Raw genomic sequence first — 56,937 nt, 5'->3', positions numbered from 1 at the left:
CGCCGAGGAGGATCGCGGCGAATCCGAGCATCACGTTTCCGCTGGCCAGCGTCGCGATCGTGTAGACGATGGTGGACACGACGACCGGGTGATGCGGGCGCACCGCCGAGTACACCGCGCCCCGGAAGAACAGTTCCTCGGCGGCGCCGTTGATCAAGGTGATCGCAGTGACGACCGCGATGCTGCCGAAGTCGGCGAAGGCGAGCACGCTGCTGACGAGGTCGCTGAGCGGTCCGATCAGCTTCGTGAGGAACGCGCCGATGACGAACACCGCGCCCATCGCGACGCCGGCGACCACTCCGAGCGCAACGGCTCCCGACGTCGAGCCCTCCCCGTCGAGGGAGAACCGTCCGGCAGACAGACGGCTGGTGGCTATCGCCCCGATGATCCAGGTGGCCGCGAGGCCGAGTGTCAGCGGGTAGAACGCCGTGTCGCCGGGTGTCACCGAGAGAGAGACCCCCAAGAAGACGGCGCCGATGAGCAGGAACCCGACCACGGCAAGTCGACGAGGCGTCGAATAGACGGGCTGATCTGTGTTGCGGTCGACCGCGACAGCGTCGAGGAGCCGGGTCACCGACCGGGGCAGGGAGGCGGTCGACATCAGGGCAGAAATTGCCCGAGAACACGCCGTGCGACAAGCGTCACGCCTGCGACGGTACCGATCACGCCGACCACCGCGCCCAGTGCTGCGCGACGGGCGCGCAGGAGGTCGCCGCCCGCCCAGTCGGGGTCGGTGTCGGCGAGGTGATGCAGATCGTCGAGCTCGGACACCGGTCGGGGATACGGCGAGTCGACCGATGCGCGGATCGCGTCTCGCATAGTGGTGAGACCTCCGGTCGGTGGGGACACGAACTCGGTGATGCGGTGCTCGGAGGCGCGCATCGGATACTGCAGTGACGTGACCAGTTCTTCGGTCAGTGCTGCTGGGGCTGGAGTGATGATGCCCCCGACCTTACCCGCGAGCCGGGTGCTGATCGATGGCACACGCACGCGCGGTCGAGGCATGCGCACGGCGCGGAGATACTCGTCGAGAATCGATCGGTAGACGCCGGTGTCGGGGCCTGCGATGTCGTAGGAACCCGCGGGTAGGGACGGGTCGGCGGCCGCGACGAGGTAGTGGATGACGTCGCGGATGGAGATCGGGTCCATGGGATTGTCGATCCAGCCGGGCTCGGGGATCACCGGGAAGCGGTCGGCCAGGTAGCGCAAGATCTCGAACGACGTCGAGCCCGCGCCGAGGATCACCGCCGCACGCAACCAGACGAGTTCGGCACCGCCGTCGATCGCAAGGCCCTCACCGACGTCGGCACGGCTCTGCAGGTGTGCCGACATCTCGTCGCCATCTGGCACGAAACCGCCGAGGTAGATGATGCGGGGGATGCCTCGACTGCGCGCCGCCTGGGCGACGGCCCGTGCGGCGGCGCGGTCGCCGTCGGCGAAGTCGGCCTGCCCGATGCCGTGGACGAGGTAGTACAGGGCGTCGACCGGGTGCTCGTCGGGACTTGCCGCCTCGATGGCGGCATGTACCGAGTCGGCGTCGTCGACATCCATCTCGACCGCGGTCACGTCGTCGGACCATCCGTACCGCGACAACCGCTTTGGCGATCGTGACGCGACGACGACCTCGTTGTCGGAAGCGAGAAGGGCGTCGACGAGTCGTGAGCCGACGTAGCCGGTTGCACCGGTGACCATGAGCCGCATTGGCGCCACCATAGCCAGCGCACGAGTGCGTGGCCCACTCGTGATTACGGCATCACGGAATCATCACGGCAACATCACGTGGCGACATCGCGTGGGGGTCAGGCGCGGCGGTACCGTTCGGCGATTTGCACATGGCGTTCCGCGACGGCCCGACATTCGTCGCGCAGTGCTGCGGGTTCGAGAACCGAGAAGTCGGCGTCGAAGGCGTGTAGCCAGCGTGCGATCGAGGTGAGCGATGTGCTGTAGATCGTGAGCTCGCAGCTCGAACCATCGCCGAATTCGATTGTGCCCCAAGCATCGTCGACCATCTTCTCGACTACGGCCAGTGGTGCGTGAATGCGCACCCGCGCTGTGGCAGACCGATACGCAGCGCCGAGGCTGCGCGCCAGAAATGCGGCGGCGCCACCTTCGGGGAGTTCACGAGGGACGAAGCGTCGTCCGTTGGGAGACTTCACCGTCATGCGGTCGACGCGAAACGAGCGCCAGTCGTCGCGGTCGGGGTCCCACGACACCAGGTACCACCGAGATCCCTTGCGCACCAGTCTGTACGGCTCGACCTCGCGTCGACTCTCGGTTCCGTCGTGACGTCGATAGTCGAATCGCAGGTGCTCGGAGCGATGGCATGCGGTCGCGATGTCGGACAGCACGTCTGCGGCGACCTCGGTGTCGCGGCGTCCCTGCGGAAGGGTATCGAGCGTGAGGGCGTCGAGTCGATGCCGCAACCGTGAGGGCATCACCTGTCGCAACTTGGCGAGTGCACCGGTAGACGCCTCGGTCATGTCGCTGACGGCGGCACTGCTGATGGCGTTGAGTCCGAGTGCGACGGCGAGCACCTCTTGGTCGTCGAGTAGCAGCGGAGGCATCTCGGCGCCCGCGCCCAACCGATAGCCGCCCCCGACGCCGACCGTCGAGTCGACGGGATAGCCGAGGTCGCGCAGCTTGTCGACGTCGCGACGCACCGTGCGCTTGGTGATGTTCAGTCGCGTGGCGAGGTCGTCGCCCGACCACTCCTGGCGCATCTGGAGCAGAGACAGGAGCTGGAGAAGTCGTGCAGACGAATCGAGCATGCGCTCATTCTCGCGCGCATTGCGGACAATTGTGGTCCGCAATGCGCTGATCGTGTCACTTTGTGTGGCGGGTGAAGAACTGCCAGATCAGCGACGTTGCCGAGATCGAGTTGCTCATCTGCCCGGCCCGCGACGGGCTGCCGGTGGAGCCTGGCCACACGTGCGCGCCGCCATTGACGCGGTAGTGGGTGATCTCGTGACCCGACGCCCCGCAGATCGGCCAGTCGATACGGGTGACGTAGCGATTGACCGGAAACTTGAGCGGCTGCGGCAGGCAACCGTCGCGTGCCGCCCACCCCGACAGCCAATCCATCACGGGCGCGTAGGCGCCGCCGTGGCGAACGCCGCCGTCGTAGTGGATCGTTCGGTCGGCCGTGCCGTGGAAATCGATGATGGACGCGGGCGGCGCGCCGGGGCAATTCGGGCGCCCGGCGTCGTAGAACGCCCCGCTCACCACCGCGTAGGCGGCGAACTCGGCGGGCAGCCTGCACGCGAGCATCGCGACGAGTCCGCCACCGTTCGACCGGCCCGCCGCGTACGTGCGGCTCGAGTCGATACACGCCGCCGCCCGCATCTCACGCAGGATCGTCCTGGTGAAGGCTATGTCGTCGGCGCGCGGCGAAGAGTACGGCGCCCCTTGCCACGAGACGAGTCCGTCGGTGCCGCGCAGCCCCTCCGGATAGACGACGATCGCCGGCAATTGCGCCAGACCGGTGAACCGCGCAAAGGTCGCCGCGGGTTCAGCGTGCCCGTGGAACGCCAGAATCAACGGATACGTCGACTGCCCGCTGTAACCGGCGGGCACGTTGACGCTGTAGGTGCGCTCGACGCCGCCGACGGTCGTCGCATGCTTCGACGTCCCCGGTGCGAGACGGTGCGGTCCGGCGCAACCGGAGAGGTCGGCCACGTGATGACGTGGTTCGACGGCGTTCGCCGCCGGGACGGTCTCGGCGACCGAGGCAACAGCGACGGCGGTGAGAACGCCGAGGACGAGTGAGAGTGCAGTGCGCCAGGCACGGCGTCGGGCGGATCGCGGCACCCGGCAAGAATAGTGGGTCGGCGCAAACAACGGTGTGATCCGTCTGGGGGATTCACGTGCCGGCGCAGCCTCGCGGTGCAGTCGTGCCGATTCGGCACGACCGAAGCGTCTTGTTTGCGATGCTGAGCGCCATGATGGTGCGTCGCCCGGCCCACACACCGACCGGCAGGGGAGTCTGTGGGATTCTTCGTCGGAAATACGCTGGCACACCGCTGATGTTGCTGGTGGTCGCCTTGCTCGCGGCGGTGTGTGCACTTCCCACCCAGGCAGGAGCGCAACCGCCTGGAGCACATCCGTCGGCAGGTGGGCCGGGAACCCTGCCTCCGGGATTCCTCTGGGGAGTGTCGTCGTCGGGTTTCCAGTCCGAAGGGTCGTCTCCGGACAGCAACTGGACACGGTATGTCGCGGCGGGCAAGACCGACGACAAGGTGGGGTCGGCCGTCGACTTTCGTCATCGGTATCGCTCGGATATCGCGCTCGCGAAGTCGCTCGGTGTCACGGTCTTTCGGGTCAGCGTCGAGTGGGCCCGCATCGAGCCGAAGCCCGGAGTCGTCGACCGTCGTGAGCTCGCCTACTACGACGACCTCATCGCAGCGATCGTGAGCGCGGGGATGCGGCCGATGATCACCCTCGACCACTGGGTCTACCCGGGATGGGTCGCGGCACGCGGTGGGTGGGCAGATGCGTCGACTCCGCGGGCGTGGCTGCGGAACGCGCGATTCGTCGTCGACAGGTACGCACGTGCCAATCCGCTGTGGATCACGATCAACGAGCCGACGATCTACGCCGTCAACGAGTTGCGCATGGGTGGGCTTCCCGTGTCCGCGAGCGTGACGATGCGCGATCGGCTCGTCGACGTGCACACCTCGATCTACCGATACATTCACCAACGCCAGCCCGGCGCCATGGTGTCGTCGAACATCGCATACGTCCCGACCGTCGAGCCGATCGTCGACGCCGCGTTCGTCGATCGGGTGCGCGATTCGCTCGACTTCATCGGCGTCGACTATTACTACTCAGCATCGGTCACCGATCTGAGCGCGATCAACGCGGCCACCGGAAAGAACTGGAACGCAACGGTATCGGCCGACGGCATCTACTACGCCCTCCGTGATCTCGCGCGGCGCTATCCCGGCACACCCCTCTACGTCGTCGAGACGGGCATGCCGACCGAGAACGGCGCACCGCGCCCCGACGGCTATCGGCGCGGCGATCACCTGCGTGACCTCGTCTACTGGGTCGGACGGGCGCGCGCAGACCACATCCCGGTCATCGGGTTCAACTACTGGAGCCTGACCGACAACTACGAATGGGGTTCGTACACACCACGATTCGGGCTGTACACCGTCGACGTCAAGACAGATCCGACGCTGCGCAGACAACCGACCGACGCGGTGGCGGCCTATCGCGACATCACCGCGCGCAACGGGGTGGGGTCGACGTATCGTCCGACTCGCCCCGCCCAGTGGTGCTCGCTGGTCGCCGCTCCCGCGAGTTGCGACCAGCCGGTGCGCTGACCCGCAGCGATCCGTGTGTCGGAGAAGTGGTCATTGCGGTGAATGAGACAGATTGTTAGTTTAGTCTCATGACGGTCATGGAACGGCCCGAGGGCTCGGCGATACGTCCGCCAGTGCGATTTCACTCGGCCGAGCGACGGGGCCGACGAATCGGACGGCTGCTGAAGGTCTCCATGCGCCTGCGCGAGCCGACCACCGCCGAACTCGACATCATCGGTCAGCGCATGATGATGCGCGACGAACCTGCTGCCGCTCTGGTCCGGGCGATGCGCGCACCACGGGGTTCGGCCGATCGGGTCAGCATGCAACAGTTCCGCGACGCGCTCGAGGAAGTTCCTGCCGATGCACCCCCGGCCCTGCGCGAGTTCTTCGCCACCGTCGAGAACACGCCCGAGTGGGTCGATTCCGACCTCCTCGAGCGAGGCGCCGGTGTGTACAGACGACTGGGACAGAACGCCAACGATGTCCTGCTGCAACTGTCGTTGATCGGAGGCTATCGATTCGGTGGGCCTCCCGATCTCCTCGTCGCCACCGGAGGGCTTAGCGGATCGACCGTCGTGCGCAGGCTCGGCGAAACCCAGGCCTGGGGGATCGAGGTCGGCCGCCGTGGCGGCATGCAGCGTCGGGGCGAAGGCTGGAAACTCACGGTTCACGTGCGACTCATGCACGCACTGGTCAACCACTCGTTCGAGAACAACGGTCGATGGGACGTCGCCCGTCACGGGCTACCGATCAATCAAGCCGACCTGGCCGGAACGCTGAGCCTGTTCAGCGGGACGCTCCTGATGGGTGTGCGGGCGCTGGGAGTGCCTGTCAGTCGCGAGGACTCTCGCGCGTTGATGCATCTGTGGAAGTACGTGGGGTGGCTGGTCGGTGTCGACGACGACTGGTTGTTCGACGAGGAGGTAGCCCAGCATCAGTTCAGCTACGCGGTGCTGTTGGCACAGGGTGACGTCACCGACGCCGGAGCGCAGCTCACGACAGCGCTGGTCGATTCGCAGAAAGATCTGAACTACAAGTGGTTTCCCGCTGCGTCGGCAATCTACACCCGGCTCCGACTGCTCAGCATGCTGCAAGCCTTTCTCGGCCCTCGAGGAATGCGAGATCTGGGGCAGCGACAGGCACTTCCGTGGGCAATCGGTTCCGCGTGGCTGCGCAATACGGTGAACCACCGCATCATCGGCAAAACGCCGGTCGGCGAACGCTACCTCGAGTTTCTCGGTGCCAAAGCCGTTGAGCGCGCCCACTTTCGCCATTTCGGCGACCGTCAACCGCACCTCGGAGCTCTCGAGAACCGCTAGTGTCAGCGGTGCACTGACAGCCCCGCGCGCAGGCGCACAGCGCCGCAGGACCCGAAGGACGAGAACATGCCACCCACCGTCGTCGACAAGGACTCGATCACCGCGGCACTTTTCGCCGAGTGGTCCACTGTGCGGTCACTCGCGGCGCAACTGAGCGACGAGCAGTGGTCGGCGCCATCTGTGCTCCCGGGTTGGACCAACGCCGACATCGTTGCGCACATCATCGGCACGGAGAGCATGCTCGCCGGCCGGGATGTCGAGGCTGCCGACGACATCGCCTCGCGAACGCACGTGAAGAATCCGATCGGCGAACTCAACGAGCGATGGGCCGATCACTTCCGTGACAAGCCTCGCGAAGAGGTGCTCGCCGCACTCGACGAGATCATCGACGTGCGCACCGCAGCACTCACGGCGATGACGCAGGACGAATTCGACGCGCAGACGGCCACTCCGGCCGGGCCCGACACCTACGGACGATTCATGCGCATCCGCGTCTTCGACTGCTGGATTCACGAGATCGATCTGCGTGACGTCCTTGCCGACGGCGTGCCGTCCGATCCTGTCACCGCGGGCGTCGCACTCGACGAGATCTGCTCGTCGTTGCCGTTCGTGGTGGGCAAGCGTGCGTCGGCGCCGGAAGGCAGCAGGGTTCGGTTCGAGATCCGTGGTGTCGCACCCCGTGACGCCAGGGTCGCGGTGAAGGGGCGTGCCGGGCTCGTCGAGTCATTCGACGGTGGCGACGACGCCGCGGACGTCACCCTGCGTGTCGACGGAGTCGACCTGGCCCGCCTGGTCGGCGGTCGGCGTGATGCGGATCCGAGCACGGTGACCGTCACCGGTGACGAGGGGCTGGCGAAGGACGTGCTCGCTCGGCTCGACTATGTGATCTGAGACGTCGAACGGGCTTTCTATCGGGTTTTGAGATATCGCATCGATCAATTTTAGTTGCCCAAGAAAGTGTCATCTGAACGATCGATACCAGGAGTATCGGGGGGTAATAAATACCCCTATCGCACACCTTGTTCGGGATCGCGAAGTTGCTTTCCACGCCCGAACGCTCGCGCTTCGCTTCCTGCAATCGTGCGTGCGGGTAGAGGATCGCTCAGCAGGGTGCGCACCAATGTCGACGACGGACCGAGGTCGTCGTCGCTGCCCACCACGACGACGTTGCCGGTTCGACGTCCCTTGAGCATCGCGGGATCGGCGATCAGCATGACATTGGCGAACACCTCCGCGACTGCTGCGGCGTCGGCGCGCACCAGGTCGAGAGTTCGCGCATCGCCGCAGTTGGCGAGATAGAGCCCGCCGGGAGTCAACACTCGTTTGACCGCCTGTACGAACTCGACTGTCGTCAGATGCGACGGCGTACGTGCGTCGGCGAAGGCATCGCGGATCACCACGTCCCGCGACCCCTCGGTCAGCGACTCGGTCACCGTCCGCGCATCGCCGACGCGAATACGTAACAGCGGTGCGCGCGGCAGGTCGAACCACTCCCGCACCAATCGGGCGAGCTCCGCGTCGATCTCGACCGCAACCTGCCTCGCCCGCGGGTAGCGATCGGCCAGGTTCCGGGGAAGTGCGCACGCCGCCCCGCCGAGGTGGAGAACTCGTAGCGGCGTCGACGTATCGGGATATCGGTCCTCGATGACCGCCGCCATCTGCCGGAGGTATTCGAAATCGAGTGCCGACGGATCGTCGGGGTGGATGTGCGAACTGTGTGTTCCGTTGATGAGGAGCAGCCAGCCGCCGGAGATGGGATCGGCAACCACCTCGGCGGTGCCGCTGTCGATCGGGTGGCTACCCGGGACGGGTGCGGGACGGGGTTTGGCCATGAGGTGACGATACGATCGCGCGGTGCGTCGAGCCCCATCCAGTACCAGTCCGCGCGCGTTCGGTCCGGCGGGTCGAGCACTCGACGTCCCCGTCGGCCTGTGCGTCGGCTACCTCCTCGACCGCGCATTGGGCGACCCACGCCGGTGGCATCCCGTCGCCGGTATCGGGCGCGCGATCGGCCGACTCGAGCGCAGCGTCTACGCCGACTCGCGCTCGGCGGGCGTAGGTTTCGCCGCGACGTCGGTTTGCGCGGCGATCGCCGTCGGCGTCGGAGTCGACAGCGCCACCCGGCGCGTCGATTCCTCACCTGTGCGGATTGCGACCATTGCCGCGGCGACCTGGGCAGTACTCGGTGGCACCACGCTCAACCGGGTCGGGCGCGAGGTGGCGGACAGTCTCTCCGTCGACGACATCGACGCCGCCCGCGCACTGGTACCCAGCCTGTGTGGTCGTGACCCCGAACACCTCGACGCTGCCGGGATCGTGCGTGCCGCAGTCGAATCGATCGCCGAGAACACCTCGGATGCTGCTGTGGCCCCGCTGTTCTGGGGTGGCGTCGCGGGTGTGCCGGGGCTGATCGCGTACCGAACCGTCAACACCCTCGATTCGATGGTCGGCTACCGCAGCGACCGGTACCGACGGTTCGGATGGGCTTCGGCGCGACTCGACGACGTCGCAAACCTCGTGCCGGCACGGCTCGCCGGGGTGCTGGTCGTTGTGCTCGGAGACGACCGCGCAGGCGCTCTGCGCGCGTGGCGACGCGATGCCGCGGCGCATCCGAGTCCGAACGCGGGCGTCGTCGAATCATCGTTCGCGGGAGCGCTCGGGCTTCGTCTGGGCGGTCGCACGGTGTACCCGCACGGCGTCGAAGTTCGTCCCTCGCTCGGGGACGGTAGTCCGCCCGAGGTTTCGGATCTGTATTCGACGACGCACCTGTCGCGGCGGGTACAGCTCGGAGCTCTGGCGTCGAGTGTGTTGATCGCCTACGTGCTCGGCGCAGTTCGACAGCGTCGGCTGCTCAGCCGCCGTAGCGCTGGGTGAGTTTGTCGCGGACCTCGTCGGGCGCGTGTTCGGTGTCCGGACCGAGGCCGATCCGAGTCGTCTCGGAGTGGTCGGAGTCGTCGACGGCGGTGTCGCCACGCAGTTCTGCGCGCAATCGTTTGCGGCGCGCGGCGCGTTCGGACGTGGCACTCGCAGAGGTCGCGGCGGCGGGCGCCTGCGAATCTGTGGTCACCGCAGCGGAATCCGTCGACACGGTGCCGCGGGTCCGGCGACGCTGCTTGATCTCGGCATAGATGAAGTACCCGGCCCCGAGCGGAGCCATGATTCCGAACGCGAGCCACTGCAGCCCGTAGGAGAGATAGGGGCCGGAATCGAGTTGGGGAAGCGGGATCTCACCGAGCGCTCCCGGCTGGTTCGGCGAAATCTGGATATAGAAGGGGTCCATTGTGGTGGACGTCGCGCGCGACAGTTCACCGGGGTCGATCGTGTACACCGACAGCGCGCCGTCGACGACCGCCGCGCCCCGACCCGGAGACGTGCCCTCGCCGGCCCTGATTCGACCGTCGATGGTCACCTCACCCTGTGGCGGTGGGGGAACGACCGGAGTCTGGCCCTGCTCGGGTCGCACATACCCACGGTCGACGACCAGCACGCGGTCTGAACCCGCGACCCGGAACGGCGTCAGGACCTCGACGGCCGGGCGCTCGCCGACCGAACGCAGACGCACGAGAGCCTGCTTGTCGGTCAGGAAGGTGCCGGTGATGTGAACCTCGCGCCACTCGGTGTCGGATCGGAATCCGCTACCGGCAGGCGCCACGGACGCCAGGGGAACGGGCGCGATCGACACCGCCTGCTCGATGAGGTGGTTGCGGTCGCTGGTTTTGCTGTTCTTACCCAGTTGCCACGGAGCGAGGATGGAAAAACACAGCGCCGCGAATGCCACGACCACCACGGCCAGGGCAATCCACCCAGGTCGGAGGAAGGTTCGCAGCACACGCATGCCTCAACGGTACCGAGGTGCCCGCAGACGTCGGCTGTGCGGGGCGCCGTTCGACGCCGCGGCGGCTAACTGTTGCCCAGACGGTCGTTGACCCAGGCCAACATGCCCGGAACGGCCGCCTCGATCTGTTGACGGGTAAGCGCGAAATCTCCCTGTGTCCCGTAGTACGGGTCGGCGACGTCGAGGTCGTCGCCTGCGTCGGGGTCGAAGCTGCGCAGCAGCCGCACGCGGTCGCCGAGCCGTTTGCGTTCGAGATCCTTGGCGTGGCCGGAATCCATCGCGACGAGCAGGTCCGCGTCGAAGTCGTCGGGGGCCAGATGTGCCGCGGTGTGGGCGTCGGAGTAGCCGTGGGCGAGCAGTTCGGTGCGTGCGCGATTGTCGGCGGGTTCGCCGACGTGCCAGCTACTGGTACCCCGACTGGTCACTCGGACCCTGTCGGAGAGCCCGGCGTCGTCGATGGCGGAGCGGAAAATGTTCTGCGCCATCGGCGACCGGCAGATGTTGCCCGTGCACACGAAACAGACGTGTAGTTGATCAGACACCTAGGACCTCACGCAGATCGACAACAGAATCGACGCGCCACGAGGCAGCGTCCCCTTCCCCGGCCCGAGCGTAACCCCACGAGACAAAGACCGTCGGGATTCCGAAGCTCTCGGCACCCTCGACATCGTGCGAACGGTCGCCGATCATCACGACGGGGTGATCGGGAAGTCCGGTGTCCGGGTCGGGCGCGATGCCCGATTGCCTCAGCGCCCACGCGATGACGTCGGCCTTGCTGCGACGTGAACCGTCGTCACTGGCACCGCAGATCGCCTCGAAGTGGTCGGCGAGCGCAAAATGTTCGAGGATCGCTCGCGCCGTGTTCTCGTTCTTCGACGTCGCGATCGTCATCTTCCGGCCTCGGGCCGCCAGATCCTCGACAAGTTCGCCGATCTGCGGGAACACCGAATTCTCGAGCCATCCGACGTCGGTGTAGCGCTTGCGATAGGCGCGCATCGCCTCGTCGGCGGTCTCCTGATCGAGTCCGAGGCCGGTGAGCGTGTCGATCATCGGCGGTCCCGCGACTCCCGCGACCACGTCGTCGGGTGGTTCGGGCGCTCCGACCTCGGCGAGGGCGTACCGGAAGCTGTTGACGATGCCGGAGAAGCTGTCGGTGATCGTGCCGTCGAGGTCGAACAACAGTTCTGTCCGCGGATCACGCGGATCTGCCGGAGAAGTCACGGCTCCATCGTGACATGTACCGCCGTGGGTGTCCGAATAGCGTGGTGCGGTCGGGGTGTCCGTCGGCTCTCGACCGTTAGGCTCGACGGTTATGACAGCAGGCTCGATTCCGCAGGACAGCGTGTACCGGCTCAGCCGACACGGCGACGTCGACGTTGAGCCCGGCGTCGTCGATTTCGCCGTCAACGTCCGCGGCGAGGCGCCGGAGTTCGTCCGCGCAGCGATCGTCGACGCCTGTGCGCACCTCGCGTCGTATCCGAGTGCCGCGCACGCCGATACCGCGATCGCTGCGATCTGTGCGCTACACCAACGGGATCCGAGCGAGGTCATGCTGCTCGCCGGTGCCGCGGACGGGTTCGAGATGCTGCCGCGGCTGGGCTCTCGGCACGCCGCGCTCGTCCAGCCGTCGTTCACCGAGCCGGAGATCGCGCTGCGGGCAGCCGGAATCCCCATCACCCAGGTGGAATTGCCGCCGCCGTGGCGCATCGACCCCGACGACATCGCCGACCGCGTCCCCGACGATGCCGACCTCGTCGTCGTCGGCAACCCGACCAACCCGACGTCGGTGTTGCACAGTAGAGCCGCGCTCGATGCCATGCGCAGGCCGGGTCGGATACTCGTCGTCGACGAGGCGTTCGCCGACCTCACCGTCGACGCGGTTACCGGAGAGCGTGAGCCGGAGTCCCTCGCGTCGATGCGAGCCGACGACGTCGTCGTGATCCGCAGTGTGACAAAGACCTTCGGACTTGCCGGCCTGCGCGCGGGGTACCTCCTGGCGTCGCCCGAGGTCGTCGAACGGCTGAACCGCGGGCGTCGACCATGGCCGTTGTCGACGCCCGCGCTCGCTGCGCTGGCGGAGTGCGTCGGCCCTGCGGGACAACGCTTCTGCGACGACGCCGCTCACGCCGTCGCTGCCGAGCGAGACTTCATGCTGGAGCGGCTCGCACTCGCGGGGATCAGGGTGTGCACACCACCCACCGCGCCCTTCATCCTCATCGAGATGCCGAATGGCATCGCGGTCAAGAATGCCCTTCGCGCAGCGGGTTTCGGAGTGCGGAGCTGCGCCAACTTCGTCGGCCTCGACGGCGATCGCCTGCGGCTCGCGGTACGCGACAACGCCACTGTCACCGCGATGATCGACGCTCTCGCCCGCGCACGAAAGGACGTCGACGATGACGCATGAGGCTGAGTTCGTAACGGGGACACCAAGGGTTGAGACATCGGTGGGGTCGGTTGCCGATCTACTCGATCGCGTCTACCCGCCGAGGTTGGCGGAAGCGTGGGACTCGGTGGGACTCGTGTGCGGGGATCGCACGGAAGCCGTTGCGCGGGCGCTGATCTGCGTCGACGTCACCGATGCCGTCGTCGACGCGGCGGTCGCAGGCGACGTCGACATCATCGTCGCGCATCATCCGCTGCTGTTGCGCGGCGTCGATTCGGTTGCCGCCGACACCGCGAAAGGCTCTGTGCTGCATCGACTGATCCGCTCGCACACGGCGTTGTTCACCGCGCACACCAACGCCGACAGCGCGCGTCCGGGGGTGTCGGATGCGCTCGCGGACGTGCTCGGCGTCGTCGAGACATCACCGCTGCAGCCAGCGCCGCTGGCGCCGATGGACAAGTGGGTCGTGATGGTGCCCGAGGGTAGCGCCGAGCAGGTGAGTGAGGCTATGTTCGCGGCGGGAGCCGGGGCGATCGGTGAGTACCGCGACTGCGCGTGGTCGGTGGTCGGCGTCGGGCAGTTCGAGGCGCGAGGTGCGGCCAACCCGACGATCGGGTCGCTGGGAGAACGGACGCATGTCGACGAAGCGCGGGTGGAAATGGTCGCGGCGCGGCGGCTGCGCCGCTCAGTGCTTGCCGCGTTGCGCGCTGCTCATCCCTACGAGGAGCCCGCGTTCGACATCCTCGCCGAGGAAGCCATCGACTCTGATACCGGCCTCGGCAGAATCGGCCGGCTCGCAACGCCGTCGACAGTCGGGGAGTTCGTGACGCGAGCCGCCGGCGCGCTGCGCTCGCCGTGGGGAGTGCGTGCCACCGGTGAGCCCGCCCGTGTCGTCGAGACCATTGCTGTGTGCGGCGGGGCCGGCGATTCGCTGCTCGATACGGTGCGAAGCCTCGGCGTCGACCTGTATCTGACCGGCGACCTGCGGCACCATCCGGTCGACGAGGCGCTACGCGCCGGCGGACCGGTGCTGGTCGACGCGGGGCACTGGGCCACCGAATTCCCGTGGTGCACACAGGTTGCCGAACTGCTGGCGGACAGGCTCGCACTCGACGTCGAGGTCTTCGCGACGCCGACGGACCCGTTCACGGTGCATGCGGATTGCTGAGCCACAGCGGGTACCGCGTACCGTTGACCGAACGTGTGAACCGAGGAGGCCCCATGAAAGTCGATGCCGAGTGAAGGCCGACCCGTCCGCGCAGCGGCAGTTGCTCGACCTTGCCGACGCCGATGCCGTCGTTGCCCGCGTCGACCATCGCGGCAGATCACTTCCAGAGGTAGCCGAGATCGCCGAGCTCACCACCCGGATCGACTCGACTCGCGACGACCTCGTGCGCGCCGACATCTCCGCTGAAGACCTCACCCGCGAGTATCGACGCGTCGACAGCGAGGTGACCGGGATGGCCGACCGCGAGCGCAAGGACTCCGCGCTGCTCGCCGGCGGAGGCCTGGCGCCCAAGGCATTGTCGGAGTTGCAGCACGAACTCGGCAGCCTCGCGCGCCGCCGCTCAGTCCTCGAAGACGACCTCCTCGGCGTCATGGAACGGCAGGAAGCCGTCGAAGCAGAACGGCAGCGCGCGTCGGCAACCGTCGAACATCTGCAGACCCAGCTCGCCGACGCCGAGAAACGACGCGACGAGGCCAAAGCGACCATCGACGCTGATCGTGAGGTCGCGACGACGCGCCGCGAGGCGATCGCCGGTGACATTCCCGCCGACCTTCTCGCGATCTACGACCGTCAGCGCGCCGCGGGCAAGGTTGGCGCGGGTCTCCTGCGGGCACGACGCTGCGGAGCGTGCCGGATGGAGCTCGACCGCGGGACCCTCGCGTCGATCGCCGCTGCCGCGGCAGACGACGTGGTCCGGTGCGAGGAGTGCGGCGCGGTTCTCGTCCGCACCAACGAGTCCGGTCTGTAGGCGTAACCGTGAGTTCCGGTTCGGCGGCCACGCCGTCGTGGCAGGGACAGCGCGCAGAACCGACGCGCCTGGTGCTCCTACGTCACGGCCAGACGCCGCTGTCGATCGAACGACGCTATTCGGGTCGCGGTAACCCCCGGCTGACCGAGCTGGGGGAGCGGCAGGCACTCGCCGCGGCGTCGAGAATCGCCGCGGAGGTCGACGTCGCTGCCGTGGTCAGTTCGCCACTCGACCGCGCACGCCAGACCGCGCAGGCCGTAGTCGACCGGATCGGTGGCGAGGTGATCGAGGATGCGGGCTTCATCGAGAACGACTTCGGTGGCTGGGAAGGGCTGACGTTTTCCGAGGCCGCTGCCCGCGACCCGCAGGTGCACGCCCGCTGGCTCGGCGACCACACCGCCCCGGCACCGGACGGCGAGAGCTTCGCGCAGGTTGCTGAGCGGGTGATCGCCGCGAAAGACCAACTGGTGCAGAAGTATTCGGGGCAGACCGTCGTGGTGGTGTCGCACGTGACACCGATCAAGACGCTGCTCCAACACGCGCTGACAGTCGGGCCGGAGCTGCTGTTCCACCTCCACCTCGACCTCGCGTCCGTATCGGTCACCGAGTTCTACCCGGACGGCGGCTCGGTGGTGCGCTCGGTCAACGAGACCGCGCACCTGCCCTGACCGGGCCGACTGGGCGTCGTGTACCGCCGAGTGGGCGTCGTATACCGCCGAGTGGGTATATCCGGACGAGGGCGAACGAGTCGGCGTGTAAGCCGGATCCTGTGCCGACACGAAGTCGGCGGCGACCATCCATCTGGACACACCGTTGCCGGGTGCCTCGAGCGGCCAACCCACGGACTCGGGCGAGCAGCCCTCGATCATCCGTGCACACGCACCTCACGATCCGTGCTTCGGCCTTGCTCCGGGTGGGGTTTACCAAGCCGACGCGGTCACCCGCGCCGCTGGTGCGCTCTTACCGCACCGTTTCACCCTTACCGACCTCGCGGTCGGCGGTCTGTTCTCTGTGGCACTGTCCCGCGGGTCACCCCGGGTTGCCGTTGACAACCACCCTGCTCTGCGGAGTCCGGACTTTCCTCGGCGCGCGGCATTACCAGTGACCTGGCCGTTCCGCTCGCCGCGGCCGCCCGGCCGACTCGTTCGCCCGTACAGCTTAGCCCGCTGACACGCGCGCACAGCACGCCCGGTGAGCAGTGGGGAGCGCACGGTCGACGCTCTGCTGCGCCCAGTCGACGGTACGAGGCGCCCAGTCGACGGCGAGAGGCGCCCAGTCGACGGTACGAGGCGCACAGTCGGCAGTCTGGAGCGCACGGTCGGCGATAGTGTCGAGTGTGTGCAGCGCAGATTCTCCGCCCCCGATATCGACTTCGAGTCGATCCGCACCGAGCTGGGGATCTGCGAGGACTACGGCGAAGCCGCGCTCGATGAGGCGGAGCACGCGGTCGACGCATACGCCGCCGAGCGCGTTGACCGCCGCGACATTCCGCTGGTCACGATCGACCCGCCTGGGTCGATGGACCTCGACCAGGCGGTGGCGATGTCGTTCGACGCAGACGGTTTCGAGGTCCACTACGCGATAGCCGACGTCGCCGCGCTCGTTCGGCCAGAGCATGCACTCGACGCCGAGAGTCGACGTCGCGGCGCGACCATCTACTTCCCCGACGGCTCGGTGCCGTTGCATCCCAGGGTGCTGTCGGAGGGATCGGGATCGCTGCTCCCCGGCGTGACGCGTCCCGCGGTGCTGTGGACTATCCGCGTCGCACCCGACGGTGAGGTGGCCGGAGTGCACCTCGAGCGTGCACTCGTGGAATCGGTCGCACGACTCGACTATGCGGGGGTGACCGCGGACGCCGCCGCGCGCACCCTGCATCCGTCGATCAGCGCGCTGCCGGCGTTCGGTGAGCTCCGACGTCGAGTTGCGTTGGCGCGCGGAGCAATCGAGCTCGACCTTCCCGACCAGGAGGTGACCCGCGTCGACGACGGATGGGTGCTCTCCCTCGCGGCTCGCACGCCCGCCGATATGTGGAATTCGCAGTTGTCGTTACTCACCGGCACCTGCGCGGGAACGATCATGGCCGACGCAGGAATCGGTCTGCTGCGCACGCTGCCGCCGGCGCCAGCAGATGCCGTCGACAAGCTCAGGGCGACCGCCGACGCTCTCGACGTGACATGGCCCGACGACGCGACCCCCGGACAGTTCCTCGCCGGACTTCCGGTCGACGAGCCGTCGACCCTCGCCCTGATGTCGCAGGCGAGTTCGCTGATGCGCGGCGCGGGGTACCTGCCGCTCGGCGTGCAGACCGGCGAGGCGAACACGTCGCCTGCAACGCGCGACGAGATGGTGCACTCGGCGATCGGTGGGGTCTACGCACACGTGACCGCGCCGCTGCGACGTCTCGGCGATCGATTCGCCACCGAGGTGTGCCTGGCCGTCACATCGGGAAACCCGGTGCCCGACTGGGTGTTACGTGCGCTGCCGACCCTGCCGGGCATCCTGCGATCCGCCGACTCGCTCGGGTCGTCTGCCGACCGGGAGAGTATCGACCTCGCCGAGTCGGTGATCCTCGCCGACCGTGTCGGCGAGCGCTTCGACGCCGTGGTCCTCTCCGAGGCGACAGCGAAGAAGCGCGCGAAGATCTTCATCGAGCAACCGCCGATCCTCGCCGAATCCGAAGGCTCTCCGACCGCGGCCTCCAACATCGGGGTGACCCTGACCGCAGCCGACCCGACGTCGCGGACGGTCCGCTTCGCGCCATCGGACGCCTAGCGATTGCCCGCGTCAGACCCGCGGGCGTCAGAGATCCTTGGATGCCTTGCGGTATGCGGCAATCGCCTGCTCGCCGTTGGCCTGTTCACGAGCGTCGATCCGGCCGAGCACGAACAGGTCCAAGCCCGACAACTCGCCCGACGCCGCCAGCTCGGCCAGCCGCGCGCGGTTGATCCGCGAGTCGTTGTAGTCGCCCAACGCCGACTGGAGTTCTTTGGCCGTCTGCGAGATCTTCTTGTACTTCTTCTTCTGCAGGGGCTCGGCGGCATCGGTGCTGTAGCGCAGTCGTTTTGCGCGCTTGCGGATGGTGTGCAACTGCTCCGACCACTCGTGCGATCCCTCGGTCAGCTCTGCGAGTTCGCGTTGGGATTTCCGAATGTGCTTGCGGCTCTTGGTGATCGCCTTGTCGACTGCGGTCGTCGCGGGCAGGTCGGCGTCTGGTCCGGCCGGCGGATCGGCGATCAGTTCGTCGATGGCGTCGAGTAGTCGGAAGTAGCGTTCCGAATTCATGGCTGCGTGGGTCGCGGCGACGGCGCGGTCGTGTGCCGCGGATTCCTTGCCCGCCAACGCGTTCACCAGCGTCTCCGACGCGACCTCGTCGCGCAGCAGAGCACTGTCGATCTCCAGTTGCACCTCGGAATCGCGTGCGTCGCCGAGAATGCGTGCCAGCAGTTTCAGTTCGCCTGCGATGTGGTCGGTGCGCGCGGCGTCGAGCACCGTCGGAAAGCCGGAGAACACACTGCGCATGCGGCGTGCGGTCACGCGCATCTGGTGCACGGCGTCGTCGGCGTCCTCACGAACCAGCGGATCCCAGGCGATGAGCGAGTTCCGGTGCCGGGTGACGTCGGCGATCACCAATTCGAGCGCAGACGGGTGACGGCCCAGTGTGGCAGGCGGTGTCACCGCAGGCGTCGAGCCGATGGCTCGTGCGAGTTTCGACGCACTCGACGGTTCCCGACCGCCCGCGCCACGGAGCAGTTTGTGTGCGGCCTTGAGCAGTTTCGGGGTGCCGCCCTCGAGGAGTTCGATCTCCCACTCGGACCACTGCTGCGACGACCCGCCCGGCAGCAGCGACTGCGCGGTCACACGGTCGTCGGCGAACTCGGCGAGCTTCACGCCGTCGGTTCCCAGTAGCGTCGTGATCGTGCGGACGGTCGAGATCGCCGCCACGGGCATCAGTGGCCGATGCCGGGTGTAGACGAGTACCGGGTCGACGAGTGCGTCGGGGATGTCGCCGTCGGCGGGCGCGTCGTCGAAGGTCACCTGCAGTTCGCGTCGTGCTCCCGGCACATCGGCGGGCCGCTTGAGGTGCCACCCCTCGTCATGCCCACCGCGCCTGCGCCGCATGGTGATTCGGTTCGACGCCAGGTCGAGGTTCTCTGTGTCGAAGTGCGTTGCGTCGAGAGTGAACGTCTCCGGCTCCGTGGCCGCCACCACGCCCGGGAGGACGCGAAGGTCGGGCGGTGTGATGCCCGGATCGACATCGAATTTGAGCTCCACCTCGACCTGCTCGCTTGCGGGCAACTCGTTCTCCTGTCGGTATTAGGTGATTTGAGTCTAGGCGACCGAGTCAGCGATCGGCGAAGACATCGGTCGCTTCGACGAGGTGATGTGCGATGCCCGGCTCGAACGATGCGTGGCCTGCGTCGGCGACGACGTGCAGTGTCGCCGACGGCCACGCGCGGTGGAGATCCCAGGCGCTGCGCATCGGACACACAACGTCGTATCGGCCCTGCACGATCACCGCCGGTATGTCCGCGATGCGGTCGATGTCGCGGAGCAACTGGCCATCCTCGAGGAAGCCGTGATTCACGAAGTAGTGATTCTCGATCGAGGCGAACGCGAGGTCGAACCGCGGTCCCGCGTCTTCCTTCGACGCCGCTGCCTCCTCGGGCTTGGGGATGAGGTAGCTCGTCGCCTGCTCCCAGCCGGTCCAGGCACGTGCGGCGGCAACCGCGACGTCGGGGTCATCGGAGGTGAGTAGTCGGTGATAGGCGGCGACGAGGTCTCCGTCGCGTTCGTCTTCGGGTATCGGTGCGAGATACGACTCCCACACGTCGGGGTAGATATGCGCGGCACCGCCGTTGTAGTACCAGTCGATTTCACTGCGACGCAGCAGGAAGATGCCGCGGAGCACCAACTCGGTGACGCGGTCGGGGTGTGCCTGCGCGTAGGCAAGGCCAAGCGTCGAACCCCACGAGCCGCCGAACACCTGCCAGCGCTCGATGCCGAGGTGTGTGCGCAACGACTCCATGTCGGCGATCAGCTTGGGAGTGGTGTTCACCGAGAGGTCGGCGCCGTCGGCGATGTGGGGACGCGACTTTCCGCATCCGCGTTGGTCGAACAAGACGATCCGATAGCGCGCGGGGTCGAAGAAGCGACGTTGATCGGGGGAGGTGCCTCCGCCGGGACCGCCGTGGACGAACACCGCCGGCTTGCCCTCGGGATTGCCGGAGGTCTCCCAATAGATCTCCTGGCCGTCGTCGACAGCCAGACGTCCCGACGCGTAGGGCTCGATGGGCGGGTAGAGGCTTCGCATGCCCTCACCCTATGCCGAACGCTATGCCGACCTGATTCGGATCGGCCGCGCCGATGCGAATCAGACCGGCCGCGCCGGGTGTGGATCAGATCTGTCGGTCAGTAGCTGTGCTCGGGAGCGGGGAACACTCCGCGGCGTACCTCGTCGGCGTAAGTCGCTGCGGCGGTGCGCAATTCGCCGCCGACGTCGGCGTACCGCTTGACGAACCGTGCGGTCTTGCCGTGCGTGAAGCCCGCCATGTCCTGCCAGACGAGCACCTGGGCATCGGTTTCGTTGCCCGCTCCGATGCCGACCGTCGGGATGGTGAGTTTGCGCGTGATCTGTGCCGCGAGTTCTGCGGGAACCATTTCCATGACGACGGCGAATGCGCCCGCTTCCTGGACGGCGATCGCGTCGGCGATGAGCTGGTCCGCTGCGTCGCCGCGACCCTGGACGCGGAAGCCGCCGAGTCCGTTGACGCTCTGCGGGGTGAAACCGATGTGCGCCATCACGGGGATTCCGGCTGCGGTCAGCGTGGCGATCTGGTCGGCAACGCGTTCTCCGCCTTCGAGTTTGACCGCGTGTGCCCCGGTCTCCTTGAAGAAGCGGACGGCCGTCTCGAGTGCCTGCTGCGGACCTGCTTCGTAGCTACCGAACGGGAGGTCGGCGACGACGAGCGCGTGGGGCGCGCCGCGGACTACGGCGCGCGCGAGCGGGATCAGCTCGTCGATCGAGACGGGGATGGTGGTGTCGTAACCGAGGACGACGTTGGCGGCGGAATCGCCGACCAGCAGAACCGGGATCTCGGCCTCGTCGAAGATGCGGGCCGTCGAATAGTCGTATGCGGTGAGCATCGACCACTTCTCGCCTTGCTCTTTCATCTGTGCCAGATGATGGATGCGGGTGGTGCGTCGACGCGGAGCGGCTTCGCCGGATGTTGGAGCGCCACCGTAGATGGGCGCGTCGGAATGAGCTGCCTCGTGGGACATCGTTGTCTCTTTTCTTCCTCGAGTCCCGCATGGCGGGTACCCGGGCTGTGTTCGGACGCCTCCATGGTCCCACCGAAGCGCTCCGCGAAAACCCTCGATAGACGTGTGATTGCTCACATCTGGAGTGCGGGTGTTGTCGGGGCGGCGATGCTCGCGCCCGTACCATCACCGGGGTGACCTGCTCTTTTCGTGCGCGGCGGCCTGTGCGGTCTCGGTGTGTGTCAGGCCGGCGTCGCATGGGGCCGCTGCTGACCGCGGTGATGGTGGGTCTGCTGGTGTGCGCGGGTTGCGCGTCGACCGAGCACGCCGCAGACACCGGGGCAATCGAGTGGGGAGTGTGTGAACACGGTGTGAGCACAGGCCCGTCCGCCGCGCGGGTGGAGTGCGGGACACTCGCGGTGCCACTCGACCCGGCAAAGCCGCAGGGCCGCACGATCACGCTCGCCGTCGCCCGGCTGCGGGCGTCGGAGCGCAGCGACTCGACGGTGGTGGTCAATCCTGGAGGACCCGGTGCGTCGGGCGTCGACTATCTGCTGGGGGCGGCGGATCGTCTTGCGGCGCAACGATTCACGACGCACAGCGACGTGGTCACGTTTGATCCTCGAGGTGTCGGTGCGTCGGCGCCGACGGTGCGGTGTCGGACGGCAACCGAACTCGACGCCGAGCGCGAGGCCGACAGCGGGGATCGTTCGCCGCAGGGAATCGCCGCCGCCGAGGCGACCAATCGTGGCATCGCGCGGAAGTGTTCGACGCGAACCGGCGACGAGTTCCTCGGACTCGTCGGCACGTCGCAGGTCGTCGACGACGTCGACCGACTCCGCGCCGCGCTCGGCCGCTCGCGGATCGACTTCATCGGATTCTCGTACGGCTCGAAGATCGCGCTCGAGTACGAGCAGCGCTACCCGGACCGACTGTTCCGGATGGTCATCGACGGCGCGGTCGATCCCGCCGCGAATCCGGTCGACACCTCGGTCGCGCAGGCGCGGTCGTTCCAGGAGGTCTTCGACGCCTTCGCTCGTGACTGCACGCGGATGCCCGGGTGCGCGCTCGGTGCCGACCCCGCGGGCGCGTTGGTGGAGTACCAACGTCTCGTGCGGCCGTTGTCACAGCGCCCCGTGCCCGCAGGAGGCGGCCGGACTCTCGACTTTCAATCGGCCGTCGACGGCACGAGCATGGCGCTGTATCGCACCGACCTGTGGCCGACGTTGCGCGCAGGACTCGCCGACCTCGCTGCCGGACGCGGCGGGGAGACGCTGATGTCACTCGCCGACCTGTTGGAGGGCCGTGGACCCGGCGGAACCTACGACAACTCCGCCGACGCCTACCTCGCGATCGGGTGTGCCGACGGGCCGCGCATCACCGACCGTGCCGCCAACGACGACCTCGATCGCAGACTTCGCGCCGCCGCGCCCTACTCCGACGACGGCCGCGGCACAGGGCACGCCCCGCTCGATCCGTGCGCCTTCTGGGCGCCGGAGAGCGTTGCCACGGCTCGGTCGGAGCCGGGGGTGGCGTCGAGTGTGTCGACTCCCACGCCGCTGATCGTCGCGGTGACGCACGATCCGGCGACCCCGTACGCCGTGGGCGAGGAGATGGCTCGGCGGACACACGGCACGTTGATCACCGTCGACGGATATGGCCACACCGCGGCGCTACAGGGTAATCGGTGTGTCGACGAGGCCGTTGACGATTACCTTTTGAATCTCGATGGGTTGAACGGACCTCTCGCATGCTGAGATGGCCGCGCCAAATGTGCAGGTTGTCGAGTTTGAATTATGAACGTAACACCGATTTAACAGGCTACTTCTAATGTCGGCGGTCATGGATCGCCAAAAGGAATTCGTGCTGCGGACCCTCGAAGAGCGCGACATCCGATTCGTTCGTCTCTGGTTCACCGACGTCCTGGGATATCTGAAATCCGTGGCGATCGCGCCCGCAGAACTCGAAGGCGCGTTCTCAGAGGGTATAGGTTTCGACGGCTCGGCCATCGAAGGTTTCTCGCGTGTCTCCGAAGCCGACACCGTCGCCAAGCCCGATCCGTCGACATTCCAGATCCTGCCGTGGACCACGTCGTCGGGTAGACACCACTCGGCACGCATGTTCTGCGACATCGTGATGCCCGACGGCACGCCGAGCTGGGCCGACTCGCGGCATGTGCTGCGTCGCCAGCTCAACAAGGCTGCCGACCAGGGATTCAGCTGCTACGTCCACCCCGAGATCGAGTTCTTCCTCCTCAAGGACGCACCCCTCGACGGCAGCGTGCCAACGCCCGCCGACAGCGGTGGCTACTTCGATCAGGCCGTGCACGACGCCGCTCCCAATTTCCGCAGGCACGCGATCGAAGCGCTCGAGTCGATGGGCATCTCCGTCGAGTTCTCGCATCACGAAGGTGCGCCGGGGCAGCAGGAGATCGACCTGCGTTACGCGGATGCGCTCTCGATGGCCGACAACGTGATGACGTTCCGGTACCTCATCAAGGAGGTCGCGATCGGTGAGGGTGTGTGGGCGACGTTCATGCCCAAGCCGTTCAGCGATCACCCCGGATCGGCGATGCACACCCACATGAGCCTGTTCGAGGGTGACGCCAACGCCTTCCACAACCCCGACGATCCGATGCAGCTGTCGGAGACTGGCAAGAAGTTCATCGCGGGAATCCTGCACCACGCCAACGAGATCAGTGCGGTCACCAATCAGTGGGTGAACAGCTACAAGCGTCTTATCTACGGTGGTGAGGCACCGACCGCGGCCACCTGGGGTGGCGCGAACCGCTCGGCGCTCGTGCGTCTGCCGCTCTACACGCCGAACAAGGCGTCGTCGCGCCGCGTCGAGGTCCGCAGCCCCGATTCCGCCTGCAACCCCTACCTGACCTTCGCGGTGCTGCTCGCCGCCGGGCTGAAGGGGGTCGTCGAGGACTACGAACTGCCCGATGAGGCCGAAGACGACGTGTGGGCGCTCACGCCCGCTGAGCGTCGTGCAATGGGCTACAAGGAACTGCCCGGCAGTCTCGCCGACGCACTGCACCAGATGGAGAAGTCGGAGTTGCTGGCAGAGACACTCGGCGAGCACGTCTTCGACTACTTCCTGCGCAACAAGTGGGCTGAGTGGGACAACTATCGCAGCCTGGTCACACCGTTCGAGCTGAAGAACTACCTCCCGCTCTAGCTCCATTGTTGGCAACCCGTGTCCGGTATCGGTATGCGGGACGCTATTTTCTTAGGTGTGACAACACTTCGAGGTCGGGGCGGCGTACCGGCAGCAGGGCGTCTGGGTCTGCTTGACCCCGACGCCGAGAAGAATCTCTCCGACCTCGGCTGGAACAACGAGGAGTCCATCGAACTCCTGTGGTCGCTGTCGCGTTCTCCCGACGCAGACCTCGCACTGCGCGCGATTGTCCGGATGCGATCGCAGTTGGGCGACGACTGGTCGGAGATCGACACGCTGCTGCGCACCGACAAGGGTTTTCGCGGCCGGTTCCTGGCAGTCCTCGGCTCGTCGGACGCCCTCGGCGACCACATGGTGGCCGAGCCGGAGGCGTGGCGACGTCTGATTCCGGCGGAACTGCCCGACACCGCGGAGATCAACCGGCAAATGCTCGCGGCCGTCGACGCGGTCGCCGAACCGGGCGAGATCGAGCGCGGCAACAAGATTTACCGTGCGGGATTCAGTGGTCCGAAGGCAGTGGTCGCGCTGCGGGCGGCCTACCGCAACCTCGTCTTGCAGGTCGCGGCGCACGACGTGGCCTCGACTGTCGAGGACGAACCGGTCATCTGGTTTCCCGAGATCGGAGCGCTTCTCGCCGACCTCGCCGACGCCGCGCTGACCTCGGCGCTCGCTGTCGCATTCCGCGAGGTGTGTGGCGACAAGCCGATCCCGGTGCGACTCGCGGTGATCGCGATGGGCAAATGCGGTGCGCGAGAACTGAACTACGTCAGCGACGTCGACGTGGTGTTCGTGAGTGAGCCGGCAGACGGGACGTCGGCGCGTATCGCGGGGGAGATGATGCGCGTCGGGTCGTTGGCCTTCTTCGAGGTCGACGCCGCGCTACGCCCGGAGGGCAAGTCCGGGGCGCTCACCCGCACACTCGATTCACACGTCGCGTACTACAACCGGTGGGCCAAGACGTGGGAGTTCCAGGCGCAGTTGAAGGCGCGACCGATGACCGGCGACATGGAGCTCGGTCAGCGCTATCACGACGCCATCAACCCGATGGTGTGGCAGGCCTCCGAGCGCGACGACTTCGTGCCTGAGGTCCAGGCCATGCGACGTCGTGTGGAATCGCTTGTGCCCGAAGAAGAACGCGACCGCAACCTCAAGCTCGGAAGCGGTAGCATCCGCGACGTCGAGTTCGCCGTGCAGATGCTGCAGATGGTCCACGGCCGCGTCGATGAGACGTTGCGGGTTCGCTCGACCGTCGAGGCACTCGATGCGCTGACGGCAGGCGGATACGTCGGCCGCGATGACGGCGCCAACCTCAACGCGTCGTATCAGTTCCTGCGACTGCTCGAACACCGCCTGCAGTTGCAGCGCATGTCGCGGACCCACCTGCTCCCGGAGTTCGACGACGACGACAACATGCGGTGGCTGGCACGCGCCGCCCACATCAGGCGCGAGGGCGACCTCGACGCCACGTCGGTATTGCGCAGGCAGATCAAGCATCAGAGCCTGCGCGTACGGCGACTGCACCAAAAGCTGTTCTACCGCCCGCTGCTCGAGGCGGCGGTGCGTCTGGACACCACAGAGCTGACGCTGACCGACGAGTCGGCGCAGCGGCGCCTCTCCGCGCTCGGCTACGCGCAGCCCGAGCGAGCACTCAGTCACATCCGTGCGCTCGCATCCGCGTCGGGGCGACGTGGCCAGGTGCAGCGGTTGATCCTGCCGCAGCTACTCGAATACATCGGCGACACACCGGATCCCGACGCTGGTCTGCTGAACTACCGCAGGCTGTGCGACGTGATGGACAACGACTGGTTCCTGCGTCTGCTGCGTGACGACGGCGTCGTCGCGGCTCGTCTGATGCATGTGCTGGGCACGTCGGAGTACATCGCCAACCTGTTGATGCGCTCACCTGAGGTGATCAACCTCTACACCGACGGAGCCGACGGTCCACGACTGTGCGAGGTACGTCCAGAGGACGTGGCCAAGGGGCTCGTCGCGTCGACAGTCCGACAGCCCGACCTGCGTCGTGCGGTTGCGGCGGCGCGGTCGCACCGGCGCGCCGAACTCGCACGCATCGCGTCCGCGGATGTTCTCGGCCTGCTCGACGTACCGCAGGTGTGTGAGGCGCTGTCGAGCGTGTGGGCCGCAGTTCTCAACGCCGCGTTGACGTTTGCGATCCAGGACTCCGAGCGCGACGAGGGTCGCCCCGCGCCCGCGCGAATCGCGGTGATCGGTATGGGCCGGCTCGGCGGTGGCGAACTCGGCTACGGTTCCGATGCCGACGTGCTCTTCGTGTGCCAACCGAATCCCGGTGAGGACGAGACCAAGGCCGTGCGGTGGGCGCAGACCATCGCCGAGGTGGTCCGCTCGATGCTCGGAACGCCCAGCGACGACCCGCCGCTGATTGTCGATACGGGGTTGCGTCCCGAAGGACGCAACGGTCCCGTGGTGCGTACGCTCGCCGCGTACGCCGCGTACTACGAGCAGTGGGCGCAGGCGTGGGAAGTGCAGGCATTGCTGCGCGCCCACCAGGTCGCGGGCGACGAGGATCTCGGAATCGAGTTCCTGCACATGGCCGATCGCATCCGCTACCCCGAAGGCGGCGTCTCCGCCGACGCGGTCAAGGAGATCCGTCGAATCAAGGCACGTGTCGACGCCGAGCGGTTGCCGCGCGGAGCGGATCCGGCCACCCACACCAAGCTCGGCCGCGGCGGACTCGCCGACATCGAGTGGACCGTCCAGTTGCTGCAACTCAAGTACGGGCACCGCTATCAGTCGCTGCACAACACGTCGACGCTGCAGTCGCTCGACGCGATCGGGTCGGCAGAGCTGCTCGCCGAAGACGATGTCGCGCTCCTCAAGGACGCGTGGATCACCGCGACCAAGGCACGCAACTGCCTGGTCCTGGTACGCGGCAAACCCGTCGACCAGCTCCCCGGCCCCGGCAAGCAGTTGCGGCAGATAGCGTTTGCCGCAGGCTGGCCGGAGGACCAGGCGGCTGAGTTCCTCGACCACTACCTCCGGGTCACGCGCCGCGCGAAAGCCGTTGTGCTGAAGGTCTTTGGCGCGTGATGAGAGTATTCGGGGCTTGATGCGTCGGTTTTTCAGGTTCGCACTGCTGCTCGTCGGCTGGGCGATGGTGGTCGCAGTCGGTGTTGCGGTCTGGCTGCACTATTCGCGGTCGCGCGGCGAGCTGACCATCTTCCTCACCAGCGCCGTGCCGTTCGCGATCGTTCCCGGTGTGCTGGCTGTCGTCGTGTTCGTCGTGTTCCGGCGCTGGTTGATCCTGCCGGTGGCCATTGCCGCGGTGCTGGCGCTGTGTTTCACCCAGTTGCCGTTGTGGGTCGCACAGACGCCGCCTGCGGGGGAGAGGTTCACCGTGCTGACGGCCAATCTGCTGTTCGGCCAGGCCGACGTCGACCAGCTCGCCGATGTCGTGACACGCGAAGGCGTCGACTTCGCGTCGTTGCAGGAGGTCACACCCGAGTCGCTTGCGCGGCTGAACGCCAGCGGTGTCGCGAGGCAGCTTCCGTACTCCTACGCCTTGCCCGGCACGTTCGCGATGGGCACCGCGATATTCAGTCGTACGCCGCTGAGCGGGCAGGGCGAGATGGATCCGAACACGGTTCTGCACAATCTGAAGGCACGTACCGACCTGCCGGGAGCGCGCGACACCCAGGTGTTCGCGATGCATCCCGGAGCTCCCTTGCGGGGCCGGACGGACGTCTGGGTACGCGACATGGACCTCTTACACGCTCGGCTGCAGTCGATTCCGGCTGGGCGGGCGATCATGGCCGGTGATTTCAACGCGACGTGGGATCAGGTTCGTTATCGCGACTTCCTCCAGAACGGATTCGCCGACACCGCCGAGCAATCCGGCGCGGGTTTCGTACCCACCTATCCGACGGACAAGTGGGGCGGCATGCCGTTCCTCGCGCTCGATCACGTCGTCGTTCGTGGCTTCACCGCGTCGTCGGTCGATACCTTCGATCTCCGCGGTTCCGATCACCGCGGCGTGGTGGTATCACTGGTTGCATCATGACGACCATCTCCCAACGATTGCGCGAGGCGACCGCCGTCGCCCACCAGCAGGCCGAAAGCGCCACATTCATCGACGATCTGCTGTCCGGCCGCCTCGACGCCGATCAGTACGGACGGCTGGCCGCTCAGTTGTACTTCGTGTACCGCGCGCTGGAAGAGGTCGGCACCGCGTTGGCCGGCGACCCGATCGCCGACGCAGTACTCGACGATCGGCTGCGTCGGACCGAACGGCTCCGCTCCGATCTCGTCGCGCTCGGCATCGACCCGGAGACCATCACGCCGCTGCCCGCTGTCGAACGGTACGTCGCCGCGATCGAGGCGACGGTCCACGAGCCGGCACGCTACATCGCGCATCACTACACGCGGTACCTCGGCGACCTGTCGGGCGGGCAGGTTGTCGCTCATCGGATGCGTGAGCACTACGGTCTCGACGCGTCGACGCTGAGCTTCTACTCGTTCGACGGTATCGACAAGCTCAAGCGCTACAAGGACGCATACCGGGATCGGATCGACGCGCTCGACATCGACGAGAGTGGCGTCGACAACCTTGTGGCAGAAGCGATCTCGGCGTTCGAGTTGAATCAGGAGCTGTTCGCGGATCTCGACGCCGCGCGAGTGGGTGCCCGACCGGCCTGAGCGCGCGAGATCATTGCCTCGAGTCCGTCGAGGAGCACTCGCAGCCCGAAGTCGAACTGTTCGGTGAAGTAGTCGTCATCACCATCGTGCATCTGAGATACCGCCGCCGTGAGCGCTGGAAACCGCTCCGCGTCGACCAGGGCAAGCATCGTCGTCTCGTAGTCGTTGCCACTCCCGGACGTATCGGTGTCGTTTGGCTGTCCGAGCAGTCCCATCTGAGTCGCCTGGCGTACATGGTGGCGCACGAATCCGTCGACGAGTAGCAGCGCGTTGAGCTTCTCCTGACCCGACAGTTCGACGTCGTCGAACGCTCGCACACCCGCTTCGGTCCACGACACGGTGTTGGGACCCATCGGCGGGCGGGACATCGGGATCTCGGTGATCCACGGCCGGGCCCGCAGTACCGTTGCCGCCGACCGTGCCCACGCACCGACCCGGTCGCGCCACGGCCCCGATGCGGTCAGTTCGGGGTCCGGAAGGCCGTAAGCCTCATCGACGAGGAGGTCGACGACGTCGTCCTTGCCGTCGACGTAGCGATAGAGCGACATCGTGGAGAGTCCCAGCGAGTCGGCGATGGCCTTCATCGACACCGCTTCCCAGCCGCGCTCGTCAGCGATTGCGACCGCGGCGCGTGCGATCTCGCGGATCGTCAGCGACGGTTTGGGCCCCCGTCGGACGGCGACGGGTTCGCGTCCCCAGAGTTGCGCGACCGAGCGGGGGAGCTGTGAGGGTGTCGAATCTTCCGTGGTGCTCATGCCGCCATCCTACAAACTGCTTGTGCTGTACACAGTTATTCGTTTAGTATCTGCGTACTACATAAACAGTCTATGCAATACGCAGAAAGAGGTGGTGTCATGTCCCCTCGTTCACCGTGGGCAGCGCTAGCGGCGCTGTGCATGCCCATGCTGATCGTCTCGATGGATGTCTCGGTGCTGTTCTTTGCGGTTCCCTTTATCGCTTCGGACCTGAATCCATCTGCAACACAACAGCTCTGGATCTTCGACATCTACGGATTCGTGTTGGCCGGCCTGCTGTTGACGATGGGCTCGCTCGCTGATCGCGTCGGGCATCGGCGCTTGTTGATGATCGGTGCCGTCGGATTCAGCGGCGCGTCGATTCTTGCCGCTCTTGCCCCGACGGCTTCGCTGCTGATCCTGGCACGAGCCGTGCTGGCGGTGTCCGGTGCGACGCTCATGCCGTCGACGCTGGCGTTGATTCGCCACATCTTCCTCGACGACGCCGATCGGGCCAAGGCGATCGCGGCGTGGAACGCGGTGCTCGCGGGCGGGGTCGCGGTGGGCCCTATCGTCTCCGGCCTGCTGCTCGAACACTTCTGGTGGGGATCGGTGTTTTTGATCAACGTTCCGGTGATGGCCGTGCTGCTCGTTGTCGCGCCCCTGCTCCTACCGGCCGATACCGCGGTCGTTGATCGGCGCGTCGACATCCTCAGTGCGCTGCTCGTCCTCGGAGCGATACTGCCGACGATCTACGCCATCAAGGAATTCGCCGCGGAAGGATGGTCGGTGGAGCGTGCGGTCGCACTCGTGGTCGGGTTCACGCTCGGGGCGGTCTTCGTCGCGCGCCAAAAACGACTCAGCGATCCGATGATCGACCTCGGGCTGTTCGACGATCGGCGCTTCTCGGTGTCGATCTGGACCAACGTCGTGTGTATGTTCGCGTTGCTCGGGAATTCGATCATCGTGACGCAGTACCTGCAGTCGGTCCTCGGCTACTCGCCGCTGAAGGCCGCGCTGTGGAGTATCGCGCCCAGCGCGCTGGTCGCTGTGGCCGCACCACTCGCAGCCGTCGCCTCGGTGCGATGGGGCAGACCGATGGTGATGATCGCCGGATTGCTGACGGGAGCAGCAGGATTCGGTGTGCTCGCGGGATTGCTGGGAGTGCACACGCTTCTCGTTGCGCTGATCGGGTCGACGTTGATCGCGGCGGGAATCGTCTCGGCGTCGTCGGTGATCGCCGACCATGTGATCGGTGTGGCGCCCGCTGAACGCGCGGGTGCGACGTCGGGACTCTTGGAGACCTCGAGCGAACTCGGCGGGGCAGTCGGTATCGCGGTGCTCGGTAGTGTGCTGAACCTTGTGTACCGCATGGCTTTTCCCGCGGATCTGGCGGTGGGGCAGGCGGGTACGAGCCTTGCGGGTGCAGCGGCGACCGCACGACATCTCGACAACGTTCAGGCGTCGAATGTGCTCGACGCTGCCCGCGGAGCATTTGTCGAAGGGGCGTCGGTCGCGGCCTGGGTCGGCGTCGGGGTGCTCGTGTCCACAGCGCTACTCGTGGTGTGGATGACGAGGACGTCCGACGTGGCCGATCGTCAGGAGAGTGCTGAACTCAGAAGACTTCGATCTTGACGCCGACGTCGACGATCATGTCGGTGCGACTGTCGGAGCTGTGCGCGAGTTCGATGAGTCGCTGAGTCTCCCCGTGGGGCACCTGCTTGCGGACGACGGCCTTGATCCCGTCGATGCTGATGCGGTCACCTGGCACGAGATCTTCAACAAAGAGCATGCGGGTCATGACCAAGAGATTACGTGTTGTTGGCATGTCGTGTGAGGGTACGAAGGCCCCATTAGCCCCTGTGAAGTGCATCACCAGCGTGGAGTCAGCCCGCGTTTGAGGTGCAACGACTGAAGATCACCTTCGGTGAACCGCCGGTCAGTCGCGTGGCTGCCGCGTCGCTCGCGGCCCGTTCGGTCGTTGCCCATGCCCATCCCCACGACAGGTCGGCCTGGGACTGAACGATGGCGCCGCAGGCGTTGCGCCACCAGATCGCAGCCTGACAACTCGACACCCCGCACTGAGAGAGCGCGCTACGCTCGGCCTCCGCCCGCGACAGTGAGTTGACGGCATAGCCGACGTCGCTGGTTTGCGTCGAGACCGCGATGGCGCCGTAGTAGTCGACAGGAGCAGGGGCCGGAGCCGCGGGAGGGAGGCCGGGAGTGGCGGTCGAATCCAAGTCGCGGGTCGTCGGCGCGCTGTAGTCATCGGTCGTCGTCGTGGTCGTCGTGCTCGACGACGCAACGGTCGACGAGTCGTCGGAGCGGTTGGACGCCCAGATCACCACACCGACCACCGCGACGATCGCGAGTACGACGAGCACTCCCACGGCCGCAAGTATGGCGACGAGCCCGCCGTTGCCGCGTCGGGGCGGCTGTGGGGGCCCTCCGTATCCTCCACCTCCGTATCCTCCTGGTCCCGGACCGCCAGGGTAGGAGGGATAAGGGCCCTGCGGTGGAGGTCCTTGCGGGGGCCACGGTCCGTTTTGTCCCGATCCTGGGTAGGTCATGGGAACAGCATCGCATGGGGTCGGATGCGGGTCGGAGTCGAGTTCTGTTGTCGGCGTCAGGGTCTGCCGTGTGGATGACGCCCGACGCACACCGCCCGCCAGACCAAGTGGTCGGGCGGGCGGCGTGCGGTGCTGTTGTGCTGCGACTCAGCAGTCGTAGTACAGCGCGAATTCGTACGGGTGCGGGCGGATCTGAACCGGCTCGATCTCGTTCTCACGCTTGAGCGCGATCCAGGTCTCGATCAGGTCCTCGGTGAACACTCCACCGGCGGTGAGGTATTCGTGATCCTCTTCGAGCTTGTCGATGACGGCGCTCAGCGAGGTCGGTGCCTGCGGGATGTTCTTGGCCTCCTCCGGGGGAAGCTCGTAGAGATCCTTGTCGACGGGCTCGTGCGGCTCGATCTTGTTCTTGATGCCGTCGAGTCCGGCCATCATCATCGCGGCGAAGGCGAGGTACGGGTTGCCCGAGCTGTCGGGGCAGCGGAACTCGAGGCGCTTGGCCTTCGGGTTGTTGCCCGTGATCGGGATACGCACACAGGCCGACCGGTTGCGCTGGCTGTACACCAGGTTGATCGGAGCCTCGTAGCCCGGCACCAGACGCTTGTACGAGTTCACGGTCGGGTTGGTGAACGCCAGCAGCGACGGCGCGTGGTGCAGGATGCCGCCGATGTAGTAGCGAGCCAGATCCGACAGCCCCGCGTAGCCGGCCTCGTCGTGGAACAGCGGCTTGCCGTCCTTCCACAGCGACTGGTGAGCGTGCATGCCCGAGCCGTTGTCGCCGAAGAGCGGCTTCGGCATGAAGGTGACCGACTTGCCGTTCGCCCACGCCGTGTTCTTGATGATGTACTTGAACAGCAGCACGTCGTCGGCCGCATGGAGCAGCGTGTTGAACTTGTAGTTGATCTCGGCCTGGCCGCCGGTGCCCACCTCGTGGTGGCCACGCTCGAGCTCGAAGCCCGCGTTGGTCAGGTTGGTCGACATCTCGTCGCGCAGGTCGACGTAGTGGTCGTACGGCGCCACCGGGAAGTAGCCGCCCTTGGGGCGGACCTTGTAACCGAGGTTCGGCGAACCGTCGGGGTCGACGGGCGAACCGGCGTTCCACCAGCCCGACTCGGACTCGACCTCGTAGTAGGTGCCATTCATCTCCGAGCCGTAGGACACGCCGTCGAAGATGTAGAACTCGGCCTCGGCACCGAAGAAGCAGGTGTCGGCGATACCGGTAGAGGCCAGGTAGTCCTCGGCCTTACGGGCGACGTTGCGCGGGTCGCGGCTGTAGGCCTCACGGGTGAACGGGTCGTGGACGAAGAAGCTGACGTTCATCGTCTTGGCCTTGCGGAAGGGATCGATCTGAGCGGTTGCCGGGTCCGGCAGCAGCATCATGTCCGACTCGTTGATGGACTGGAATCCACGGACAGACGAACCGTCGAAGGCGAGGCCCTCTTCGAAGACGCTCTCGTCGAACGCCGTTGCCGGGATGGAGAAGTGCTGCATCACGCCGGGCAGGTCGCAGAATCGGATGTCGACGTACTCGACACCTTCCTTCTTGATGCCCTCGAGTAGTTCTTCTTTGCTGCTGTACACCGTGCGGTGACTCCTTCACTATTTCGCCGGCGGGTGGCCACGAGACGGTCACCCGACACGCTCGTCCGCCACCGAGAGACAGCAGCGGATCTCAGCTCAGACCGTATGGATCGGACGTTGCCCGCGCGTCAAGGACGTGTTTCTCCTGTGTTACACACCGCGGACGTGGGACACCATAACTATTCCTGATTCCGGCCTTGCGCGCGTGGTGAATCTGACCACTCATCGGCGATACGTGCGGAAGCTCGACGACGAGTGCCGATGCCGACCTGTGCGGGGCTGCCGGTGCTCTCATGTGCGGGGCATACACTGACGTGCAAGGACGAGCGCTCTGCACGGGCTCGTCGGGCGTACATCCCGCCGACGGTTCACCTGTCGGCGGTCGAGGAGAGAGGGTGCCTGCGATGGGCCGCGCTACCGGATCATGGCTGTCGGGGCCTCAGGCTGGGCACGACGTCGACGTCGAATACCGTGGCGCCGACCTCGGGCTCCCCGAGACCGGTCCCGGCTCGCTCGCGGGTGGCTGGCATCGCGTCGCCGGATTGATGGTCGACTGGCTGATCGCAGGCGGGCTCTCGTTGCTGTTCGTCCGCTTCGGTTCACCCGACATGGGCACGGTCATTCTGGCGGTGTGGTTCGTCGTCGGTGTCGTCACCGTGACGTTGTTCGGCTTCACGCCGGGGCAATTCGCCGTGGGTACCCGCGTGGCCCGCGTCGACTACGGTCCCGATCGCACCTCCGCAGAGGTCAGCGGCTCCGAGCACTTCGCAGCGGTCGGCCCGATCCGCGCGCTTGCGCGCCAGGTGCTGATCGTGTTCATCGTGCCCGCACTGATGAACGACTACAACGGCCGCGCGCTGCATGATCGCGCTACCGGCACAGCGATGATCAGGACCCGCTGAGCTCTGCCGTCGCCTCTGCGCGAATCTGGTCGAACTGGGCGCCCATCGCTTCGGAGAGGGCCATCGCGGCCGACAACGGCCGCACCATCACCGTGAAGTCGACAATCCTGCCGTCATCGTCGAGGCGGAGGAAGTCGCAACCGGACACGGTCTTACCCGACACCTTTGCCTCGAACAGCAGTGCATGGTCGCGACCGTCGGGATCGCCGATCTCCCGCACGTAGTGAAAGTCCTCGAAGACCCGCATCACGCCGCGCAGAATTGCCGCCGTGATGGCCTTTCCCTCATAGGGGGTGAAGGCGACCGGGCTGGTGAAGACGACATTGTCGGCGAGGCATGCGGCCATCGCGGCTTCGTCGCCGCGCTCGACCGCTTCTCTGAATTCACGCATCGGGGTGCCGCGAGCTCAGCTACGACGACGCGCGGTGCGCTGCATGCTGCGCGTCTTCGCGTTCGCGGGCAACGGGCCCTTCGGCATCGCAGGTCCGGAGCCGCGGCTGCTCAGCGCGCTGAGCCGACCCTCGAGGGCGTCGATGCGCTTGCCGTCGATGTTGCGGGGCAGCTTGTTGAGGTGGCGTTCGAGCTTGGAGAGCGGTACCTGGTCGTCGTCGTTGCCGACGTACACCTCGTAGATGGGTGTGTCGCCGACGACGCGTGCAGCCTTCTTCTTCTCCTGTGCCACCAGCGAGCGCACTCGGGTGGGGGAGCCCTCGGCGACGAGGATCACCCCGGGCTTGCCGATTACGCGATGCACGGCGTCGAGGTGGCTGGTGCCCGCGACGGCCTGGCTGACCCGCCACTGGCCGCGCATGTTGCCCAGCGCCCAACCGGCTGCGCCCGGTTGTCCCTCGGCCCGCGTGTACACCGTCTTCTGGACACGACGACCGAACAGGACGAACGCCGCGAGCAGACCCAGGATGACGCCCACCGGGATGAACAGCCACGGACTGCCGAACACGAATCCGAGAACGACGAACACCGCCACGACCAGCAAGAAGACACCGACCATGTACGGGATGAGCCGCTTGTCTTCTTTACGCTGCATCTGGAACGCCTGCCAGAGCTGCGTGTAACGCTCGCGCGAGGCCTTACGACGAGCCTTCTTCGCCGCGGCCTTTTCCTCTTTGCTTGCTGCAGACGCCTTTGCCATGCCCTCTAGGATACGTCCGACCGCCGACCGGCACGCCGGGGGTTGGCCGAGCTTTCAGGCGTCAGGGCTTTTGGAGCCGACGCCTGAGGGTTCGTCGGAAATCAGCGCGCGAGGCGTGAGAGGACGCTCGACGCTTCCTGGCTCGCCGACCCCTCGTTGGCGAGATGAGCCATCGCGGCGGGGATTTCGCGACCGTGATGGGCCATCGCCTGTGCATAGAGACGCCCGGCACGATACGACGACCGAACCAGCGGTCCGGCCATCACACCGGCGAACCCGACCTCACGCGCGAAGTCGGAATGCTCGACGAACTCCTCGGGCTTCACCCAGCGCTCGACGGGATGGTGCCGCGGAGACGGCCGCAGGTACTGCGTGATCGTGAGGATGTCGCAGCCCGCCTCATGCAGGTCAACGATGGACTCGCGGACCTCTTCGGGTGTCTCGCCCATCCCGAGGATCAGATTCGACTTGGTGACGAGCCCGAAGTCGCGTGCCTGGGTGAGGACGTCGAGCGACCGCTCGTATCGGAACGCAGGTCGGATGCGCTTGAAGATGCGGGGGACCGTCTCGAGATTGTGCGCCAGCACCTCGGGACGTGCGTCGAAGACCTCGTCGAGAAGGTCGGGCTTGGCGTGGAAGTCGGGAATCAGGTTCTCGACACCGGTGCCGGGGTTGAGTCGGTGGATTGCTCGCACCGTCTCGGCGTAGAGCCATGCGCCCTCGTCGGGGAGGTCGTCGCGTGCGACGCCGGTGATCGTCGAGTAGCGCAGACCCATCGCCTGCACGCTCTCGGCGACACGTCGTGGTTCGTCGCGGTCGAGCTCGGCCGGCTTGCCGGTGTCGATCTGGCAGAAGTCGCAGCGTCGAGTGCACTGCTCGCCACCGATCAGGAAGGTGGCCTCGCGGTCTTCCCAGCATTCGTAGATGTTGGGGCATCCCGCTTCTTCGCAGACCGTGTGCAGCCCTTCGCGTTTCACGAGTCCCTTGAGTTCCGAATACTCGGGGCCCATCGTCGCGCGCGTCTTGATCCACTTGGGTTTGCGTTCGATCGGGGTCTGCGCGTTGCGGACCTCGAGACGCAGCAGCTTGCGGCCGTCGGGGGCGGTGGGAGTGGAGGCTTGTGAATCAGACACGGTCACCGCACCGATGCTACGCCCGGCGCGACGCTCGCCTGCTGGTCCGTTACGCCGATCACATCGGCGCCGACCTCACGGTGGTCGAACGCCGAGCGCACCGCGTCGACGATGTCGACGAGCACCTCGTCGACGGTGATCTCGTGGCCCGCTTCCAGTGCGAGCGAGGTGACGCCTGCGTCGGCGATGCCGCACGGGACGATGGCGTCGAAGGCACTCATGTCGGGATTCACGTTCAGTGCGAACCCGTGCAGGGTGATGCCGCGCGCAACCCGGATGCCGATCTGGCCGAGTTTGCGTTCGCCCGCGTCGTCGCAGACCCACACACCCGACCGGCCGTCGACGCGCCCGGCGCTGACGCCGAACCGCGCACAGACCGCGATCAGCGCCGACTCGATGCGTCGTACGTAATCGACGACGTCGAGCGGCTGCGCGAGAGCGACGATCGGGTAGCCCACGAGCTGGCCCGGACCATGCCAGGTGATGCGTCCACCACGGTCGACGTCGACGACGTTCGCGCCGTTGGTCGGAAGGTCGGACGGCTCGGTGCGCTTGCCCGCCGTGTACGTGGAGGGGTGTTCGAGGAGCAGGAGGAGATCGTGATCGAGCGTGCCGTCGGCGCGCTCGGCAGCGAGGGAGTGTTGGGTGTCGTAGGCGTCCTGATAGTCGACGACGCCGAGGGTGCGTACCTCGAAAGGGGTCTCAGGATCGGTACGGATGGATTCGCGTGGCATGGGGATCCCTACCGGTTCGCGTAGGCCAGCCCGGAGTCGATGTCCGGGTGGGTGAAGGTGAAGTCGTTGTCGCTGAGCACTCCGGGTGCAACGCGCTGACTGAACAGAATCATTTCCTGCGCCATCTCGCCGCCGACGAACTTCGCGGCGAAACCGGGCACCCGTGCGATCGTCGGACGGTGTACGGCCCGACCGAACGCCGACACGAAGTCGGCGAACGGTACCGCGTCGGGGGCGGCGAGGTTCACCGGTCCGCTGATCGTCGACGAGAGAAGGAACTCGATGGCGCGGATCTCGTCTTCAAGCGTGATCCACGAAAAGTATTGGCGCCCACTGCCGATGGTGCCGCCGAGGCCGAGTTTGAACAGGGGCCGCAGCTTTGCGAGCAGCCCGCCGGAGTCGGAGAGCACCGGAGCTGTGCGCAACAGCACGACGCGAGTGTCCTCACCCGCGTTGCTCACTGCTGCGTCCTCCCAGTCGACGACGAGATCGGCGAGGAAACCGCCGCCGGGGCCGTCGGACTCGATCGCCGCGTGTTCGCCGGTATCGCCGTAGTAGCCCGACGCGCTGGCGCTGAGGAACGTCGGGACTCCCGCGGTCCGGACGGCTTCGGCGAGCACCTCGGTCGGAGTGATCCGGGTGTCGCGCAGCTCCTGTTTGAACCGACCCGTCCACAACTGGTTGCCCACTCCGACGCCGCCGAGGCTGACCACAGCGTCGACACCGTCGAGGGCTTCGGCCGGGACCCCGAGAGTCTCGGGGTCCCAACCGAATTCGTCGTCGGACAGCGGTTCGTGACGAACCAGGCGTCGGACCGTGTGGCCGGCTTCGGTCAGCGAGGTGACCAGAGCCGAACCGATCAGCCCATGAGAACCCGCGACGGCAATCAGCATGCGAGCCTTACAGCCCCAATTCCGCTGCGAACGCGCCTTCTTCGAGACGCTTCTTGATGGTCGTCAGGAAGCGGCCCGCATCGGCACCGTCGATGAGGCGGTGATCGTAGGTCAGCGGGAAGAACGACATCGAGCGCACCGCGATCGACTCCGAACCGTCGTCACCGGTGATCACGACCGGACGCTTGACGATCGCACCCGTGCCCAGCATCGCCGCCTGCGGCGGAACGAGGATCGGGGTGTCGAAGAGCGCGCCCTGGCTGCCGATGTTGGTGATCGTGAACGTGCCACCCGCCAGCTCGTCCGGCTTGAGGCCGTTCGAGCGAGCCCGCGCCGCGATGTCGGCGATGGCGCGTGCCAGACCGGCGAGCGAGAGGTCGTCGGCGTTGTGGATCACCGGGGACAGCAGTCCGTTCTCGGTGTCGACGGCGATTCCGAGATGCACCTTGTCGTAGTAGGTGATCTCCTTCTTCTCCTCGTTGATCGACGCGTTGACGTTCGGGTGCGCCTTGAGCGCCTCGACGACGGCCTTCGCGATGAACGGGAGGTAGGTGAGATTCACACCCTCGGCGGCCTTGAACGACTCCTTGGCTGCCTTGCGCAGGGTCGCGACCTTCGACATGTCGATCTCGAAGACCTGGGTGAGCTGTGCGCTCTCCTGCAGCGACTCGCGCGTCTTCTTCGCCGTGATCTGCCGGATGCGGTTGATCTTCTGCGTGGTTCCGCGCAGCTCGGCGAGCTCGGGGCGGACCTCGGGGCCGTGTGCGGCCGGCGCCGATGCGGCAGCAGCCGGAGCCGACGATGCCGCCGGTGCAGCAGCGGGCGCGGGTGCCTTCTTGGCCTCTGCCGCCGCGAGCACGTCCTGCTTGCGGATACGGCCACCGACACCGGTTCCCTTGATGGAGTTGAGGTCGATGTCGTTGTCGGAGGCCAACTTACGGACCAGCGGGGTCACGTACGGCGTGGACTCGACGGTCGGCGGATCAGAGGATTCCTTGGCCGCGGGCGCAGTGCTGGCCTTCGCGGGTTCGGGTTCCGGAGCAGCCTTGGCGGGCTCTGGCTCTGGCTCTGGCTCGGGTTCCGGCTCCGGCTCGGGTTCTGCCTTCGCCGGCTCGGGCTCTGGCTCCGGCTCGGGTTCTGGCGCCGCGCCGGCCGCAGACTTGTCGCCAATCACCGCGAGCTTGCCGCCGATCTCGACGACGTCGTCTTCGTTGGCGACGATTTCGATCAGTGTGCCTGCGACGGGCGACGGGATCTCGGTGTCGACCTTGTCGGTCGAGACCTCGAGGAGTGGCTCGTCCTCGGCGACCTCGTCGCCGACCTGCTTGAGCCAGTTGGTGACGGTGCCCTCGGTGACGGACTCGCCGAGTTCCGGCATCAGGACGTCGGTTCCGGATGCCGATCCGCTGGGCGCAGCCTGCGCTGCGGGCTTCTCGGCGGGGGCGTCGGCGTCGGTGGACGGTGCCTCGGGCTCCGGCTCGGGTTCGGCGGCCTGCTCCGGCTCGGTGCCGCCTGCCGAATCCGAATCGTCGGACGGGGCTGCTTCACCCTCCTCGCCGATGACCGCGAGCTCGCCGCCGATCTCGACGACGTCGTCCTCATGGGCGACGATCTTCGTCAGCACACCGGATGTCGGAGCGGGGATTTCGGTGTCGACCTTGTCGGTGGAGACTTCGAGCAATGGCTCGTCGGCCTCGACGGTGTCTCCCTCCTCCTTCAGCCACCGGGTGACTGTCCCCTCTGTGACGCTTTCACCAAGGGCTGGCATCTGGACGGAGAAGGCCATCGTTGTTGACTCCTCGACTCGACGTATGTGTCTGGGTTATGTGTGGTCTGTCGCGGTGGTGTGTGCGCCTCCGAGACACGGGCGTCGGCGGGTGGCCGATGCCCACGCGCTAAACCCTACCCGCCACCGGCCCGCGCCATGTGGCGTGTCGACGCAACTGCGTTGGCGAGTCGGGGATGGTGGCGGATAGGGGTGTGCTCAGCCGTTCTCGGCGATGTCTTCGATCACGCGCGCGATGGTGCGGACCGGAACGCCGGTTCCGCCCTTGGGGGTGTAACCCCACGGCGCTCCGGAGTTGAAAGCCGGTCCGGCGACGTCGATGTGGGCCCACTGCACGCCGTCGGCGACGAACTCCTTGAGGAACAGGCCCGCGGCGAGCATGCCGCCGTTGCGGTGATTGGTGACGTTGGCGAGATCGGCGACTCGCGACTTCAGATCTGCGCGCAACTCGGCGGCAAGCGGCATCGGCCACGCGTTCTCGCCCACCTCTTGCGAGAGTTCGGCGACGCGGTCGCGGAACGCCTCCGTGCCCATCACACCCGGTGTGCGCGCTCCGAGCGCGACCATCTGGGCGCCGGTCAGCGTCGCGGTGTCGATGAGGTAGTCGGGGTCGTCCTCGCATGCGCGCACGATCGCGTCGGCGAGGACCAGTCGACCCTCGGCGTCGGTGTTCAAGACCTCGACCGTGGTTCCGCCGTATTGGGTGAGTACGTCGCCGGGACGCTGGGCGGTGCCCGACGGCATGTTCTCGGCCATCGGCACGGTGGCGGTGACCGAGACGTCGACGTCGAGACGAGCGGCGAGGATGGTGGCCGCGATGACGGCGGCGGCACCACCCATGTCGGAGGTCATGTGATCCATGTTGGCTGCGGGCTTGATCGAGATGCCGCCGGTGTCGAAGGTGATGCCCTTGCCGACGAGCGCCACCTTCTTGGCATCCTTCTTTCCCGTGTGAGTCAGCCGGACCAGTCGCGGCAGGCGTGAACTGCCCTTGCCGACGCCGATGATCCCGCCGTACCCGCCCTTTTCCAGCTCGGTGTCGTCGAGGATCTCGACCTTCAGGCCGACTTTGCTACCGAGGTAGCGGGCGCGCTCGGCGAACTCCTCCGGATAGAGGTGGCTCGGCGGGGTGTTCACGAAGTCGCGGGCGATCGCGGTGGCATCGGCGACGGCGACGGCGTGCTCGAGCTGCGCGGTGGCTGCTTTGCCGGTGTTCTCCACGAGCAGGCGCACCGAGGTCGGCGGAGTCTTCGTGGGAAGCGTTTTGGCAGAACGGAATTCGTCGAACCGATAGGCGCCGAGGAAGAAGCCCTCGGCTACGGGCTCGATGCCTCCTGCCGCGAGCGTGGTGGCGACCTGCTCGCGACCGTTCAGTGCTCGAGCCACGATGCCCGCGGCTTGGCGAAGCTTCTCGGGATTCTCGACGTCGTCGGACGAGCCGAGGCCGACGGCCACCACGGCGTCGACGCCGAGCGACTCGGGTGCGGGAACGGTCGAGACATCCCCGTGTGCGCCGCTGGCACCGACCGCGACGAGCGCGTCGCTGATGGCCGACGCCTGCGCGTCGTCGAGGAGGCCGTCGCCGATGAACAATGTGGGCGCCGCGTCGGAGTCAGGGTTCGTGGAGTCCTCGGGTTCAGAACTCTCGGGTGACACGAGCCCGATGACGAGTACCTCGTCGTTCTTGTCGAGGGAGGTTGCCAGTTGAATCTTGGGACCGCGTGTCCGGTCGACGCTCTCGTTCTTACTCACGCGCTCAACTCTGCCACGTCATTCCGCGGACCGACACGATCTCCGCCGAGCGGGTCCGACACCGGCAACGCTGCCTACGGTGACCCGGTGAGCGTGAGTTCGAAGAGGCGCGCCTGGCCGTCCGCGACGGCAACGTCGTGACGACAGTGGGCGGCGCCGAAGCGCAGGGGATCACGGTCGACCACTTCGATCTGCGGACGGTCGAGGGCGTGCAGGGCTATGGCGTCCTCTAGGCCGGCCGTCGTGTCGTGCGAGGTGCGCGGGTTCGACGTCGATCGGTAATCTGCCCGCATGACCGAATTGCTCGCCGGACCCATCGCCGACCGCCACTACGCACTCGGTGCCACCTTCGCCGAATTCGGTGGATGGCATATGCCCGTCTCGTATGCAGGCACCGTCGCAGAACACAACGCCGTCCGCGAGGCAGTCGGCATCTTCGATGTCAGTCACCTCGGCAAGGCGCTCGTGAAGGGTTCTGGCGCAGCAGATTTCGTCAACTCGACGCTGACGAACGATCTCGGGAAGATCCACGCGGGCAAGGCGCAGTACACGCTGTGTTGCAACGAATCCGGGGGAGTGGTCGACGACCTCATCGCGTACCTCGTCTCCGACGACGAGGTGTTCCTGGTCCCGAACGCCGCGAACACCGCGAAGGTCGTCGCGGCGCTACAGGCCGTCGCGCCGGAAGGTGTCGAGATCACCGACGCACATCGTGACTACGCAGTCTTTGCCGTCCAGGGGCCGAAGAGCCCCGATGTGCTTGCCGCCGTTGGTCTTCCGACCGACATGGAGTACATGGCGTACGCGGATGCCGACCTGAAGACCGACGATGCGTCGTATCCGGTGCGGGTATGCCGGACCGGATACACCGGCGAGCGGGGGTACGAGATCCTCCCGCGATGGAACGACGCCGGCCCCGTGTTCGACGCTCTGCTCACCGAGGTGACCAACGCCGGAGGCCAGCCCGCCGGGCTCGGCGCCCGTGACACGTTGCGCACCGAGATGGGCTACGCGCTGCACGGCCACGAACTCACCGAGGAGATCACGCCCAACCAGGCACGCAGCGGATGGGCGGTGGGATGGGACAAGCCGGCATTCTTCGGGCGCGACGCTCTCGTGGCGGAGAAGGAGGCCGGGCCGGCCCGACGCCTCTACGGACTCAAGGCAACAGGTCGCGGCGTTCCGCGTGCGGGACTGACGGTGCTGGCCGGGCCGGGTGGCGAGACCGTCGGCGAGACGACGTCCGGGACGTTCTCGCCGACCCTCAAGCAGGGCATCGCGCTCGCGCTGATCGACACGGCGTCGGGCATCAAGAAGGGTGCGGAGGTCGTGATCGACGTCCGCGGGCGTGAGCTGACCTGCGAGGTGGTGATCCCGCCGTTCGTCGAGTCGCATGTGTGATCTCGACAAGCTCGATCAGCGGTGGGGCGACTCGAACAGCGGGTGATCTCGACAAGCTCGATCAGCGGGTGGGCGTCTCGATCGGCGGGTGATCTCGACAAGCTCGATCAGCGGAGGGGCGTCTCGATCGGCGGGGGTCGGGGTCTCGATCGGCGGGTGGGGCCGACTTGATCGGCGTGGGTGGTCGGTGAGGGTAGGTTTTCTTCGCGGCGTTACCATAGGCCAATGACCTTGCAGTTCACCCGTACCGAGCATCCCCATCCGGTGTCGGAATCCCGTCGGGCGGAGATCCTCTCCGCTCCAGGATTCGGCAAGTACTTCACCGACAACATGGTGCTGGTGGACTACGACATAGATCGCGGTTGGCACAGTGCGAAGGTCACGCCATACGGACCGATCGCGCTCGATCCGTCGGCGATGGTTCTGCATTACGGACAGGAAGTCTTCGAAGGTCTGAAGGCGTATCGGCAGCCCGACGGTTCCATCGCGGCGTTCCGTCCGGAGGCCAACGCACTGCGGCTGCAGCGTTCCGCTGAACGCCTCGCGATGCCGCCTCTGCCCGTCGACGACTTCATCGAATCGCTGCGGTCACTGCTGGCTGCCGACAACGCGTGGGTTCCGCCCGCAGGCGGCGAGGAATCGCTGTACCTGCGCCCGTTCATGTTCGCCTCGCAGGCGGGGCTGGGAGTCAACGCGCCGTCGTCGCAGTACGTCTATTCGGTGATCGGCTCGCCCGCAGGCGCCTATTTCTCCGGCGGGATCAAGCCGGTCAGCGTGTGGCTGTCGACCGAATATGTGCGCGCGGCGCCCGGTGGTACCGGCGCTGCGAAGTGTGGCGGCAACTACGCCGCGGCCTTCCTCGCGCAGGCGCAGGCCACCGCGCAGGGCTGCGACCAGGTGGTCTGGCTCGACGCGGTGGAGCGTCGCTTCATCGAGGAGATGGGCGGCATGAACCTGTTCTTCGTGTTCGGCTCGGGAGCCGACGCGCGGTTGGTGACTCCGGAACTGTCCGGCTCGCTGCTGCCGGGGATCACGCGTGAATCGCTGCTCACCCTCGCGATCGACGCCGGGTTCTCCGTCGAGGAACGCCGCATCTCCACCGAGGAACTCCGCAAGGGTGTCACGTCGGGCGACATCACCGAGGTCTTCGCGTGCGGCACAGCCGCGGTCATCACACCGGTCGGCCACGTGAAGAGCGAGACAGACGACTACACGATCGGCAACGGCACCACGGGTGAGGTCACCCAGGCGCTTCGCGACACACTCACCGGCATTCAGCGCGGTACGTTCGCCGACACCCACGGGTGGATGACGACGCTGTATCCGGCCTGATCCGGATCCCCTGATCCAGACCGTCCGACGGGTCCCCGACGCTCCGGCCTCGGGGGCCCGCGGCGTATCCGGGTCAGAACCGTCGGAGCCTGTGGTCAGCTAGCGGCACTCAGATCAGTAGTCCCACAAGGGCTATGGCCGTCGACAGCTCGATCACCGCGCCGAGCACGTCGCCGTTGATCCCGCCCATCCGGCGCGCGCAGTGCCGGGTGAACAACCACGCGAAGCCGAGCGCGATCACGGCCGTGATGGCCGCACCCAGCGCCGATCCGACGTCGAATACGTTGGGCGACAACGACTGCCAACCGCCCGCGACCACCATCGCGACGATCGCCAACACCGACCACACGACTATTGATGCCCGTTGGGTACCCGCGACGAGTGCGCCGAACCCGGTGGAGCGTGCCGGCGGTAGTGACCGTCGACAGGCGATCACGGTGGCCACGCGCCCGACGAAAACCGCCGCGGCAATGGCAAGCCATCGTGAATCACCGGTCAGCGCAGCGAATCCCGCTGTGTCGACGATCATCACTGCCGCGATTGTCGCCACCCCGAACGGTCCCGCTGATCCGCTGCGCATGACCTCGGCGACCCGTTCGGGTGGGCCGTAGCATCCGAGGCCGTCCGCGGTGTCGGCCAAGCCGTCGAGATGCATGCCCCGTGTCCCCACACCGAGGACGACGACGAGCAGAATGCCGATCAGGGTGGTGGGGAGGTCGGTCAGACTCAACGCCCACGCGACGACAGCGACAAGAGCGCCGAGGGCGAGGCCGACAACCGGAACCGCGGCGATCGCCGCGGCGCCGAATCGTCGATCAAAAGTGTTGTTGCGCACCGGGATAGGCACGACGGTCAGCCATGAGAACGCACCCGCGAGAGCGTCGACCGGCGACATCCTGCCGCCCACGCCCGGGTCAGACCCCCGCGTCGCTGGTGGTCAGGGCCGCCGACGAGTCGGCATCGCTGATCCCTGCCTCGTCGAACGTCGACATGCCTCGCAGAATCTCCACGGACGAGGAGACGACAGGTAGCGCCATCAGCGCACCGCTGCCTTCACCGAGGCGCATCCGCAGCTCGAGGATGGGCTCGAGGTCGAGGTGTTCGAGCGCGAAGGTGTGTGCGGGTTCGACCGACCGGTGACCGGCGACCCACCAGCTCACGGCGCCCGGAGCCAGTTCGGCCGCCACGAGTGCGGCAGCCGTGACCACCACACCGTCGAGGATCACCGGTGTGCGACGCACGGCGGCCTGTGCCAGGAACCCGGCCATCGCGGCGATGTCGGCGCCGCCGACAGCAGCCACGAGTGCGAGGGGATCGTGGATGTAGCGTCGGCCGCGCCGCATGCCGTCGCGGATGGCTGCGGTCTTCCGCATCCAGCCGAGGTCGTCGATGCCGGTCCCACGGCCGACTACTTCGACCGGCTCGTGGCGGGTCAGGGTACCGACGAGAATCGCTGCGGGAGTGGTGTTTCCGATGCCCATCTCACCCGCGATGAGAAGGTCGGCACCAGAGTCGACCAAGTCGTCGACGATGGCACGTCCTGCCGCGATGGACGCGCGAGCCTCGGCGATGGTCAACGCATCGGTGACGCGGAGGTCGCCGCTGCCGCGTCGAACCTTGTAGCGCGAGACCTCGGGTGGGGTGTCGGCGTCGACCGACATGTCGACGACCTGCACCGTCGCGCCGCTCTGGCGGGCGAGGACGTTGATCGCTGCGCCTCCCGAGGCGATGTTCGCGACCATCTGCGCGGTCACCTCGGGCGGGTACGCGGAGACACCGGCCTGCGCGACGCCGTGATCGCCCGCGAACACCACCACGTTCGCCTGCTCGATCGAGCGGGGCGGACACTCGCCCTGACACGCGGCGATCCACACGCTGAGGTCTTCGAGCCTGCCGAGGGAACCAGCGGGCTTGGTCAAGGTGAGCTGACGGTCGCGCGCGGCCTGCGCGACGGACTCGTCCGGACGGTCGATGTGGTCGAAAACCTCGGCATCGGTCGCGACGACCTTGGGAGGCTCCGACATGCTGTCGGGCGCTGCCGTTGCGGTGTCCGGAGCCGCCGGCTCAGTAGCGGCTGCGGTAACGGCTGCCGCCGGTGCGGTTGCGGCTGCCGCCGGTGCGACGTCGGGTGCCGCCGGTTTCTGTGGTGACCTTTGCTGCTGTGGCGTCTGTGCCGCAAGGGTGGGGAAGTCGGCGGGGAGTTCGACGACGCGGCCGGCTACGACGAGCAGGACGCGGTCGCAGACGGCTGCGACGGCCGAGTTCAGGGCACCGAGTTCGTCCTGGAACGCGCGGCCGACGGTGGTCGAGGGGACCGGTGCCAGCCCGACCTCGGGGCTGATGATGACGAGGTCCGCGGTGACGGCACTGATCGCCGCGCACAATTGCTCCGTGCGATCGGAGCGGTCGATCGGCGATTCCCAGCCGTTGGTCGCGTCGATGTCGGCGGCCAACCAGTTGCCGAGGTCGTCGACCAGTGTGGCGACGTCGGGCGTGGTCGACAGCACGGTGGTGAGATCGGTGGTCTCGACGGTCGTGTATCGCTCGTCGCGGCGTCGTCGATGTTCCTCGACTCGCGCGACCCACTCCGCATCGGAGGTCAGTGTCGGCCCGGTTGCGATGTAGCGGACCTCGGTGTGCTCGGCGAGCATTGCCTCGCCCACCCCCGATTTGCCCGACCGTACGCCCCCGAGCACCAGTGTGCGGGTGCCCCTCGTGGTCATCGTCGGATCAGACCTCGTCGCCCGCAGAGACCTGTGGCTTGGGTGCGCGCATGCGGCGGAGCTGCATGGCGCGGGTGAATGCGTACCAACCGAGGCGGAAGCCGGTGTCGTCGGTGTCGGGGAAGCGCTCGCGAACGCGCTTGTTGACCAGCCTGCCCAGGATGACGGCATCGATGGCCATCAGGACCACGAACGCCAGCAACACGAAGTTCGCGTACGCGGCGATCGACGGAAGGAACATCACCACGATCAGCACCACCGCGAATGGCATGAACAGGCCGGCGAAGTTGCGTCGCGAGTCGACGAGGTCGCGGGCGTAGCGCCGGACAGGACCCTTGTCGCGGGGCATCAGATAGCGCTCGTCGCCCGCCATCATCTTCTCGCGCTGCTCTGCGCGCTGGTTGCGGCGTTCATCGCTGAGTTTGCGACGATCCTCACGCGACATCGAGCTCTTGAGCTGCTTCTTCCGGGCGCGTGCCTCGGCGCGGGTGGTCGGCGGAGGTGCGACCGGGCCACGACGACGGCCTTCGGCCTCACGACGCGACGGTGTCGGGCGCCCCTTGCCCGCTGTGTATGCGCTGCCTTTGGTCTCGGAGGTGGTCTCGGCTTCGTCGACGGTCGTCGTCGCTTTGTCGAGTGACACCGTACCCTCGTCGGCGGTGTCGTCGTCCTTGTTCCATGGCAGTCTCACGCCTTCGAGGGTAGGTGATCTAGCGCTGCCGCGGTTCGTCGACCTCCCTATACTTCCCGGGCATGGGCCCGAGCAGTCACGTGTGGGAGACAACCGCGCGCACCTGCGTCGACGCCAGGGTGTCGAGCGAACAGAGGTGGGGCGAATGCGGGTCCTGATAGCGCCGGATTCGTTCGGCGACACGCTGACAGCGGTCGAGGCCGCGAACGCCATCGGCGAGGGATGGTCGGCGGGCCGACCGGACGACGAGATCACGCTCGCGCCGCAGTCCGACGGGGGACCGGGATTCGTCGACGTCCTCGCCGCGCGTTTCGGGCGCACCGTGACCGAGCGCGTCGTCGGTCCGCTCGGTGCCGCGGTCACGGCGCGATGGCTGCTCGACGACAGGGACTCCGAGAGGCTCGTCGCCTACATCGAGTGTGCGCAGGCGTGCGGTCTGCACCAACTCGGTGGTGGGCCGACACCGCGCACCGCCCAGTCGGCCGACACGTACGGGGTCGGCCTGCTCGTCGACGCCGCGTTGAAGGCCGGAGCACGCGAGGTGGTCGTAGGTCTCGGCGGGAGTGCCACCACCGACGGCGGCCACGGGTTGATCGACGCACTGGGCGGGTCGGCGAAGGCTGCGGAGCGTTTCGCCGACGTCGCGCTGATCGCGGCGTCCGACGTCGAGAATCCCCTGCTGGGACCGCTGGGTGCCGCATCCGTGTTCGGTCCGCAGAAGGGTGCCGACGCCGAGACCGTCAGCCGTCTCGAGGAGCGACTCACGCAGTGGTCGCGAGTGCTGGCATCGATCGCTGGTCGTGACGTCAGTGGTGAGCCGGGAGCCGGAGCCGCCGGTGGGCTCGGGGCGGCATTGCTCGCGCTGGGTGCACGCCGGGTGTCCGGTGCGACGATCGTCGGCGAGGCCACCGATCAGGCCGCGGAGATCGCGCGCACCGATCTCGTGCTGACCGGCGAGGGGAAGTTCGATTCCCAGACGCTGCGCGGAAAAGTCGTGTCGGCGCTGAATGCCGCGGCTACCGAGGTGGGTGCGCCGACCGTCGTCTTCGCGGGTCAGGTGGCGTTGACCCCGGACGAGATCGCCGAAGCCGGGATAGCCGGTGCCCACTCGATCGTCGAACAGGCGGGATCGGTCGAACTCGCGATGAGCGACGCGCGCAACCAACTCACCGCTCTCGCTGCCCGTGCCGCGGCGTCGTGGCTCCCGACTGGGTGAGAAAACCTGCGGTTGACGGCACGCAGATATGTGCACACTCCGGGAATACGCACATAGGGGGTACCGTTGACAACAGACGAACAAAAGGCCTGCATCGTCAGCCGACGCGTTCGAGTCGCTGCCACAGCGCGGCGTACATCAGAGCTGTGTGACACATGGCAGCACGACCGAGGCCGAGCACCAACGGCACCATCACAGTACGAGGAGCATCGATGACCGTTCAGAACGAATCCGGAACCGCCACCACCACCGGCGTCATCCTGACCGACGCTGCAGCCGCCAAGGCCAAGGCGCTGCTCGACCAAGAGGGCCGCGACGACCTCGCGCTGCGTATCGCCGTGCAGCCCGGTGGCTGCGCAGGCCTGCGCTACCAGCTCTTCTTCGACGACCGCTCGCTCGACGGCGACCTCACCGCAGACTTCGGTGGCGTGAAGCTGGCTGTCGACCGGATGAGCTCGCCGTACGTGCAGGGCGCGACGATCGACTTCGTCGACACCATCGAGAAGCAGGGTTTCACCATCGATAACCCGAACGCGACGGGTAGCTGCGCCTGCGGCGACTCGTTCAACTGATACGTCGGCGCACCAGATTTTCTGACCGCACCTCGGCCATGCCGGGGTGCGGTCAGTCATTTCCGGGGCTTTCGGTAGCGTGTGATGCGGTTCATGGCCGGCTCGCGCGGCGGGCCGGTAAAGGCGCTGACACGCGCAGCGGTCATCACAAAACGCTGAGAGGCTGGGGGAGTACGTGGCAATCGTTGTATGTGGTTCCATCGCGACAGATCATCTGATGAAGTTCCCGGGGAAGTTTTCGGAGCAGATCCTCGCCGATCATCTCGAGCACATTTCGCTCAGCTTCCTGGTGGAAGATCTCGTGGTCCGACGTGGCGGCGTCGCGGGCAACATCACGTACGCGATGGGCGAGCTGGGGCAGTCGCCGGTGCTCGTCGGTTCGGTTGGCTCTGATTTTCACGACTATCGCCAGTGGCTCGAGGCGCACGGCGTCGACTGCCGTGGCGTGCGCATCTCCGAGACTCAGCACACTGCTCGCTTCATGTGCACCACGGACCAGACGATGGCGCAGCTCGCGACGTTCTACGCGGGAGCGATGAGTGAGGCGCGCGAGATCGATCTCGGTGATGTCGTCGAACGCGTCGGTGCACCGGAGATCGTGCTGATCGGCGCCGACGATCCCGCAGCGATGCTGCGGCACACCAAGGAATGTCGACGCCTCGGCATCCCGTTCGCCGCCGACCCGTCGCAGCAACTCGCGCGACTCGACGGCGAGCAGGCGCGGGAGCTGATCGACGGTGCCGCCTACCTGTTCACCAACGAGTACGAGTGGGGTCTCCTGCGTCAGAAGACCGGGCTGTCGGAGGCACAGGTCGCCGAGCTGATCGGCGTGCGCGTCACCACTCTCGGTGCCGGCGGCGTCGAGATCATCGACCGCGACGGCACGCGCACGCGCGTCGACGTCGTGCCGGAGACGGAGAAGGTCGACCCGACCGGCGTCGGCGACGGCTTCCGCGCGGGATTCCTCTCGTCGCTGTCCGCAGGCCTCGGATTCGAGCGCGCCGCACAGGTCGGCTCGATGGTGGCCGTGCTGGTCCTCGAAACCGTGTCGACGCAGGATTGGTCGTGGGACCGCGACTCCGCGCTCAGTCGCATCGAGGGCGCGTACGGCCCCGACGCCGCGAAGGAGATCGCCGCAGCGATCTGAGCGCGGCCGCGCGGCGGGTGGTTTCGACGGACGGCTGCTCGCTGCGCTCGCGGCCTGCTCAACCAGCGGTGGGGGCGGCCTGCTCGATCGGTGGGGGGCTTGCTCAACCAGCGGGGGGCTGATCGAGCCGTCCTCCGCTGATCGAGCCACCTCCGCTGATCGAGCTTGTCGAGATCACTTCAGCCAACGCCGGCTCAACCAGTGGGGGCGAGCCCTTTCCGCTGATCGAGCCGTCCTCCGCTGATCGAGCTTGTCGAGATCACTTCAGCCAACGCCGGCTCAACCAGTGGGGGTGGGGTGGTTTCGACTACGGCTGCTCGCTGCGCTCGCGGCCTGCTCAACCAGCGGTTGGGATCTACAGCCGCACGGGGTAGCTGTGGTCGGTGATGTCGGGTACGAGCGTCTTCTCGACGAAGATCGCGTGCCAGATCATGAACATCAGGAGCGTCCAGAGGCGTCGGCTGTTGTCGACGGTGCCTGCGCGGTGCTCGTCGAGCATGTCCAGGATTGGCTGCTTGTTCAGGAGGTACTCGGTCTGCGACTTCTCGATCGTCTCGCGTGCCCAGTCGTACATCTCCGGCCCGGCGAGCCAGTGGCGGATGGGGACGGGGAAACCGAGCTTCTTGCGATGCAGCACGTGCGGCGGAACGATCTGCTCGAGTGCCTTGCGCAGTGCGTATTTGGTGGTGCCGTGGCTGATCTTCTCGTCGAACGGCAGCGCCTCGGCGACCTTGAACACTTCGTTGTCCAAGAACGGCACTCGCAGTTCCAGTGAGTTGGCCATTGTCATCTTGTCGGCCTTGACCAGGATGTCGCCGCGCAGCCACGTGTAGAGATCGATGTGCTGCATCCGTGCCACAGGGTCCCAGCCATCGCTGCGCGCGTAGATCGGTTCGGTGACGTCGGTGTGAGTCCACTCGGGTCGGTAGTCGCGCAGCACCGCGCGCAGCCGGGCGTCGTCGAAGCTGCGTGCGTTGCCGTAGTAGCGCTCCTCGAGGGTCAGCGATCCGCGATGCAGCAGGCTCTTGCCGCGGGTCCCCTCTGGGATGCGGTCGGAGACCTTGCCCGCGAGGCGTCGAAGAGTGGAGGGCAGGCGGTCGAAGCCCTTCAACGAGAGGGGCTCCTTGTAGATGGTGTAGCCGCCGAAGAGTTCGTCGGCGCCCTCGCCCGAGAGCACCACCTTCACGTGTTCGCGGGCGGTCTGCGCCACGAAGTACAGGGGGACGAGCGCGGGGTCGGCGACCGGATCGTCGAGGTACCAGATGATCTCCGGGATCGCGGCGATGTACTCCTCGGGGGTGACCGTCCGCACGATGTGCCGGGCGCCGATGGCTGCCGCGGACTCCGCCGCGACGTCGGCCTCCGAATAGCCTTCACGCTCGAACGCCGCGGTGAAGGTGATCAGGTCGGGGTTGTGCTGGATCGCCAGCGCCGCGATGGCCGTCGAATCGATACCGCCGGACAGGAACGACCCGACGGTGACGTCGGCGCGCATGTGCTTGGCGACGGAGTCGGAGAGGACGTCGGCGATCTCGTCGTAGCGCTTCTGACGTGTGGCGTCGGTGAAGGGACGGACCGAGAACTGCGGGCTGAAGTAGCGGGTGACCGATGGCGCGCTGCCGGGACGGACCGTCGCATACGAACCCGACTCGAGCCGACGGATCGACGAGTGCAGCGACTCGGGCTCCGGAACGTACTGCAGCACGACGTAGTGCTCGAGAGCGCGCTCGTCGAGGGTGTCGGGCAGGCCGAGGCGTCCGATCAGCTCCAGGAGGCTCTTCTTCTCGCTGCCGAACGCGGTCCCGCCGGGTCCGGTCGCGATGAACATCGGTTTGATGCCGAACGGATCGCGGGCCAGGAACAGTGAGCGCGTCTCGGTGTCCCAGATGGCGAAGGCGAACATGCCACGAAGACGTCGGACCGCGTCGGGTCCCCAGTGATGGAAGGCCGCGACGATCGCCTCGCCGTCGCCCTCGGTGCGGAACGTCGCACCCTCGTCAGCGGCGAGTTGTGCGCGGATCTCCAGGTAATTGTAGATCTCGCCGTTGAAGACGAGGGCGTACCTGTCGGGGTTCTCCGGCGGTCCCCACCGCAGTGGCTGATGCGAATGATCGATGTCGATGATCGACAGTCGATTGAAGCCGAGCACGATGTCGGCGTCATTCCACGTGCCGGGCTCGTCCGGGCCGCGGTGGCGCATGCAGTGCGAGGCGTTGGCGACGAGATCGACGGCATCAGTCGCCGTCTCATCGGAGGTCAGCAGACCGAGCAAGCCACACACCAGTAAAGCCTCTTTCGACGCGGGGACGATGGTCGGCGATGACGTCATCGCCGCGGTCACGAGTATGCCGTATGCGGGGTGGGAGCGACCCCTCGGATGGGGCTCGCGGGTCGTCGAAACACGCGGTCGGGAGGGTATTACCTGGGCCGGGAAACGATTTCGACGCGCGAAGTCACCCCAACCGAAAAAGTTCCCGCGAGTTGGTCTACGCTGCGTAGTACATGGCGCGAAGGCTGCGCTTCGGTGCCCGCTGCACGGTGAGAGTTGCCTGCGGGTCCGATGTCGCCGACCGTGTCATTGCAGGTCAGGTGGGATGCGACTCGGACGTCGGATCGACGGTTCCGAGCTGGCAGGAAGGCGTGAAATTGGCACACGGTGAACGGCCCCGCGTACGGCGTGTCGCGTCGACGTCGCGGATGGCCAACCGGGTCGGCCTCAAGCGGGTCGGAGCTGTCGCGGCGCTTGGCGTCGGCGCACTGTTGATGTCGGGTTGCGACGGGAGAACCGCGATGCGGTTCGGCTGGCCGCATGGCGTGACCCCCGAGGCCAAGGACATGGGCGACCTGTGGAGCTGGTCGGTCATCGCCGCGCTCGTGATGGGCATCATCGTCTGGGCCCTGATCTTCTGGACGATCACCTTCCACCGCTACAAGCCCGGTAAGGGCAAAGACGAGTTCCCTCGTCAGACTGCGTACAACGTGCCGCTCGAGTTGGCATATACGGCCATCCCGTTCGTGATCATCGCGGTGCTCTTCTACTTCACGGTCATCGTGCAGACCAACGTCGAGAAGAAGACCGACGATTCGAAGGTCGTCGTCGATGTCACCGCGTTCCAGTGGAACTGGAAGTTCGGCTACCGCGACGTCACGTTCGACGACGGCACCAAGTACAACGGCTTCGTCCGCGACGGAAACCCGTTCGATCTCGAGACCGAGAACACGCGTGAGATCCACGGCGGCGAGACCATCGAGCTGCCCGGTCCCGACGGCGGCCGCAGCAACGACGTGCGTGACTACCTGAAGTTCAACCAGATCGAGACTGTCGGATCGTCTGCGACCATCCCGGTGCTGGTGCTCCCGACGACCAAGCGGATCGAGTTCGACCTCGCCTCGGCCGACGTCATCCACTCGTTCTGGGTTCCGGAGTTCCTCTTCAAGCGCGACGTCATGCCGTTCCCGAAGCAGAACCACACCGACAACCGCTTCCAGATCTCCTCGATCGACCGTGAAGGCGCCTTTGTCGGACGCTGCGCCGAGATGTGCGGCACGTACCACTCGATGATGAACTTCGAGGTTCGTGCAGTGTCGCCACGGGACTTCGACGCGTACATCAAGTACCGGCAGGAGAACCCCGGCAAGACGAACGCGCAAGCGCTGCAGCACATCTGCCAGCAGCCCGAGTCGGTTGTGACCGTTCCGTTCGATACGCGTCGGGCCACTGACGGGTCCGTCGGAGCGTCCGGCGACGCCGGCAACACGAAGATTGCGAACTGCACGATCGGAGCACTCCAGTGAAAATCGAAGCGAGACTCTTCGAACTGCTCACGCTCTTCTTCGCAGGTTGCGGTGTCGTCTACACCGTGCTGACCGCACTCACCAACAACGGCGTCGAATGGGTCGGTGTCACCGGCATGTTCTTCAGCGCCGGACTGACGCTGATCGCCGGTACCTACTTCCGGTTCGTCTCACGACGCGTCGAGATCCGTCCCGAGGACTACGAGGACGCCGAGATCGAGGACGGCGCCGGCGAACTCGGCTTCTTCAGCCCGGGCTCGTGGTGGCCGATCGTGATCGCCGGGTGCGCAGCGCTGTTTGCCGTCGCATTCGCCACCGGCAACCTCTGGCTCGCGATCTTCGCGGCGGCGTGCATCATCGGTGGTGCTGCCGGAATGGTCTTCGAGTACATCGTCGGACCCGAGAAGCACTGACAGAGCAGCCCTTTCACGCTGGACAACCCTTCGCATCCCATGACAGCCGCATCCGAGGACCGGGTGCGGCTTTGTCATACCGCGCACCTCGAGCCGGGACGAATGCCCCAGTTGATGCGCCTCCTCGACGCCGCGTTCGACGGTGACTTCGACGACACCGACTTCGACCACGCGCTCGGCGGAATGCACGCACTGATCGTCGACGAATTCGACGAACTCATCGGCCACGCGGCCGTCGTCGCCCGGTCGGTCCTCGTCGACGACCAACCACGACGATGCGGCTACGTCGAGGCCGTCGCCGTCTCGCCAACACATCAACGTGAGGGTCTGGGAGGTGCGCTGATGGCTGCCATCGAGGAGGTCATCGACAACGCCTACGACCTGGGCGCACTCGGCGCGTCGGACGCGGGCATGCGCCTCTACGAGTCGCGAGGCTGGATTCCGTGGGTTGGCACGCTCGGTGTGCTCAGCCCGGACGGGTGGGCGCCGACCCCCGACGACGAAGGCGCTGTCCTGGTTCGCAACATAGGAGGACTCGATTCAGCCGTCGCCCGGCTCTCCTGCGATTGGAGAGCCGGCGACGTCTGGTGATCCTGCGGTGAACGCCCAGTCCGGTGCTGCGGCCAGAGCTCAGTCGTCGCCGACGATGCTGTGGCCGTAGACCTTCAGCGTCCGGTACTCAGCGCGAAAACGAGCGGATGTATACGACTCGCCGACCTCGCCGTCGTGGGCGATGGTGGTGGGTTCGGCTGTGGTGAAGGTGAACTCGGGTACCTGCATCTCGTGGTACAGCTTCGATCGCTGCAGGAGCCCTGTCACGAGGCTTCCCAGTACTCGCAGCGTCGCCAACCGCTTGCCGGCCTCGAGGAAGCGGACGTCGAGCAGCCCGTCGTCGAGTCGCTCGCGTCGCGCCGGTGCAAACCCTGCTGAGCCGTACATCGACGTCCCCACCAGGAACAGCGACGTCTTGACGGTCTTACCGTCGATGGTGATCTCGACCGGTGTGGAGTGTCGTGCGACCTGGAGCATCGCCAGTGCACTCGCAGCACCCTTGCCCACGCGGTGCTCCCATTTGGTCCTGGCGCGTACGTAGTGGGGGTATGCGCCGATGCTCGCCGTGTTGAGGATGAGCCGTTGCTCGTTGAGGGTCGCCGCGTCGACCGAGGTGGTGACGCCTGCCCGGATCTTGGCGAGCGCGGCGTCGACGGTGTCGCACCCGATGTCTCGTGCGAAGTGGTTGAACGTGCCACCGGGGAAGACGGCGAGCGGGAGGTCGGCGGCGTGCGCTGCCGCTGCGACGGTGGCCACCGTGCCGTCTCCGCCACAGACCCCGAGCGCGGTGGCCCGTCGGGCCGCGTCATCGGCGACCGACGCGTAGTCGTCGTCCGGCCCGAGTTCGATGATCTCGGCGCCCGGAAGCTCTGCCCGGACGGCCGCAAGGACCTTCTCGCTGTTGCCGTCCCCCGACGCCGGGTTGCCGA

At 66.6% G+C, this 56,937-nt stretch carries 52 protein-coding genes and 1 other RNA gene (2 of these 53 only partly in view); 24 read left to right on the top strand and 29 right to left on the bottom strand.

Going from position 1 to position 56,937, the window contains the following annotated elements; genetic code table 11:
• The 4 genes from ACRVY7_RS20450 to ACRVY7_RS20435 form a co-directional block, all read right to left on the bottom strand.
• A protein-coding gene (locus ACRVY7_RS20450) for a CPBP family intramembrane glutamic endopeptidase (protein ID WP_431818421.1) crosses the window boundary here: on the bottom strand, positions 1-601 show its 5' portion. 110 nt of this gene lie to the left of the window's left edge; the window shows 601 of its 711 coding nt (coding positions 1-601); it begins with the start codon at positions 599-601; its stop codon lies beyond the left edge, outside the window.
• Positions 601-1,701: an NAD(P)H-binding protein gene (locus tag ACRVY7_RS20445; RefSeq protein WP_431818420.1), complete on the bottom strand. Its 1,101-nt coding sequence runs from the start codon at positions 1,699-1,701 to the stop codon at positions 601-603. The genes ACRVY7_RS20450 and ACRVY7_RS20445 overlap by 1 nt, the downstream gene beginning before the upstream one ends.
• 98 nt (positions 1,702-1,799) lie before the next feature.
• Positions 1,800-2,768 (bottom strand): helix-turn-helix transcriptional regulator, encoded by a 969-nt coding sequence (locus ACRVY7_RS20440; RefSeq protein WP_431818419.1) that lies wholly within the window; start codon positions 2,766-2,768, stop codon positions 1,800-1,802.
• Positions 2,769-2,823: 55 nt separating this feature from the next.
• Positions 2,824-3,807, bottom strand: coding sequence for a CE1 family esterase (locus ACRVY7_RS20435; protein ID WP_431818418.1), 984 nt, complete (start codon positions 3,805-3,807; stop codon positions 2,824-2,826).
• A gap of 215 nt (positions 3,808-4,022) precedes the next feature.
• On the opposite strand from ACRVY7_RS20435, the gene ACRVY7_RS20430 reads away from it, so the two are divergent.
• The 3 genes from ACRVY7_RS20430 to ACRVY7_RS20420 all read left to right on the top strand — a co-directional run bounded on the left by ACRVY7_RS20430 (position 4,023) and on the right by ACRVY7_RS20420 (position 7,516).
• Complete coding sequence (locus ACRVY7_RS20430) at positions 4,023-5,324, top strand: family 1 glycosylhydrolase (RefSeq protein WP_431818417.1); 1,302 nt, start codon at positions 4,023-4,025, stop codon at positions 5,322-5,324.
• A gap of 68 nt (positions 5,325-5,392) precedes the next feature.
• A complete protein-coding gene (locus ACRVY7_RS20425) occupies positions 5,393-6,625 on the top strand; it encodes an oxygenase MpaB family protein (protein ID WP_431818416.1) in 1,233 nt (410 codons plus the stop codon).
• Between the two features lie 66 nt (positions 6,626-6,691).
• Positions 6,692-7,516 carry a maleylpyruvate isomerase family mycothiol-dependent enzyme gene (locus ACRVY7_RS20420; RefSeq protein WP_431818415.1) on the top strand — a complete coding sequence of 275 codons (825 nt, stop codon included), beginning with the start codon at positions 6,692-6,694 and terminating at the stop codon, positions 7,514-7,516.
• 116 nt (positions 7,517-7,632) lie between these two features.
• On the opposite strand, the gene ACRVY7_RS20415 is transcribed toward ACRVY7_RS20420, so the two are convergent.
• Positions 7,633-8,457, bottom strand: coding sequence for a spermidine synthase (locus tag ACRVY7_RS20415; protein WP_431818414.1), 825 nt, complete (start codon positions 8,455-8,457; stop codon positions 7,633-7,635).
• 22 nt (positions 8,458-8,479) lie between these two features.
• On the opposite strand from ACRVY7_RS20415, the gene ACRVY7_RS20410 reads away from it, so the two are divergent.
• A complete protein-coding gene (locus ACRVY7_RS20410; RefSeq protein WP_431818413.1) occupies positions 8,480-9,499 on the top strand; it encodes a cobalamin biosynthesis protein in 1,020 nt (339 codons plus the stop codon).
• Here the strand turns inward: ACRVY7_RS20410 and ACRVY7_RS20405 are convergent.
• The 3 genes from ACRVY7_RS20405 to ACRVY7_RS20395 form a co-directional block, all read right to left on the bottom strand.
• Positions 9,477-10,460 carry an SURF1 family cytochrome oxidase biogenesis protein gene (locus tag ACRVY7_RS20405; RefSeq protein ID WP_431818412.1) on the bottom strand — a complete coding sequence of 328 codons (984 nt, stop codon included), beginning with the start codon at positions 10,458-10,460 and terminating at the stop codon, positions 9,477-9,479. The two genes, ACRVY7_RS20410 and ACRVY7_RS20405, sit on opposite strands and share 23 nt — an antisense overlap.
• A 65-nt stretch (positions 10,461-10,525) precedes the next feature.
• Positions 10,526-11,002 (bottom strand): low molecular weight protein-tyrosine-phosphatase, encoded by a 477-nt coding sequence (locus ACRVY7_RS20400; protein WP_064867947.1) that lies wholly within the window; start codon positions 11,000-11,002, stop codon positions 10,526-10,528.
• Positions 10,995-11,681 (bottom strand): HAD hydrolase-like protein, encoded by a 687-nt coding sequence (locus tag ACRVY7_RS20395; protein ID WP_431818411.1) that lies wholly within the window; start codon positions 11,679-11,681, stop codon positions 10,995-10,997. Before ACRVY7_RS20395 ends, ACRVY7_RS20400 begins: the two co-directional genes overlap by 8 nt.
• A 91-nt stretch (positions 11,682-11,772) precedes the next feature.
• On the opposite strand from ACRVY7_RS20395, the gene cobC reads away from it, so the two are divergent.
• The 4 genes from cobC to ACRVY7_RS20375 all read left to right on the top strand — a co-directional run bounded on the left by cobC (position 11,773) and on the right by ACRVY7_RS20375 (position 15,487).
• Positions 11,773-12,864 (top strand): Rv2231c family histidinol phosphate aminotransferase CobC, encoded by a 1,092-nt coding sequence (gene cobC, locus ACRVY7_RS20390; RefSeq protein WP_431818410.1) that lies wholly within the window; start codon positions 11,773-11,775, stop codon positions 12,862-12,864.
• Complete coding sequence (locus ACRVY7_RS20385) at positions 12,854-14,011, top strand: Nif3-like dinuclear metal center hexameric protein (protein WP_431818409.1); 1,158 nt, start codon at positions 12,854-12,856, stop codon at positions 14,009-14,011. The genes cobC and ACRVY7_RS20385 overlap by 11 nt, the downstream gene beginning before the upstream one ends.
• 70 nt (positions 14,012-14,081) lie before the next feature.
• Positions 14,082-14,819, top strand: a complete 738-nt coding sequence (locus ACRVY7_RS20380; RefSeq protein WP_049698292.1) for a zinc ribbon domain-containing protein — start codon at positions 14,082-14,084, stop codon at positions 14,817-14,819.
• A gap of 8 nt (positions 14,820-14,827) precedes the next feature.
• The gene (locus tag ACRVY7_RS20375; protein WP_431818408.1) at positions 14,828-15,487 is read left to right on the top strand and encodes a histidine phosphatase family protein; all 660 of its coding nucleotides are present in this window, start codon (positions 14,828-14,830) and stop codon (positions 15,485-15,487) included.
• Between the two features lie 72 nt (positions 15,488-15,559).
• On the opposite strand, the gene rnpB is transcribed toward ACRVY7_RS20375, so the two are convergent.
• Positions 15,560-15,963: RNase P RNA component class A (rnpB, locus tag ACRVY7_RS20370), an RNA gene on the bottom strand.
• 194 nt (positions 15,964-16,157) lie between these two features.
• Between rnpB and ACRVY7_RS20365 the strand changes: the two genes are divergently transcribed.
• Positions 16,158-17,591 carry an RNB domain-containing ribonuclease gene (locus ACRVY7_RS20365; protein ID WP_431818407.1) on the top strand — a complete coding sequence of 478 codons (1,434 nt, stop codon included), beginning with the start codon at positions 16,158-16,160 and terminating at the stop codon, positions 17,589-17,591.
• Positions 17,592-17,618: 27 nt separating this feature from the next.
• Here the strand turns inward: ACRVY7_RS20365 and ACRVY7_RS20360 are convergent, their stop codons facing one another.
• The 3 genes from ACRVY7_RS20360 to panB form a co-directional block, all read right to left on the bottom strand.
• On the bottom strand, positions 17,619-19,115 hold the full coding sequence (locus ACRVY7_RS20360) for a CYTH and CHAD domain-containing protein (protein WP_431818406.1): 1,497 nt from the start codon (positions 19,113-19,115) through the stop codon (positions 17,619-17,621).
• A gap of 46 nt (positions 19,116-19,161) precedes the next feature.
• A complete protein-coding gene (pip, locus tag ACRVY7_RS20355; protein ID WP_431818405.1) occupies positions 19,162-20,130 on the bottom strand; it encodes a prolyl aminopeptidase in 969 nt (322 codons plus the stop codon).
• Between the two features lie 98 nt (positions 20,131-20,228).
• Complete coding sequence (gene panB / locus ACRVY7_RS20350) at positions 20,229-21,098, bottom strand: 3-methyl-2-oxobutanoate hydroxymethyltransferase (RefSeq protein WP_270485610.1); 870 nt, start codon at positions 21,096-21,098, stop codon at positions 20,229-20,231.
• A gap of 218 nt (positions 21,099-21,316) precedes the next feature.
• On the opposite strand from panB, the gene ACRVY7_RS20345 reads away from it, so the two are divergent.
• From ACRVY7_RS20345 to ACRVY7_RS20325, 5 genes are all read left to right on the top strand, one after another.
• A complete protein-coding gene (locus tag ACRVY7_RS20345; protein ID WP_431818404.1) occupies positions 21,317-22,834 on the top strand; it encodes an alpha/beta hydrolase in 1,518 nt (505 codons plus the stop codon).
• A gap of 85 nt (positions 22,835-22,919) precedes the next feature.
• Positions 22,920-24,260 (top strand): type I glutamate--ammonia ligase, encoded by a 1,341-nt coding sequence (gene glnA, locus ACRVY7_RS20340; RefSeq protein ID WP_064868019.1) that lies wholly within the window; start codon positions 22,920-22,922, stop codon positions 24,258-24,260.
• Between the two features lie 57 nt (positions 24,261-24,317).
• Positions 24,318-27,326, top strand: coding sequence for a bifunctional [glutamine synthetase] adenylyltransferase/[glutamine synthetase]-adenylyl-L-tyrosine phosphorylase (locus ACRVY7_RS20335; RefSeq protein ID WP_431818403.1), 3,009 nt, complete (start codon positions 24,318-24,320; stop codon positions 27,324-27,326).
• A 19-nt stretch (positions 27,327-27,345) separates the two neighbouring features.
• The gene (locus ACRVY7_RS20330) at positions 27,346-28,296 is read left to right on the top strand and encodes an endonuclease/exonuclease/phosphatase family protein (protein WP_431818402.1); all 951 of its coding nucleotides are present in this window, start codon (positions 27,346-27,348) and stop codon (positions 28,294-28,296) included.
• Positions 28,293-28,931: a biliverdin-producing heme oxygenase gene (locus tag ACRVY7_RS20325; RefSeq protein ID WP_431818401.1), complete on the top strand. Its 639-nt coding sequence runs from the start codon at positions 28,293-28,295 to the stop codon at positions 28,929-28,931. Before ACRVY7_RS20330 ends, ACRVY7_RS20325 begins: the two co-directional genes overlap by 4 nt.
• Here ACRVY7_RS20325 and ACRVY7_RS20320 read toward each other — a convergent pair.
• Entirely contained in the window at positions 28,877-29,686 is an 810-nt protein-coding gene (locus ACRVY7_RS20320; protein ID WP_064867923.1) for a TetR/AcrR family transcriptional regulator, read from the bottom strand. The genes ACRVY7_RS20325 and ACRVY7_RS20320 overlap by 55 nt on opposite strands.
• Before the next feature lie 99 nt (positions 29,687-29,785).
• Between ACRVY7_RS20320 and ACRVY7_RS20315 the strand changes: the two genes are divergently transcribed.
• A complete protein-coding gene (locus ACRVY7_RS20315; protein WP_431818400.1) occupies positions 29,786-31,300 on the top strand; it encodes an MFS transporter in 1,515 nt (504 codons plus the stop codon).
• On the opposite strand, the gene ACRVY7_RS20310 is transcribed toward ACRVY7_RS20315, so the two are convergent.
• From ACRVY7_RS20310 to glnA (ACRVY7_RS20300), 3 genes are all read right to left on the bottom strand, one after another.
• Complete coding sequence (locus tag ACRVY7_RS20310; RefSeq protein ID WP_152930030.1) at positions 31,281-31,493, bottom strand: hypothetical protein; 213 nt, start codon at positions 31,491-31,493, stop codon at positions 31,281-31,283. The genes ACRVY7_RS20315 and ACRVY7_RS20310 overlap by 20 nt on opposite strands.
• 58 nt (positions 31,494-31,551) lie before the next feature.
• On the bottom strand, positions 31,552-32,055 hold the full coding sequence (locus ACRVY7_RS20305) for a DUF4189 domain-containing protein (protein WP_235434304.1): 504 nt from the start codon (positions 32,053-32,055) through the stop codon (positions 31,552-31,554).
• A gap of 327 nt (positions 32,056-32,382) precedes the next feature.
• The gene (gene glnA, locus ACRVY7_RS20300; protein ID WP_049698281.1) at positions 32,383-33,816 is read right to left on the bottom strand and encodes a type I glutamate--ammonia ligase; all 1,434 of its coding nucleotides are present in this window, start codon (positions 33,814-33,816) and stop codon (positions 32,383-32,385) included.
• A 404-nt stretch (positions 33,817-34,220) separates the two neighbouring features.
• Between glnA (ACRVY7_RS20300) and ACRVY7_RS20295 the strand changes: the two genes are divergently transcribed.
• A complete protein-coding gene (locus ACRVY7_RS20295; RefSeq protein ID WP_270485591.1) occupies positions 34,221-34,718 on the top strand; it encodes an RDD family protein in 498 nt (165 codons plus the stop codon).
• Here ACRVY7_RS20295 and ACRVY7_RS20290 read toward each other — a convergent pair.
• From ACRVY7_RS20290 to ACRVY7_RS20255, 8 genes are all read right to left on the bottom strand, one after another.
• The gene (locus ACRVY7_RS20290) at positions 34,705-35,109 is read right to left on the bottom strand and encodes a nuclear transport factor 2 family protein (RefSeq protein ID WP_431818399.1); all 405 of its coding nucleotides are present in this window, start codon (positions 35,107-35,109) and stop codon (positions 34,705-34,707) included. The genes ACRVY7_RS20295 and ACRVY7_RS20290 overlap by 14 nt on opposite strands.
• 15 nt (positions 35,110-35,124) lie before the next feature.
• On the bottom strand, positions 35,125-35,868 hold the full coding sequence (locus ACRVY7_RS20285; RefSeq protein WP_049698278.1) for a DUF4191 domain-containing protein: 744 nt from the start codon (positions 35,866-35,868) through the stop codon (positions 35,125-35,127).
• Between the two features lie 101 nt (positions 35,869-35,969).
• Positions 35,970-37,007, bottom strand: coding sequence for a lipoyl synthase (lipA, locus tag ACRVY7_RS20280; protein ID WP_431818398.1), 1,038 nt, complete (start codon positions 37,005-37,007; stop codon positions 35,970-35,972).
• On the bottom strand, positions 37,004-37,735 hold the full coding sequence (lipB, locus tag ACRVY7_RS20275; RefSeq protein WP_431818397.1) for a lipoyl(octanoyl) transferase LipB: 732 nt from the start codon (positions 37,733-37,735) through the stop codon (positions 37,004-37,006). Before lipB ends, lipA begins: the two co-directional genes overlap by 4 nt.
• Before the next feature lie 8 nt (positions 37,736-37,743).
• Positions 37,744-38,628: a TIGR01777 family oxidoreductase gene (locus ACRVY7_RS20270; protein WP_431818396.1), complete on the bottom strand. Its 885-nt coding sequence runs from the start codon at positions 38,626-38,628 to the stop codon at positions 37,744-37,746.
• A 7-nt stretch (positions 38,629-38,635) separates the two neighbouring features.
• Entirely contained in the window at positions 38,636-40,414 is a 1,779-nt protein-coding gene (sucB, locus tag ACRVY7_RS20265; RefSeq protein ID WP_431818395.1) for a 2-oxoglutarate dehydrogenase, E2 component, dihydrolipoamide succinyltransferase, read from the bottom strand.
• Between the two features lie 198 nt (positions 40,415-40,612).
• Complete coding sequence (locus ACRVY7_RS20260) at positions 40,613-42,166, bottom strand: leucyl aminopeptidase (RefSeq protein WP_431818394.1); 1,554 nt, start codon at positions 42,164-42,166, stop codon at positions 40,613-40,615.
• A 74-nt stretch (positions 42,167-42,240) separates the two neighbouring features.
• Positions 42,241-42,459, bottom strand: coding sequence for a hypothetical protein (locus tag ACRVY7_RS20255; protein WP_431818393.1), 219 nt, complete (start codon positions 42,457-42,459; stop codon positions 42,241-42,243).
• On the opposite strand from ACRVY7_RS20255, the gene gcvT reads away from it, so the two are divergent.
• Positions 42,458-43,567 carry a glycine cleavage system aminomethyltransferase GcvT gene (gene gcvT / locus ACRVY7_RS20250; RefSeq protein ID WP_431818392.1) on the top strand — a complete coding sequence of 370 codons (1,110 nt, stop codon included), beginning with the start codon at positions 42,458-42,460 and terminating at the stop codon, positions 43,565-43,567. The two genes, ACRVY7_RS20255 and gcvT, sit on opposite strands and share 2 nt — an antisense overlap.
• 225 nt (positions 43,568-43,792) lie before the next feature.
• The gene (locus ACRVY7_RS20245; protein ID WP_431818391.1) at positions 43,793-44,899 is read left to right on the top strand and encodes a branched-chain amino acid aminotransferase; all 1,107 of its coding nucleotides are present in this window, start codon (positions 43,793-43,795) and stop codon (positions 44,897-44,899) included.
• Positions 44,900-45,008: 109 nt separating this feature from the next.
• Here ACRVY7_RS20245 and ACRVY7_RS20240 read toward each other — a convergent pair whose 3' ends face one another.
• The 3 genes from ACRVY7_RS20240 to ACRVY7_RS20230 are packed head-to-tail and all read right to left on the bottom strand — an operon-like array spanning position 45,009 to position 48,313.
• Positions 45,009-45,794, bottom strand: a complete 786-nt coding sequence (locus ACRVY7_RS20240; RefSeq protein ID WP_431818390.1) for an adenosylcobinamide-GDP ribazoletransferase — start codon at positions 45,792-45,794, stop codon at positions 45,009-45,011.
• A gap of 19 nt (positions 45,795-45,813) precedes the next feature.
• Positions 45,814-47,622 carry a nicotinate-nucleotide--dimethylbenzimidazole phosphoribosyltransferase gene (gene cobT, locus ACRVY7_RS20235; protein ID WP_431818389.1) on the bottom strand — a complete coding sequence of 603 codons (1,809 nt, stop codon included), beginning with the start codon at positions 47,620-47,622 and terminating at the stop codon, positions 45,814-45,816.
• 7 nt (positions 47,623-47,629) lie between these two features.
• Entirely contained in the window at positions 47,630-48,313 is a 684-nt protein-coding gene (locus ACRVY7_RS20230; protein ID WP_049698267.1) for a DUF3043 domain-containing protein, read from the bottom strand.
• A 145-nt stretch (positions 48,314-48,458) separates the two neighbouring features.
• Here ACRVY7_RS20230 and ACRVY7_RS20225 point away from each other — a divergent pair, with 145 nt between their 5' ends.
• The 3 genes from ACRVY7_RS20225 to ACRVY7_RS20215 all read left to right on the top strand — a co-directional run bounded on the left by ACRVY7_RS20225 (position 48,459) and on the right by ACRVY7_RS20215 (position 51,248).
• Positions 48,459-49,529 carry a glycerate kinase family protein gene (locus ACRVY7_RS20225; RefSeq protein ID WP_431818388.1) on the top strand — a complete coding sequence of 357 codons (1,071 nt, stop codon included), beginning with the start codon at positions 48,459-48,461 and terminating at the stop codon, positions 49,527-49,529.
• A gap of 212 nt (positions 49,530-49,741) precedes the next feature.
• Positions 49,742-50,101, top strand: a complete 360-nt coding sequence (locus tag ACRVY7_RS20220; protein ID WP_005209017.1) for a HesB/IscA family protein — start codon at positions 49,742-49,744, stop codon at positions 50,099-50,101.
• Between the two features lie 175 nt (positions 50,102-50,276).
• A complete protein-coding gene (locus tag ACRVY7_RS20215) occupies positions 50,277-51,248 on the top strand; it encodes a carbohydrate kinase family protein (protein WP_431818387.1) in 972 nt (323 codons plus the stop codon).
• A 355-nt stretch (positions 51,249-51,603) separates the two neighbouring features.
• On the opposite strand, the gene asnB is transcribed toward ACRVY7_RS20215, so the two are convergent.
• Positions 51,604-53,529 carry an asparagine synthase (glutamine-hydrolyzing) gene (gene asnB, locus ACRVY7_RS20210; RefSeq protein ID WP_049698590.1) on the bottom strand — a complete coding sequence of 642 codons (1,926 nt, stop codon included), beginning with the start codon at positions 53,527-53,529 and terminating at the stop codon, positions 51,604-51,606.
• Positions 53,530-53,945: 416 nt separating this feature from the next.
• On the opposite strand from asnB, the gene ctaC reads away from it, so the two are divergent.
• Genes ctaC through ACRVY7_RS20195 form a run of 3 tightly spaced genes read left to right on the top strand, consistent with a single transcriptional unit; the run spans position 53,946 to position 56,047 of the window.
• Positions 53,946-55,043 carry an aa3-type cytochrome oxidase subunit II gene (gene ctaC, locus ACRVY7_RS20205; protein WP_431818435.1) on the top strand — a complete coding sequence of 366 codons (1,098 nt, stop codon included), beginning with the start codon at positions 53,946-53,948 and terminating at the stop codon, positions 55,041-55,043.
• Positions 55,040-55,456: a cytochrome c oxidase subunit 4 gene (locus tag ACRVY7_RS20200; RefSeq protein WP_049698264.1), complete on the top strand. Its 417-nt coding sequence runs from the start codon at positions 55,040-55,042 to the stop codon at positions 55,454-55,456. The genes ctaC and ACRVY7_RS20200 overlap by 4 nt, the downstream gene beginning before the upstream one ends.
• Before the next feature lie 39 nt (positions 55,457-55,495).
• A complete protein-coding gene (locus ACRVY7_RS20195) occupies positions 55,496-56,047 on the top strand; it encodes a GNAT family N-acetyltransferase (protein WP_431818386.1) in 552 nt (183 codons plus the stop codon).
• A 39-nt stretch (positions 56,048-56,086) separates the two neighbouring features.
• Here the strand turns inward: ACRVY7_RS20195 and ACRVY7_RS20190 are convergent, their stop codons facing one another.
• A protein-coding gene (locus ACRVY7_RS20190) for a bifunctional phosphatase PAP2/diacylglycerol kinase family protein (RefSeq protein ID WP_431818385.1) crosses the window boundary here: on the bottom strand, positions 56,087-56,937 show its 3' portion. It continues 658 nt past the right edge of the window; the window shows 851 of its 1,509 coding nt (coding positions 659-1,509); its start codon lies off the right edge, out of view; the stop codon is at positions 56,087-56,089.

Origin of the sequence: Gordonia jacobaea (assembly GCF_965344965.1) — a bacterium.
In the GTDB taxonomy this organism is placed as follows: domain Bacteria; phylum Actinomycetota; class Actinomycetes; order Mycobacteriales; family Mycobacteriaceae; genus Gordonia; species Gordonia jacobaea.
Note: the sequence above shows the minus strand (reverse complement) of the source record. Positions and strands in the feature narration are given on the sequence as shown.

Bases quoted from the DNA above. Each gene is read 5' to 3' on its own strand.
- lipB (WP_431818397.1), bottom strand. From the start codon at position 37,735: ATGCCACGCGAATCCATCCGTACCGATCCTGAGACCCCTTTCGAGGTA.
- ACRVY7_RS20320 (WP_064867923.1), bottom strand. From the start codon at position 29,686: ATGAGCACCACGGAAGATTCGACACCCTCACAGCTCCCCCGCTCGGTC.
- cobC (WP_431818410.1), top strand. From the start codon at position 11,773: ATGACAGCAGGCTCGATTCCGCAGGACAGCGTGTACCGGCTCAGCCGA.
- ACRVY7_RS20420 (WP_431818415.1), top strand. From the start codon at position 6,692: ATGCCACCCACCGTCGTCGACAAGGACTCGATCACCGCGGCACTTTTC.
- ACRVY7_RS20295 (WP_270485591.1), top strand. From the start codon at position 34,221: ATGGGCCGCGCTACCGGATCATGGCTGTCGGGGCCTCAGGCTGGGCAC.
- ACRVY7_RS20245 (WP_431818391.1), top strand. From the start codon at position 43,793: ATGACCTTGCAGTTCACCCGTACCGAGCATCCCCATCCGGTGTCGGAA.
- ACRVY7_RS20315 (WP_431818400.1), top strand. From the start codon at position 29,786: ATGTCCCCTCGTTCACCGTGGGCAGCGCTAGCGGCGCTGTGCATGCCC.
- ACRVY7_RS20270 (WP_431818396.1), bottom strand. From the start codon at position 38,628: ATGCTGATTGCCGTCGCGGGTTCTCATGGGCTGATCGGTTCGGCTCTG.
- glnA (WP_064868019.1), top strand. From the start codon at position 22,920: ATGGATCGCCAAAAGGAATTCGTGCTGCGGACCCTCGAAGAGCGCGAC.
- ctaC (WP_431818435.1), top strand. From the start codon at position 53,946: ATGGCCAACCGGGTCGGCCTCAAGCGGGTCGGAGCTGTCGCGGCGCTT.
- pip (WP_431818405.1), bottom strand. From the start codon at position 20,130: ATGCGAAGCCTCTACCCGCCCATCGAGCCCTACGCGTCGGGACGTCTG.
- ACRVY7_RS20290 (WP_431818399.1), bottom strand. From the start codon at position 35,109: ATGCGTGAATTCAGAGAAGCGGTCGAGCGCGGCGACGAAGCCGCGATG.
- ACRVY7_RS20425 (WP_431818416.1), top strand. From the start codon at position 5,393: ATGACGGTCATGGAACGGCCCGAGGGCTCGGCGATACGTCCGCCAGTG.
- ACRVY7_RS20195 (WP_431818386.1), top strand. From the start codon at position 55,496: ATGACAGCCGCATCCGAGGACCGGGTGCGGCTTTGTCATACCGCGCAC.
- cobT (WP_431818389.1), bottom strand. From the start codon at position 47,622: ATGACCACGAGGGGCACCCGCACACTGGTGCTCGGGGGCGTACGGTCG.
- ACRVY7_RS20445 (WP_431818420.1), bottom strand. From the start codon at position 1,701: ATGCGGCTCATGGTCACCGGTGCAACCGGCTACGTCGGCTCACGACTC.
- ACRVY7_RS20330 (WP_431818402.1), top strand. From the start codon at position 27,346: ATGCGTCGGTTTTTCAGGTTCGCACTGCTGCTCGTCGGCTGGGCGATG.
- ACRVY7_RS20385 (WP_431818409.1), top strand. From the start codon at position 12,854: ATGACGCATGAGGCTGAGTTCGTAACGGGGACACCAAGGGTTGAGACA.
- panB (WP_270485610.1), bottom strand. From the start codon at position 21,098: ATGTCCCACGAGGCAGCTCATTCCGACGCGCCCATCTACGGTGGCGCT.
- ACRVY7_RS20415 (WP_431818414.1), bottom strand. From the start codon at position 8,457: ATGGCCAAACCCCGTCCCGCACCCGTCCCGGGTAGCCACCCGATCGAC.
- ACRVY7_RS20240 (WP_431818390.1), bottom strand. From the start codon at position 45,794: ATGTCGCCGGTCGACGCTCTCGCGGGTGCGTTCTCATGGCTGACCGTC.
- ACRVY7_RS20405 (WP_431818412.1), bottom strand. From the start codon at position 10,460: ATGCGTGTGCTGCGAACCTTCCTCCGACCTGGGTGGATTGCCCTGGCC.
- ACRVY7_RS20225 (WP_431818388.1), top strand. From the start codon at position 48,459: ATGCGGGTCCTGATAGCGCCGGATTCGTTCGGCGACACGCTGACAGCG.
- ACRVY7_RS20255 (WP_431818393.1), bottom strand. From the start codon at position 42,459: ATGCGGGCAGATTACCGATCGACGTCGAACCCGCGCACCTCGCACGAC.
- ACRVY7_RS20440 (WP_431818419.1), bottom strand. From the start codon at position 2,768: ATGCTCGATTCGTCTGCACGACTTCTCCAGCTCCTGTCTCTGCTCCAG.
- ACRVY7_RS20310 (WP_152930030.1), bottom strand. From the start codon at position 31,493: ATGCCAACAACACGTAATCTCTTGGTCATGACCCGCATGCTCTTTGTT.
- ACRVY7_RS20430 (WP_431818417.1), top strand. From the start codon at position 4,023: ATGTTGCTGGTGGTCGCCTTGCTCGCGGCGGTGTGTGCACTTCCCACC.
- gcvT (WP_431818392.1), top strand. From the start codon at position 42,458: ATGACCGAATTGCTCGCCGGACCCATCGCCGACCGCCACTACGCACTC.
- ACRVY7_RS20325 (WP_431818401.1), top strand. From the start codon at position 28,293: ATGACGACCATCTCCCAACGATTGCGCGAGGCGACCGCCGTCGCCCAC.
- ACRVY7_RS20220 (WP_005209017.1), top strand. From the start codon at position 49,742: ATGACCGTTCAGAACGAATCCGGAACCGCCACCACCACCGGCGTCATC.
- sucB (WP_431818395.1), bottom strand. From the start codon at position 40,414: ATGGCCTTCTCCGTCCAGATGCCAGCCCTTGGTGAAAGCGTCACAGAG.
- ACRVY7_RS20285 (WP_049698278.1), bottom strand. From the start codon at position 35,868: ATGGCAAAGGCGTCTGCAGCAAGCAAAGAGGAAAAGGCCGCGGCGAAG.